Origin of the sequence: Nitratireductor sp. (assembly GCF_017794765.1) — a bacterium.
Classification (GTDB): Bacteria; Pseudomonadota; Alphaproteobacteria; order Rhizobiales; family Rhizobiaceae; genus Nitratireductor.
Map to the genome: position 1 here is coordinate 1,145,419 of NZ_CP051236.1, position 56,552 is coordinate 1,201,970.

Annotated in this window: 53 protein-coding genes, 1 pseudogene and 1 riboswitch (1 of these 55 running past the window's edge); of the genes and pseudogenes, 26 read left to right on the top strand and 28 right to left on the bottom strand. The window is 60.3% G+C overall.

Annotation, left to right across the window (positions count from 1 at the left end; translation table 11 throughout):
* Positions 1-93: 93 nt before the first annotated feature.
* Positions 94-1,236 carry a pyridoxal phosphate-dependent aminotransferase gene (locus tag HF949_RS05530; RefSeq protein ID WP_292898852.1) on the bottom strand — a complete coding sequence of 381 codons (1,143 nt, stop codon included), beginning with the start codon at positions 1,234-1,236 and terminating at the stop codon, positions 94-96.
* 230 nt (positions 1,237-1,466) lie between these two features.
* Here HF949_RS05530 and HF949_RS05535 point away from each other — a divergent pair, with 230 nt between their 5' ends.
* On the top strand, positions 1,467-2,465 hold the full coding sequence (locus HF949_RS05535) for a hypothetical protein (protein WP_292898854.1): 999 nt from the start codon (positions 1,467-1,469) through the stop codon (positions 2,463-2,465).
* Between the two features lies 1 nt (position 2,466).
* Here HF949_RS05535 and HF949_RS05540 read toward each other — a convergent pair whose 3' ends face one another.
* Together HF949_RS05540 and HF949_RS05545 are read right to left on the bottom strand one after the other, a co-directional pair.
* A complete protein-coding gene (locus HF949_RS05540) occupies positions 2,467-4,062 on the bottom strand; it encodes a cisplatin damage response ATP-dependent DNA ligase (RefSeq protein ID WP_292898856.1) in 1,596 nt (531 codons plus the stop codon).
* Complete coding sequence (locus HF949_RS05545; RefSeq protein WP_292898858.1) at positions 4,062-5,072, bottom strand: ligase-associated DNA damage response exonuclease; 1,011 nt, start codon at positions 5,070-5,072, stop codon at positions 4,062-4,064. Before HF949_RS05545 ends, HF949_RS05540 begins: the two co-directional genes overlap by 1 nt.
* Before the next feature lie 112 nt (positions 5,073-5,184).
* Here HF949_RS05545 and HF949_RS05550 point away from each other — a divergent pair, with 112 nt between their 5' ends.
* Positions 5,185-6,159 carry a methyltransferase gene (locus tag HF949_RS05550; RefSeq protein WP_292898860.1) on the top strand — a complete coding sequence of 325 codons (975 nt, stop codon included), beginning with the start codon at positions 5,185-5,187 and terminating at the stop codon, positions 6,157-6,159.
* A gap of 85 nt (positions 6,160-6,244) precedes the next feature.
* On the opposite strand, the gene bfr is transcribed toward HF949_RS05550, so the two are convergent.
* From bfr to phnG, 9 genes are all read right to left on the bottom strand, one after another.
* The gene (bfr, locus tag HF949_RS05555; protein ID WP_292898862.1) at positions 6,245-6,730 is read right to left on the bottom strand and encodes a bacterioferritin; all 486 of its coding nucleotides are present in this window, start codon (positions 6,728-6,730) and stop codon (positions 6,245-6,247) included.
* Positions 6,696-7,010, bottom strand: a complete 315-nt coding sequence (locus HF949_RS05560; protein WP_292898864.1) for a (2Fe-2S)-binding protein — start codon at positions 7,008-7,010, stop codon at positions 6,696-6,698. Before HF949_RS05560 ends, bfr begins: the two co-directional genes overlap by 35 nt.
* A 292-nt stretch (positions 7,011-7,302) precedes the next feature.
* The gene (locus tag HF949_RS05565) at positions 7,303-7,917 is read right to left on the bottom strand and encodes a DapH/DapD/GlmU-related protein (protein ID WP_292898866.1); all 615 of its coding nucleotides are present in this window, start codon (positions 7,915-7,917) and stop codon (positions 7,303-7,305) included.
* Positions 7,914-8,621, bottom strand: coding sequence for a phosphonate C-P lyase system protein PhnL (gene phnL, locus HF949_RS05570; protein WP_292898868.1), 708 nt, complete (start codon positions 8,619-8,621; stop codon positions 7,914-7,916). The genes HF949_RS05565 and phnL overlap by 4 nt, the downstream gene beginning before the upstream one ends.
* A gap of 2 nt (positions 8,622-8,623) precedes the next feature.
* Positions 8,624-9,400: a phosphonate C-P lyase system protein PhnK gene (phnK, locus tag HF949_RS05575; protein WP_292898870.1), complete on the bottom strand. Its 777-nt coding sequence runs from the start codon at positions 9,398-9,400 to the stop codon at positions 8,624-8,626.
* 34 nt (positions 9,401-9,434) lie between these two features.
* Positions 9,435-10,325: an alpha-D-ribose 1-methylphosphonate 5-phosphate C-P-lyase PhnJ gene (locus HF949_RS05580; RefSeq protein WP_292898872.1), complete on the bottom strand. Its 891-nt coding sequence runs from the start codon at positions 10,323-10,325 to the stop codon at positions 9,435-9,437.
* Complete coding sequence (locus tag HF949_RS05585) at positions 10,322-11,437, bottom strand: carbon-phosphorus lyase complex subunit PhnI (protein ID WP_292898874.1); 1,116 nt, start codon at positions 11,435-11,437, stop codon at positions 10,322-10,324. The genes HF949_RS05580 and HF949_RS05585 overlap by 4 nt, the downstream gene beginning before the upstream one ends.
* A 3-nt stretch (positions 11,438-11,440) precedes the next feature.
* Entirely contained in the window at positions 11,441-12,052 is a 612-nt protein-coding gene (gene phnH / locus HF949_RS05590) for a phosphonate C-P lyase system protein PhnH (protein ID WP_292900007.1), read from the bottom strand.
* Positions 12,049-12,516 (bottom strand): phosphonate C-P lyase system protein PhnG, encoded by a 468-nt coding sequence (phnG, locus tag HF949_RS05595; RefSeq protein WP_292898876.1) that lies wholly within the window; start codon positions 12,514-12,516, stop codon positions 12,049-12,051. Before phnG ends, phnH begins: the two co-directional genes overlap by 4 nt.
* A 132-nt stretch (positions 12,517-12,648) precedes the next feature.
* Here phnG and phnF point away from each other — a divergent pair, with 132 nt between their 5' ends.
* The 9 genes from phnF to HF949_RS05640 all read left to right on the top strand — a co-directional run bounded on the left by phnF (position 12,649) and on the right by HF949_RS05640 (position 23,014).
* A complete protein-coding gene (gene phnF, locus HF949_RS05600; protein WP_292898878.1) occupies positions 12,649-13,404 on the top strand; it encodes a phosphonate metabolism transcriptional regulator PhnF in 756 nt (251 codons plus the stop codon).
* Between the two features lie 123 nt (positions 13,405-13,527).
* On the top strand, positions 13,528-14,754 hold the full coding sequence (locus tag HF949_RS05605) for an ABC transporter substrate-binding protein (protein WP_292898880.1): 1,227 nt from the start codon (positions 13,528-13,530) through the stop codon (positions 14,752-14,754).
* Between the two features lie 48 nt (positions 14,755-14,802).
* On the top strand, positions 14,803-16,482 hold the full coding sequence (locus HF949_RS05610; protein ID WP_292898882.1) for an ABC transporter permease: 1,680 nt from the start codon (positions 14,803-14,805) through the stop codon (positions 16,480-16,482).
* A 12-nt stretch (positions 16,483-16,494) separates the two neighbouring features.
* Positions 16,495-17,136, top strand: coding sequence for an ATP-binding cassette domain-containing protein (locus HF949_RS05615; protein ID WP_292898883.1), 642 nt, complete (start codon positions 16,495-16,497; stop codon positions 17,134-17,136).
* Positions 17,136-19,595 (top strand): ATP-dependent helicase HrpB, encoded by a 2,460-nt coding sequence (gene hrpB, locus HF949_RS05620; protein ID WP_292898884.1) that lies wholly within the window; start codon positions 17,136-17,138, stop codon positions 19,593-19,595. Before HF949_RS05615 ends, hrpB begins: the two co-directional genes overlap by 1 nt.
* 38 nt (positions 19,596-19,633) lie before the next feature.
* The gene (locus HF949_RS05625) at positions 19,634-20,968 is read left to right on the top strand and encodes an ActS/PrrB/RegB family redox-sensitive histidine kinase (protein ID WP_292898886.1); all 1,335 of its coding nucleotides are present in this window, start codon (positions 19,634-19,636) and stop codon (positions 20,966-20,968) included.
* A 53-nt stretch (positions 20,969-21,021) separates the two neighbouring features.
* Positions 21,022-21,588 carry an ActR/PrrA/RegA family redox response regulator transcription factor gene (locus tag HF949_RS05630; protein WP_292898888.1) on the top strand — a complete coding sequence of 189 codons (567 nt, stop codon included), beginning with the start codon at positions 21,022-21,024 and terminating at the stop codon, positions 21,586-21,588.
* A gap of 155 nt (positions 21,589-21,743) precedes the next feature.
* Positions 21,744-22,391, top strand: coding sequence for a S24 family peptidase (locus tag HF949_RS05635; RefSeq protein WP_292898890.1), 648 nt, complete (start codon positions 21,744-21,746; stop codon positions 22,389-22,391).
* A complete protein-coding gene (locus tag HF949_RS05640) occupies positions 22,391-23,014 on the top strand; it encodes a thermonuclease family protein (protein ID WP_292898892.1) in 624 nt (207 codons plus the stop codon). The genes HF949_RS05635 and HF949_RS05640 overlap by 1 nt, the downstream gene beginning before the upstream one ends.
* Positions 23,015-23,038: 24 nt before the next feature.
* On the opposite strand, the gene HF949_RS05645 is transcribed toward HF949_RS05640, so the two are convergent.
* Positions 23,039-24,694 carry a lysine--tRNA ligase gene (locus HF949_RS05645; RefSeq protein ID WP_292898894.1) on the bottom strand — a complete coding sequence of 552 codons (1,656 nt, stop codon included), beginning with the start codon at positions 24,692-24,694 and terminating at the stop codon, positions 23,039-23,041.
* Between the two features lie 145 nt (positions 24,695-24,839).
* On the opposite strand from HF949_RS05645, the gene HF949_RS05650 reads away from it, so the two are divergent.
* Together HF949_RS05650 and HF949_RS05655 are read left to right on the top strand one after the other, a co-directional pair.
* Positions 24,840-25,253, top strand: coding sequence for a tellurite resistance TerB family protein (locus HF949_RS05650; RefSeq protein WP_292898896.1), 414 nt, complete (start codon positions 24,840-24,842; stop codon positions 25,251-25,253).
* 61 nt (positions 25,254-25,314) lie between these two features.
* The gene (locus HF949_RS05655; protein ID WP_292898898.1) at positions 25,315-26,139 is read left to right on the top strand and encodes a sterol desaturase family protein; all 825 of its coding nucleotides are present in this window, start codon (positions 25,315-25,317) and stop codon (positions 26,137-26,139) included.
* Here HF949_RS05655 and HF949_RS05660 read toward each other — a convergent pair.
* Complete coding sequence (locus tag HF949_RS05660; RefSeq protein WP_292898900.1) at positions 26,133-27,068, bottom strand: transporter substrate-binding domain-containing protein; 936 nt, start codon at positions 27,066-27,068, stop codon at positions 26,133-26,135. The genes HF949_RS05655 and HF949_RS05660 overlap by 7 nt on opposite strands.
* A 73-nt stretch (positions 27,069-27,141) precedes the next feature.
* Here HF949_RS05660 and HF949_RS05665 point away from each other — a divergent pair, with 73 nt between their 5' ends.
* On the top strand, positions 27,142-28,032 hold the full coding sequence (locus tag HF949_RS05665) for a helix-turn-helix transcriptional regulator (protein WP_292898902.1): 891 nt from the start codon (positions 27,142-27,144) through the stop codon (positions 28,030-28,032).
* A gap of 236 nt (positions 28,033-28,268) precedes the next feature.
* Positions 28,269-30,209, top strand: coding sequence for a glycosyltransferase family 2 protein (locus HF949_RS05670; RefSeq protein ID WP_292898904.1), 1,941 nt, complete (start codon positions 28,269-28,271; stop codon positions 30,207-30,209).
* Here HF949_RS05670 and ppk2 read toward each other — a convergent pair.
* Positions 30,186-31,085 (bottom strand): polyphosphate kinase 2, encoded by a 900-nt coding sequence (gene ppk2 / locus HF949_RS05675; protein WP_292898905.1) that lies wholly within the window; start codon positions 31,083-31,085, stop codon positions 30,186-30,188. The two genes, HF949_RS05670 and ppk2, sit on opposite strands and share 24 nt — an antisense overlap.
* 147 nt (positions 31,086-31,232) lie before the next feature.
* Here ppk2 and HF949_RS05680 point away from each other — a divergent pair, with 147 nt between their 5' ends.
* Positions 31,233-32,435: an ATP-binding protein gene (locus tag HF949_RS05680; RefSeq protein ID WP_292898906.1), complete on the top strand. Its 1,203-nt coding sequence runs from the start codon at positions 31,233-31,235 to the stop codon at positions 32,433-32,435.
* 105 nt (positions 32,436-32,540) lie between these two features.
* On the top strand, positions 32,541-33,257 hold the full coding sequence (phoU, locus tag HF949_RS05685) for a phosphate signaling complex protein PhoU (protein ID WP_292898907.1): 717 nt from the start codon (positions 32,541-32,543) through the stop codon (positions 33,255-33,257).
* Positions 33,258-33,320: 63 nt separating this feature from the next.
* On the opposite strand, the gene HF949_RS05690 is transcribed toward phoU, so the two are convergent.
* On the bottom strand, positions 33,321-33,707 hold the full coding sequence (locus HF949_RS05690) for a RidA family protein (protein WP_292898909.1): 387 nt from the start codon (positions 33,705-33,707) through the stop codon (positions 33,321-33,323).
* Positions 33,708-33,826: 119 nt separating this feature from the next.
* Here HF949_RS05690 and HF949_RS05695 point away from each other — a divergent pair, with 119 nt between their 5' ends.
* Positions 33,827-34,753, top strand: a complete 927-nt coding sequence (locus HF949_RS05695) for a LysR family transcriptional regulator (protein WP_292900009.1) — start codon at positions 33,827-33,829, stop codon at positions 34,751-34,753.
* A gap of 7 nt (positions 34,754-34,760) precedes the next feature.
* Here HF949_RS05695 and HF949_RS05700 read toward each other — a convergent pair whose 3' ends face one another.
* Entirely contained in the window at positions 34,761-35,276 is a 516-nt protein-coding gene (locus tag HF949_RS05700; RefSeq protein WP_292898911.1) for a GcrA family cell cycle regulator, read from the bottom strand.
* Between the two features lie 375 nt (positions 35,277-35,651).
* Between HF949_RS05700 and HF949_RS05705 the strand changes: the two genes are divergently transcribed.
* The 3 genes from HF949_RS05705 to HF949_RS05715 are packed head-to-tail and all read left to right on the top strand — an operon-like array spanning position 35,652 to position 38,765.
* A complete protein-coding gene (locus tag HF949_RS05705; RefSeq protein ID WP_292898913.1) occupies positions 35,652-36,845 on the top strand; it encodes an aspartate aminotransferase family protein in 1,194 nt (397 codons plus the stop codon).
* 19 nt (positions 36,846-36,864) lie between these two features.
* A complete protein-coding gene (gene argF, locus HF949_RS05710; RefSeq protein WP_292898915.1) occupies positions 36,865-37,782 on the top strand; it encodes an ornithine carbamoyltransferase in 918 nt (305 codons plus the stop codon).
* Positions 37,764-38,765: an Hsp33 family molecular chaperone gene (locus HF949_RS05715; RefSeq protein WP_292898930.1), complete on the top strand. Its 1,002-nt coding sequence runs from the start codon at positions 37,764-37,766 to the stop codon at positions 38,763-38,765. The genes argF and HF949_RS05715 overlap by 19 nt, the downstream gene beginning before the upstream one ends.
* Here the strand turns inward: HF949_RS05715 and apaG are convergent.
* The gene (gene apaG, locus HF949_RS05720) at positions 38,758-39,150 is read right to left on the bottom strand and encodes a Co2+/Mg2+ efflux protein ApaG (RefSeq protein ID WP_292898932.1); all 393 of its coding nucleotides are present in this window, start codon (positions 39,148-39,150) and stop codon (positions 38,758-38,760) included. The genes HF949_RS05715 and apaG overlap by 8 nt on opposite strands.
* Before the next feature lie 191 nt (positions 39,151-39,341).
* On the opposite strand from apaG, the gene HF949_RS05725 reads away from it, so the two are divergent.
* Positions 39,342-39,947 (top strand): CDP-alcohol phosphatidyltransferase family protein, encoded by a 606-nt coding sequence (locus HF949_RS05725; protein WP_292898934.1) that lies wholly within the window; start codon positions 39,342-39,344, stop codon positions 39,945-39,947.
* A gap of 8 nt (positions 39,948-39,955) precedes the next feature.
* Here the strand turns inward: HF949_RS05725 and HF949_RS05730 are convergent, their stop codons facing one another.
* A complete protein-coding gene (locus HF949_RS05730) occupies positions 39,956-41,146 on the bottom strand; it encodes an O-succinylhomoserine sulfhydrylase (protein WP_292898936.1) in 1,191 nt (396 codons plus the stop codon).
* Between the two features lie 49 nt (positions 41,147-41,195).
* A riboswitch (SAM riboswitch) is annotated at positions 41,196-41,273 on the bottom strand.
* Positions 41,274-41,356: 83 nt separating this feature from the next.
* Here HF949_RS05730 and HF949_RS05735 point away from each other — a divergent pair.
* Complete coding sequence (locus HF949_RS05735) at positions 41,357-42,448, top strand: 2'-deoxycytidine 5'-triphosphate deaminase (protein ID WP_292898938.1); 1,092 nt, start codon at positions 41,357-41,359, stop codon at positions 42,446-42,448.
* Positions 42,449-42,457: 9 nt separating this feature from the next.
* Here HF949_RS05735 and HF949_RS05740 read toward each other — a convergent pair whose 3' ends face one another.
* The 9 genes and pseudogenes from HF949_RS05740 to HF949_RS05780 all read right to left on the bottom strand — a co-directional run bounded on the left by HF949_RS05740 (position 42,458) and on the right by HF949_RS05780 (position 52,614).
* Positions 42,458-43,255 carry an ion transporter gene (locus HF949_RS05740; protein ID WP_292898940.1) on the bottom strand — a complete coding sequence of 266 codons (798 nt, stop codon included), beginning with the start codon at positions 43,253-43,255 and terminating at the stop codon, positions 42,458-42,460.
* 207 nt (positions 43,256-43,462) lie between these two features.
* The gene (locus HF949_RS05745; protein WP_292898942.1) at positions 43,463-45,373 is read right to left on the bottom strand and encodes a PhoX family protein; all 1,911 of its coding nucleotides are present in this window, start codon (positions 45,371-45,373) and stop codon (positions 43,463-43,465) included.
* Between the two features lie 154 nt (positions 45,374-45,527).
* A pseudogene (locus HF949_RS05750) lies at positions 45,528-45,829 on the bottom strand (TonB-dependent receptor domain-containing protein); the annotation flags it as partial.
* A 63-nt stretch (positions 45,830-45,892) separates the two neighbouring features.
* Entirely contained in the window at positions 45,893-47,221 is a 1,329-nt protein-coding gene (locus tag HF949_RS05755; RefSeq protein WP_292898944.1) for an aspartate aminotransferase family protein, read from the bottom strand.
* Between the two features lie 13 nt (positions 47,222-47,234).
* Positions 47,235-48,110, bottom strand: a complete 876-nt coding sequence (locus HF949_RS05760) for a MurR/RpiR family transcriptional regulator (protein WP_292898946.1) — start codon at positions 48,108-48,110, stop codon at positions 47,235-47,237.
* 13 nt (positions 48,111-48,123) lie between these two features.
* Entirely contained in the window at positions 48,124-49,428 is a 1,305-nt protein-coding gene (locus tag HF949_RS05765; RefSeq protein WP_229450448.1) for a TRAP transporter large permease, read from the bottom strand.
* A 10-nt stretch (positions 49,429-49,438) separates the two neighbouring features.
* Positions 49,439-49,954, bottom strand: a complete 516-nt coding sequence (locus HF949_RS05770) for a TRAP transporter small permease subunit (RefSeq protein ID WP_292898949.1) — start codon at positions 49,952-49,954, stop codon at positions 49,439-49,441.
* A gap of 60 nt (positions 49,955-50,014) precedes the next feature.
* Positions 50,015-51,130, bottom strand: a complete 1,116-nt coding sequence (locus HF949_RS05775; protein WP_292898951.1) for a C4-dicarboxylate TRAP transporter substrate-binding protein — start codon at positions 51,128-51,130, stop codon at positions 50,015-50,017.
* Positions 51,127-52,614 carry a M81 family metallopeptidase gene (locus HF949_RS05780; RefSeq protein WP_292898953.1) on the bottom strand — a complete coding sequence of 496 codons (1,488 nt, stop codon included), beginning with the start codon at positions 52,612-52,614 and terminating at the stop codon, positions 51,127-51,129. Before HF949_RS05780 ends, HF949_RS05775 begins: the two co-directional genes overlap by 4 nt.
* A gap of 273 nt (positions 52,615-52,887) precedes the next feature.
* Between HF949_RS05780 and HF949_RS05785 the strand changes: the two genes are divergently transcribed.
* The 3 genes in view from HF949_RS05785 to HF949_RS05795 are tightly spaced (each overlapping or abutting the next) and all read left to right on the top strand, a layout consistent with a single transcriptional unit that may run on beyond the window.
* Positions 52,888-54,771 (top strand): purine-cytosine permease family protein, encoded by a 1,884-nt coding sequence (locus HF949_RS05785; RefSeq protein WP_292898954.1) that lies wholly within the window; start codon positions 52,888-52,890, stop codon positions 54,769-54,771.
* Positions 54,683-55,525, top strand: coding sequence for a sensor histidine kinase (locus HF949_RS05790; RefSeq protein ID WP_292898956.1), 843 nt, complete (start codon positions 54,683-54,685; stop codon positions 55,523-55,525). The genes HF949_RS05785 and HF949_RS05790 overlap by 89 nt, the downstream gene beginning before the upstream one ends.
* Positions 55,522-56,552: the 5' portion of a sensor histidine kinase gene (locus HF949_RS05795; protein ID WP_292898958.1), read on the top strand. 169 nt of this gene lie beyond the right edge of the window; the window shows 1,031 of its 1,200 coding nt (coding positions 1-1,031); it begins with the start codon at positions 55,522-55,524; the stop codon falls past the right edge of the window. The genes HF949_RS05790 and HF949_RS05795 overlap by 4 nt, the downstream gene beginning before the upstream one ends.

Below are 56,552 nucleotides of genomic sequence, written 5' to 3' on the forward strand. Positions count from 1 at the left end.
CTCTAAATTGACGTATTCGTAAACGTCAAAACTTCTACAGCATCTCGGTCCCGGTTGAAAACCTCCAGCCACACATTTTGTGGGGTTCTTGTCTCAGCCGGGGGCGATATCGTTGTGCCGCCGCCCGAGAAAGTCTCGCATCGCGGCAAGCCCGGCATCAATCCCCTTGCGCCCAAAGCCGATGCGAAAGCGCCCTGCTGGGGTCTCCATCAGTTCCGAGCGATAGACCGAGGCGGGCAACAAAAGAACACCTGCCTGTTCCACGAGATCGTGACAGAACCGTTCGACCCCATCCCGCCCGTTATAGCGCGGATAGGCAACACAGCCGCCATCCGGGCGCTTCCAGTCGAAGAGATCCGGGTATTCGGCAAAGAATGAGTCCATTTTCTCCAGGTTCTCCGCGATCAGCGAGCGGTTCCGCGTGAGAATGCGGTCGCGCACTGAAAGCGCCATCACCGCCAGCCGCTCGCTCGGGGCAGAGTTGCAGATGGACAGGTAATGCTTGTAGCGCTCGAGCTTCTGCAAAAGCGCCGTGTCGCGGCAAGCGATCCAGCCGATCCGCAGGCCCGGCAGACCATAGGCCTTGGACATGACGTTGAGGGAAATGCCCTTTTCATAGGCTTCGGCGGCCTGCGGCAGGCGCTTGTTTTCATCGCTTTCGAGCAGCCGATAGACCTCGTCGCTGAACAGGTAGAGATCGTGCTCGCGGCAGAGCGCCACGAGCGCGGCGAAATCATCCTGGGGCATCAGCGCGCCGGTCGGATTGTTGGGCAGGTTGACCGAGATGAGTTTGGTGTTGGGGCGGATTGCGGCACGCAACGCATCCAGATCGAGCCGCCAGTTGTCGTTTTCCAGAAGGGGAACACCGGTCACAGCGCACAGCCCGAGCGGCACGGTTTCTGCAGCCTGGTAGTTTGGAACAGAAACGATGGCGTGATCATCGGGCGAGAGCATCACCCGCATGGCCGCATAAATGCCTTCTTCGGCACCGGCGAAGCAAAGGACGTCGCGCGCGGAAAGACCGTGATAGGTGGCAGCAATGGCCTCGCGCAGGTCCGGCGCACCCCAGGTTTCCGTGTAGCCGAGCCACAGCCTGTCGAGCTCTTCGCGCGCGGAAGGCCCGGCCATCTGCGTCAGTTCGCCCAGCGTCATGCTCTCCATATCGGAAGCTGTCATGTGATGCCGGGCATTGAACTCCCAGCGCGAAAAGTGAACCTCCAGGGCGAAATCCCGCATTCTGAACTCCTCGGGCGTGGTTAGGGTGGAGAAAAACCAGGCTACCCCTCTTCAGGGCGCGAATAGCCGATTGTTCACACCTTGTTATGACCGTTGATTGCATACTCACCAACGGTTAACCATGTGACAAAGACAGGCAAAGAGGGCAGCCAGCCTTGGACGCGATAGAAAATGCGATAAGAAAGGCGTTCGAAAAGGGCGACGCTAGCAAACGGCCCTTTCGTGAAAAGGTGTATCGTTCTGCCTTCGCTGCGCTTGAGCGCACGCTCGAAGCGCGCGACGATCTTTCCGAGGAAGCAAAACTTGCCAGGCGCGAGAACCTGAAGACAACGATCACCGAGATCGAGACCGAATTTGTTCCCGCCGCACCTAAAGACAGGGTCCCTCCGGTTTCAAAGCCTGCGCCGCGAGAGCGGCAGGCTCCCTCGCCACAAGTTGAACCTGAGGCGCGCGGCGTGCCACGCCCCAAGCAGAAAAACGAGGGATTCGCTCCACAGATCGACCCGCGTGACCGCGGCGGCTTGTCGGACGAGCCCTCACCGGAAGAGGCAAAGCGCCGTATCCGAGCCGCCTTGCCACGGCAACGGCGTTCTTACGCCATGCTCTTTCTGGTCGCGACAGTCGTGGCATTTCTTGGCATGGGGCTCTGGTGGACCATGTCCAGTGGGATTCTGATGTCCAGCGATGAAAGGGACACCAGCGTGCGCAATCCGCCGCTTTCCCTGGAGGAGGACAATTTTTCGGCTGAAGACGAAACACCATCCTCCGGGCCCCGCGGGAGCCGCGCGGAAGGCGAATGGATCACGATCTTTGACCCGAGCGACCCGACCACCGTTTCGGCGCCGGATGGCGGCAACATTGACGTGATGCGCAACGATGATCAGGTTTTTCTCAAGGTCAGCACGTCCGGTGGGGCAGGGATTTCCTTTGATGTCGGGCGCGGCGTTCTGGAGACGCTCGCCGGACGCAACGCCATTTTCAGCATCGAGGCGAGAGCGCAGGACGGGGAGGAGACGCAACTTTCGCTCTCCTGCAACTTTGGCGCCCTTGGCGGTTGCGGCCGCACCCGCTACGTGGTCGGGCCCACGCGTTCAGACTATCTCTTCGAGGTCGAATTGCCCAATCAATCGCCCGGCAGCGGTGGAACGATCACCATTATTCCGGATGCCACCGGCGAGGGGCATGCGCTTGACGTCTTCTCCATCCGCGCGGCCATTGCGACGCAATGACCTAGCTATCGAGCATTGAGGTCAGGGTTTCAAGCCGGTCCGCTTCCGCTGCCGGCTTGTCCCAGCGCAGACGGGAAATCCGCGGAAAGCGCATCGCCACGCCTGACTTGTGTCGCGTGGAGCGATTAAGCCCCTCAAATGCGATTTCGAGAACAAGACCGCGATCGCGCTCGGCGCGGACTGATCGGACCGGACCGAAACGCTCGATCGTGTTGTCACGCACATATTTGTCGATCTGCTTCAGTTCCTCATCGGTAAAACCGAAATAGGCCTTACCGACAGGGACGAGCTCGGGTGCGTCTTCGGGCCCGGTCCATACACCGAATGTGTAATCGGAGTAATAGCTCGACCGCTTGCCGTGACCACGTTGCGCATAAAGCAGCACTGCATCGATGATGAACGGATCACGCTTCCATTTGAACCATGGGCCTTTGGGGCGGCCGGGAACATAGGAGGAATCGCGCCGCTTCAGCATGACCCCTTCAATCACCGGATGCGGAGGCGCGCGGCGCTTGGCGTCCAGATCTTCCCAGCTTGTGAAATCGACGAGCGGGGACAGATCGAAACGATCCTGCGACAGCCCCGATATCCGCTCCTGCAGTGCCGCCCGGCGCTGGATGAAGGGGAGGGCGCGCAGATCTTCTCCTTCCGCCTGGAGCAGATCGTAACAGCGGAGGAAGACCGGGTACTCGCCAAGCATCTTCTTCGAGACCGTCTTGCGGTTGAGGCGCTGCTGCAGGTCCGAGAAGGTGCCGGTTCGTAAATCCGGTTTTCCGACCAAGAGCTCTCCATCCAAAGTCATTTCGGCTTCGAACGATGACAGGAGGTCCGGAAATGCACCGGATATGTCGTCGCCTGTGCGCGAATAGAGCCGTTTGACACCGTCTTCGCACACTGCCTGAACGCGGATCCCGTCCCATTTCCATTCGGCCACGTAGTCGGCAGGGTCCAGCTTTGAAAGCTCCCCGTCGCCGACGGGATGGGCAAGCATGACCGGCCGGAACAGCGCTTTTGCTGTACTGACAGGCTTTTGAGTTTTGCCTTCCAGCCACGCGAAGAGCGTTTCATAGGGCGGTTCGAGCCCGTGCCAGAGTTCTTCTATCTCGCTGATGTCCCTGTCGCCGAACCTTGCCAGGGCCTGCTTCGCAAGTCGTGCCGAGACGCCGATCCTCAAGCCGCCGGTGGCCAGTTTGATAAGTGCGAAACGGGCTGCGGGATCGAGCCGGTCAAGGAGGCCCGCCATGACGGAAGGGGCCTCGGCTCGACCGAGCCTTGAGAGCGTTTGAACGATTTCGGAAAGCGGCGGCGGGGTTTCCTCTTCCAGGGTGGTCGGCCAAACGAGCGATATGGTCTCGGCGAGATCTCCGACATAATCGTAGGAATAGGCAAAAAGCACCTCGTCCATGCGTTCGCCGATCAGCGTCCGCAGCATGGCGGGTTTAACGGCGGGAAAGTCGAGTCCTCCAGTCAACGCAGCTAGCGCGTAGCCGCGATCAGGGTCGGGAACGGCTTTGAAATGATCTGTGAGCAGGCGGATTTTTCCATTCCGGGACGGGGTCAGGACGAGACGGTCGAGCAGATCGGCAAAGTTTCGCATCACTCGGCCTCGTCTTCATAACCGACAAGGTTGAGCGGGCGGGCCTTGATGCCGTTCAGTTCACACCAGCGCACGATGGCTTCCTCGCGACCGTGTGTTACCCACACTTCGCCTGCCTCCGTTTCTCGGATAGTGGCGATCAGCTCATTCCAGTCTGCATGGTCAGAAAGGATCAGGGGGAGTTCGACACCGCGCTGCTTCGCCCTCTGGCGGATGCGCATCCAGCCGGAGACAAAGACGTTGAGCGGATCGGCGAAGCGCCGCGTCCAGCGTTCGCCGAACACGGATGGAGGTGCGACTATAACGCGACCCGCAGCGCGATCGGCAAGGTCTTTCTCAACAGTTGCGGGTTCGAGTTCGCCAAGGTCGATGCCCTGCCCCTCATAATAGCGACAGAGTTTTTCCAAGGCGCCGTGAATGAGGATCGGCGTATTGTATCCCGCTATACGAAGGAGTTTGATAACGCGCTGCGCCTTGCCGAGCGAGTAAGCCCCCAGAATGTGCGCACGCTCAGGAAACTGCATCAATGACGCGGTCAGACGCCGGATCTCCTGCGAGGGGTCTGGATGAACGAAAACAGGCAGTCCGAAGGTCGCCTCGGTAATGAAGACATCACAGCGCACGGGCTCGAAGGCCGCGCAGGTCTGATCGGGATGGCGCTTGTAATCGCCCGAGGCGACGATGCGCAGGCCGCTTTTCTCAACGGCGATCTGTGCCGAACCCAGCACGTGGCCAGCCGGATGAAAAGAGACGCCCACACCATCAAGCGTTAGCGTTTCGCCGTAACTGATGGCCTGCCGGCTCCGGGCGAAATTTGTCCCATAACGCAGCGCCATGATGTCGAGCGTTTGTTTGGTCGCCAGAACTTGCCCATGCCCGGCACGTGCGTGATCGGCATGCCCGTGCGTGATCAGGGCCCGCTCCACCGGGCGCACAGGATCGATGTAGAAATCACCGGGCGGGCAATAAAGTCCCGCCGGGCGCGGCTGGAGCAGGTTCTGCGGCTTCATGAGGTAAGAAGATAGGTCATTTTTCAGGCAACGAAAGTCCGACTTGTCAGGAGAGATTTCCGGGAGCATAAGCGCTCACCGCCCGCATGCGGGCTTCCTGGAAAAACACTGCATGAAGCCGATCTTCTTCACTTCGGGTGATCTGCTCGCCGATCGCCGCGCTGACTATGCCGAGATGCTGTTCGACAGTGGGGAGTTCAAAGCCGCGGCAGACCTGATGGGTGAGGCGCTGGCGCGTGCGCCGGATTGGGCGGCAGGACATTTTCGCCACGGTGAGATGCTGGCAGAGGCAGGCGAGGTCGCAGCCGCGCTGGACGCTTGGCGAAATGTGCTCAGGCTCGATGAAATGGATCGGCTGGGTGCGGCGTTGAAGCTGGAGCTTTTCGGTGCGCTCGATGGTCTTGGCGCCGTTCCATCGGCTTTCGTCGAAACCCTGTTCGATCAGTATGCCGAAACGTTCGACACGGCGTTGGTGGACAAGCTCGGTTATCGCGTGCCCGAATTGCTGGAGGAAGCGCTTCTGCGGATCGGAAAACATGCTTTCGCTCATGCCGTCGACCTTGGATGTGGCACTGGCTTGATGGGCGAGCGTCTGAGAGCCCATGTCAGCTTTCTTGAAGGGATCGATATCTCGGCAGAAATGCTGAAGCGTGCGGATGACAAACAGATCTACGACCGGCTGGAACGGGCCGATCTCTCCGCACTCACCACGCTGCCCCGCGAGGCCGATCTGGTGACCGCGGCAGACGTTTTCATGTATCTGGGTTCGCTCGACCGGCTTTTTGCAGTGGCCGGAGCTGCGCTTGCGCCGGGGGCACTTTTCGTTTTTTCAGTCGAACATCATGCGGGGCCGGAGGCAATGGTGCTGCGTCCCTCGCGGCGCTACGCTCATTCCGAGGCGCATTTGCGGGCGGTCATGGGGGATGCTGGATTTGAACCTGTACTGCTTGAAAAGGCAGTGATCCGCCGGGATCGTGGCGAACCTATTGAAGGATTGGTGGTCGTTGCTGAACGGGCCGGGACCGGGGCTGCAACCGCCAAAGTTGCGATCACGCCCCACCGCAAAGAGCGGCCCGAGGCCCATTAGGCAATCCCGCGTGTCCTGGATTTGTGCCAGATCGCGACGAGAGGTGGCCGGATCAACATTTCAACCGGCCATCCCAGAGGCTTGATCAATCGGCTTCGTCGGCCGGGCCGGCATTGAGCTGGCCGTATTTTTCCACGCCGATTGTCTCAAGGAGTTCAAGCTGCGTTTCGAGGTAGTCGATATGACCTTCCTCGTCGGCGAGCAGCTCTTCGAAGAGTTTCATGGAAACATAGTCGCCCGCATCGTGGCAGTCGTCGCGCGCTTCCTTGTAAAGCTTGCGGGCGTCATGTTCGCCAGCAAGATCGGCCTCAAGCACTTCCTTGATGTTCTGGCCGATGCGCAGCGGGCCAACAACCTGAAGGTTGGGATGACCTTCGAGGAAAATGATGCGCTCGACGAGCTTGTCGGCGTGGTGCATCTCCTCGATGGATTCTTCGCGCTCCTTCTTGGCGAGCTTGGTGAAACCCCAGTCCTCAAGAAGGCGATAATGCAGCCAGTACTGATTGACCGCGCCGAGCTCGTGGGTGAGCGCCTCGTTAAGCCGCTCGATGACCTTTTTGTCGCCTTTCATTGAACTTCCTTCCAAAACGCTCGCGCAACGCGCGTACCTGATCAAGATAGGTCACGGTAGCAGCATTCTGGGCAGCATCAAGGCGCGCATGATAGGCTTCGGTGACACGGATGATTGTTTCCACGACATTCGGAAAACAGCCGCAACACCGTCCGCGCTTGGACATGGTGTGATAGACCTTTGCCGGAACAATCAATTGCCAGGGATCCTCATCCAGCATGGAGACGATCGTATCCTCGACCTCCTTCTGGGTGATCAAATTGCACTGACAGACGAGCATGGCGACGTCGGAACTCCGTGGCTTTGCAAGGTCGGTCCCGGATGCAGAACCAAATCCCTGTTGCCGGAGTTTGTCGGAAGAAGCGCCCAGCAATCACAATGCCATGCCGTCGGATGAGACAGCACACAAATCAGCGGGCAACGACAGACGTCCTGCGATCGAAAGGGTTAAAGGCCCAGACATCATGGACGCATCGCGCGGATGCAGGATCATAAAAACCGCAGGTCTTTGATCCTGTCAATAAAAACCTGACGATTATATTCAGGGAAAGTTGCGACGTGATGGCGCGGGTTCAGATCTCGTGTTTCTCCAGAAACGCTTCCGCATCGAGTGAGCGGAAATCCTCCAGCGCGCCGCGCAGCCTGTCATGGCTCCAGTCCCACCAGGCAAGTGCCTGATAACGTTCGGCGGTTTTTCGGTCGAAGCGCTCCCGGATCGGACGCGCGGGCACCCCGCCGACAATCGTGTAGGGCGCAACGTCCTTCGAGACCACGGCACCTGCACCGACGACGGCGCCATCACCAACGGTGACACCGGGCAGGATCGTGGAGCCATGACCGAGCCAGGTGTCATGTCCTATCCTGACCATGTTGTCCCGCCGCCAGTCGAAGAACGCGCTGTCATGTTCAGCATCCGGCCAATAGTCGGCGGAGCGATAGGTGAAATGATGCAGGGTGGGACGCCAGGTCGGGTGGTTCGTGGCATTGATGCGCACGGCGGCGGCGATATTGGAGAATTTGCCGATGTCTGCGCACCAGGCGCTGCAATCCTGCATCACATAGGAATAGTCGCCGAGCGCCGTTTCATGAAGGCGCGTGCGCTCGGCCACTTCGGTGTAGCGGCCAAGCGTTGTGCCATTCACCTCTGCGGTCGGATGAATACAGGGCTCCACGGAGAGCTTCCTCATGCCGCTTTCCTGTTCGGTGCAAATTCGGTGACGTCGATGATCCGGTCGGCAACCACATCGCGCACATCCTGATCGTGGAAAATGCCCAACAGCGCCACGCCCGCCTTCTTTTTCTCGTCGATCATGGCAATCACGATTTCACGGTTGGCCTTGTCGAGAGAGGCGGTCGGCTCGTCGAGAAGTAGCACCGGATGATCGGTGATGAAGCCGCGGGCGATGTTCACGCGCTGCTGTTCGCCGCCGGAGAAGGTGGCTGGCGGCAGATCCCACAGGCGCTCTGGCAGGTTGAGGCGTTCCAGCAGAATTTCCGACCTGCCGCGTGCGGTTTCCAGAGCTTCGCCGCGTGCAATCAGCGGCTCAGCCACCACATCGCGCGCGGAAACACGCGGCACGGCGCGCAGGAACTGGCTCACATAGCCAATCGTATCGCGACGGATGGCGATGATGGTGCGTGGGTCGGCGGTGGCGAGGTTCACCAGATTGCCGTCATGGGTGACGATCACCTGGCCGCTGTCGATGGCGTAGCTGCCATAGATCATCTTGAGGATGGAGCTCTTGCCGGCGCCCGAGGGGCCGCCAAGCACGGCGCATTCGCCGGCGGAGAGCGAGAAGGAGACATCGGTCACCACGGGGAGGCGAATGCCGCCCTGGAGATGCATGGTGAAGCTCTTGCAGACTTCGGAGACGACGAGGGGCGTTGCCATGATCACACCTGCAAAATGGAGGAAACGAGAAGCTGGGTGTAGGGCGCCTGCGGATCGTCGAGCACCCGGTCTGTGAGGCCGCTTTCGACCACGTGACCGTCCTTCATGACGATCATGCGGTGGGAGAGAAGGCGGGCGACCGCGAGGTCGTGGGTGACGACGATTGCCGAGAGGCCCAGTTCGTGAACGAGGCTGCGCAGGAGATCGAGCAGGCGGGCCTGCACCGAAACATCGAGACCGCCGGTCGGCTCGTCCATGAAGACGAGGCGCGGACTGGTAACGAGGTTGCGGGCGATCTGCAGACGCTGGCGCATGCCGCCGGAAAAAGCGCGGGGCTGGTCGTCGATACGATCCTCGGAGATTTCCACGCGGCTCAGCCAGTCGGTGGCGGTGGCGCGGATATTGCCATAATGGCGCTGGCCCACGGCCATCAGCCGCTCGCCGACATTTGCCCCCGCCGAGACCGTCATGCGCAGACCGTCCGCGGGGTTCTGGTGGACGAAGCCCCAGTCGGTGCGCATCAGGAAGCGCCGTTCGGCTTCGCTCATGCGGTAGAGGTCGTGGAAGGCCCCGTCGCGCATGCGGTAGGAGACGGTGCCGGAGGTCGGCAGGAGGCGCGTCGACAGGCAGTTCAGCAGGGTGGTCTTGCCCGAACCGGATTCGCCCACCACAGCCAGAACCTCACCCGGCCACAGGTCGAAGGAGATGTCGTTGCAACCGATACGGTTGCCGTAGAATTTCGAGATGGAGCGAACGCGAAGCAGCGGTTCGTCGGTCATTGGATTTCTCCGCGAATTTTCAGAAGTTTGCGCATCAGACGGTCGCAGCCTCTTCGCCGGACAGATGTCCGCGATGGCCCTCGGCGCGGCGCGCCTCGCAATTGTCGGTGTCGGAGCAGACGAACATGCGCCCGCCGCGATCATCGAGAACCACTTCGTCGAGATAGACATTCGTGCCGCCGCACAGCGCGCAGGGCTCATCGAAGGTCTGGATCTCGAAGGGGTGATCCTCGAAATCGAGACTTTCGACACGGGTGTAGGGCGGCACGGCGTAGATGCGCTTCTCGCGGCCTGCGCCGAAAAGCTGGAGCGCCTTCGACATGTGCATTTTTGGATTGTCGAATTTCGGCGTCGGCGACGGGTCCATCACATAGCGTCCTTCGACCTTGACCGGATAGGCGAAGGTGGTGGCGATGTGGCCGTGCTGGGCGATGTCCTCGTAGAGCTTCACATGCATGAGGCCGTATTCCTCAAGCGCATGCATCTTGCGCGTCTCGGTCTCGCGCGGTTCGAGAAAACGCAAGGGCTCGGGGATCGGCACCTGATAGACGAGCACCTGGCCGGATTTCAGGGGTTCTTCGGGAATGCGGTGGCGCGTCTGGATGATGGTCGCGTCCGCAGTGTGGGTGGTCACCGCAACATTGGCGACCTTCTGGAAGAAGGCGCGGATGGAGACGGCGTTGGTGGTGTCGTCGGCACCCTGATCGATGACCTTGAGCACATCGTCCGTTCCAATTATCGATGCCGTCACCTGCACGCCGCCAGTGCCCCAGCCATAGGGCATCGGCATTTCGCGGCTGGCGAATGGCACCTGATAGCCGGGAATGGCGATGGCCTTGAGGATCGCACGGCGGATCATGCGTTTGGTCTGTTCGTCCAGATAGGCGAAATTGTACTGGGCGATGTTGTCGGTGTGGGCGTTCATTCGGCGGCCTCCCGGCGCTCGGTGTCTGCGGCTGCGCCCTTGTGGCGCTCCTCGTATTCGCGGCGCATCTGGCGGACCAGACCAAGCTCGGCCTGGAAGTCGACATAATGCGGTAGCTTCAGGTGTTCGACGAAACCGGTCGCCTGCACGTTGTCGCAATGCGAAATGACGAACTCCTCATCCTGCGCCGGTGCGGTGATGTCTTCATCCAGCTCGTTGGCGCGCAGCGCCCGGTCGCACAGTGACATGGCCATGGCCTTGCGCTCAGACTGGCCGAACACCAGCCCATAGCCGCGGGTAAACTGCGGCGGTACCTTCTTCGAACCCTTGAACTGGTTGACCATCTGGCATTCGGTGACGCGGATGCGGCCGAGCGTGAGGGGGAAGTCGAGTTCCGGCACGTCGATCTCCACATCCACCTCGCCAATGCGGATTTCGCCGGCGAAGGGGTGGTTGCGACCATAGCCGCGCTGGGTGGAGTAGCCGAGCGCCAGCAGGAACCCCTCGTCACCGCGCGACAGGGCCTGAAGGCGCTGGTCGCGCTCCATGGGAAATTCCGGCGGCTCGCGGGTGATGTCGCCGGGCTCGCGATCTTCTGGCAGCGAGCCGTCTTCCTCGATCAGACCCTCATTGGCAAGAATGTCGGACACACGCGGCATGGCCTCTTCCGCTTCGCTGCGCGCTTCAGGCGCTGCCGGCGCGGCGTCTTCGGCCAGTTCCGGGTCAAGCAGGCGGTGCGTGTAGTCGAAGGTGGGGCCCAGAAGCTGCCCGCCGGGCAGATCCTTGTAGGTAGCGGAAACGCGTCGCTCGACCAGCATGGCCGCCGTGTCGACGGGGCGCGAATAGCCGAAGCGTGGCAGGGTGGTGCGGTAGGCGCGCAGAAGGAAGATCGCCTCGATCATGTCGCCGCGCGCCTGCTTGACGGCAAGTGCCGCAAGGCCCGTGTCGTAGAGCGAGCCCTCGGACATGACACGGTCGACGGCGAGCGAAAGCTGACTGGCGATCTGTTCGAGTGTGATCGAGGGCAGGTTTCGGTCGCCGCGCCGGCGATCGGCCAGAAGCCGGTGTGCGTTCTGGATGGCGGCTTCACCGCCCTTGACAGCTACATACATGGCTCAGGCCTCCTGGCTGGAGATGCGGGTGGAGCGGGGCAGGGCAGCAAGGCCCTTACGGCTGACCAGAATGAGGTCGACGCCACGGGGAAACCGGGCATGGTTTTGTGCCCATTGGCGGATGAAATGGCGCGGCAGTGGTCGCGGCGCCAGACGCGCCACGCTCTCAATGCCGGGCCCGGCGAGAACCAGGCCCTCACCGCCCGAAAGGTCGCTTACCTGAAGAACGAGCGTGGCGGAACGGTCCGGATACTCCTGTGAGCCCTGAGCAAAATTCTCGAGCCCGATCAGGTGTTCCGGATCAGCAGAGAAGGCGAAATGCGCATCGGCTGGTGTGTTCGCAAGCGGCGCGCCGGTGTGGAATGCCAGCCATGCACGGACGGCGTCCTCTGCGGCAAGCGATGAATCGAGCCAGACCGGCGTGTCCTGGTCGCAAAGCGCCAGGGCGACAGCGGCTGCCTCCGGCGTCAGCGGGGCGGGTGGTTTGGCGAGCGCCATTCCCCGGTGGATCGTGCCCGGCTCTGCCATGGCCTGCATGATCGCGCGAAAAACGGTCTGTGCATCAAACACCGGCTTCTGGAAGCCACCTTCGATGGCGATGGAATCAAGCATCAGTCTTCTCCCCGAACCATGGTGAAGAAATCGACCTTGGTGGCAGCCGTTTCTGCGCGGCGTGTGGCGTCGGCCTGAGCCTGGCGCGCACGCAATGGACCGAGGATCTTGTCCTCGATTTGGTCCTGCAGGTCCGGCTTCTGGCGCAACGCATCGATGAGAGCAGCGACCCGCACCTTCATTTTTTCGCGGCCGAGTGCATAGGCATGCCCAACTTCTCCTGTGGGTAGCTTGACGGTGGCGCGTGTGACGGTGGCTTCGCCAAAATTGAACGGCGCGCCGCCACCCCCCATGCGACCGCGGACAGTTACGAGCCCGGTTTCCGGGCCGCGAAGGATCTTGGCGTCATCCGGCAGCCCAGCCTCGTTCCAAAGCGCAAGCAGATCACTTCCATTTGCCTTTGCCAGCACTGCCATTGCCTCACGGCGTTGCTCGTTGAGGGCCTGTCTTTCCTGTCGTGAGACCATGATGGCTCCATTCTCGTCGACATTAAATTTGTCTATTGTTCTAGACAACTAAACATATTATGACTCCTGCCTATCGAGTGTCCATGACGTGTTGATGACAATGCGGGCGAAGCAGATAGAAAAGCGGTGTAGATGGCCGAAACGATGATTGAAAGGCGCAGCGGTGTAGCTCTGTGGCGGCAGATCGCCGACCGTATGCGACGTGAGATCGGTGAAGGCGCGATTGGCAGTGATGGGCGTATGCCCCCCGAGATGGCTTTGGCCGAGCGCTTTGGTGTCAATCGTCACACGGTGCGCACGGCCATCGCCGCGCTTGTTCAGGAGGGGGTGCTCAGAGCCGAGCAGGGGCGAGGCACCTTTGTGGAAGGGCGAAAACGGCTTGCCTATCCCATCCGCAATCGCACGCGCTTCTCCGAGGGATTGGCCGGCCAGTCGCGCGGGCTTGCGGCCGACCTGCTCGCCCATGCGGTCGAAGCGGCGCCGATTGATGTCGCGCGCGCTCTGATGCTTGCTCCCGGCTCCCCCGTGATCCGGCTCGAAACACGCTCGCACGCTGACGGACGGCCCGTTTCCCGGGCCCGAAGCTGGTTTGATGCGCAACGGTTCTGCGGCATGGCGGAGGCATTTGGGCGCACGCACTCGATCACCGCAGCCTTCAGGGAACTGGGGCTTGCTGATTATCTGCGCCAGAGCACGACGGTAACGGCACGGCACGCCGACGCCGGTGACCTGGGAGACCTGAAGCTGTCGCCCGGCGCAATCGTCCTCGTCACCATCGCCATCAATGTGGATACCGAGGGCTCACCGGTGCAGTATTCCGAGACCCGCTTCGCTGCCGACCGGATCGAATTGCACATCCCTGGAGCGGGTACGGAGGCCGCCGGCTGATACTTCATTTCACCTGACGCTCACCGTGAAGTGACCGTAGCGCGAGGTGGTTTGCGTTGATTTGCGAAGTCACGGCGTGCTCTATCGTCGAGATTTCAATTCTGGGCGAGTCAGGGGATTTGCGTGAGGTCACTTGTTTTTTCGACGGCCATTCTGGCGCTCGGTGCCGTTTCCGCAAGCGCTGGTCAGGGCGGGCCCAATCCCGATGACTGGGCGTCTGTTCTGGAAGATGCGCGCGGGGAAACGGTCTATTTCAACGCCTGGGGCGGGTCGCAGAACATCAATGCCTATATCGAGTGGGCCGGTGCGGAACTGAAGGAACGCTACGGCGTCACGCTCAGACATGTGAAGCTTGAGGATACCGCGAGCGCAGTCGCCACCGTGGTCGCGGAAAAGGCGGCGGGCCGCGATGAGAGCGGGACGGTGGATCTCATCTGGATCAATGGCGAGAACTTTGCAGCCATGAAACGGCAGGGGTTGCTCCTATCTCCCGGCTGGGCGGAGAAATTGCCCAACTGGGCCTATGTGGACGTCGAAAACAAGCCGACCATCCGAACCGACTTCACCGTTCCTGTCGAAGGGCTGGAAAGCCCCTGGGGCATGGCGAAGCTCGTGTTTTTCTACGATTCCGCGCGTACGCAAGTGCACACCCTGCCGCAGGACGCGGACAGTCTGCTGAAATGGGCAAAGAAAAATCCGGGACGTTTTTCCTATCCGCAGCCGCCGGACTTCATAGGCACTTCGTTTTTGAAACAGGTGCTTGCCGAAACTGTCGAAAATCCCGAAATGCTCCAGGTGCCGGTCGATGAAGACACGTTCGATCAGGTAACCAGGCCCCTGTTTGACTATCTCGACGCGCTCAACCCGGTGATGTGGCGCTCGGGCCGTGCCTATCCACAGAATTACCCGGCGATGAAGCAGCTTCTGGCCGATTCAGAGCTCGACATCATCTTTGCCTTCAATCCAGCGGAAGCCTCGAATGCCATTGCCAATGGCGAATTGCCGGACACGGTGCGCTCCTTCACCTTTCCCGAAGGCACGCTTTCCAACACGCATTTTCTGACCATCCCCTACAACGCTACGGCCAAGGCGGGTGCGCTGGTTACGGCCAATTTTTTCCTTTCACCGGAGGCGCAGGCCCGCAAGCAGGATCCGGCGCGCTGGGGTGACCCGACGGTCCTTGCGCTCGACAAGCTGGAACCGGAAGAGCGCGCCCGCTTCGATGCCATCGACCTTGGCGTTGCGACATTGCGGCCGGATGAACTTGGCCCCGCACTGGACGAGCCGCATCCAAGCTGGATGGAGCGCATCGAAACCGAGTGGAAGCGCCGCTATGGGGTTGGCAATTAACCTGGTTGCTACGCGGGTGTTTCGGTTGCATTTCAAGCCTATGGCCCCATGCTGACGCGCCTCGGTCCCATTCTCGCCATAGGGCTCCTGACGGTCCCGGTCTTGTTCGGCCTGGCCGGCACCATCCTGCCTGCCTTCGGCTATCTGCCAGCCTTGGGCGGAACGTCGTTTAACCTTGCACCATTTCAGAGGCTGTTTGCCGAACCGGCCATCTTTATGTCGGCGCTGATGAGCCTTGCGGCGGGGCTCGTCACAGCTGCGTTTTCACTCCTGACCGTGATGCTTTTCACGGCCGCATGGGGCGGCACGCGCATTTTTGTGCGCATACAGCATCTCTTGTCGCCACTTCTGTCAGTGCCGCATGCGGCCACGGCATTCGCGCTAGCTTTCCTCATCGCGCCTTCCGGCCTGATCGCACGCATGATCTCGCCGGAACTGACTGGATGGCAGCGGCCGCCGGATCTCCTCATCATACATGATCCCCTCGGCCTTTCGATGATGGCGGGGCTGATCGTGAAGGAGATACCATTTCTACTGCTCGTCACGCTGGCAGCCCTGCCGCAGGTCAAGCCGGCGCGCATGCGGGCTTTGATCGCATCGATGGGATATGGGCGCATTTCCGGCTTCGTGTTTGGCCTCTGGCCCTCGATCTATCCGCAGATCCGCCTGCCGGTCTTCGCCGTCATAGCATTCGCCACCTCGGTGGTGGATGTCGCAGCCATACTGGGCCCCACAACGCCGGCGCCGCTCGCGGTGCGGCTTGTCAACTGGATGAACGACCCGGACCTGTCCATGCGCTTCCTCGCCTCGGCAGGTGCCATTCTGCAACTGGGCGTGACGGCGGCGGCAGTCGTCATCTGGATCGGATTGGAGAGGATTGGCGCGCGAGTGCGCGAGCGTCTTGCCTGTGCCGGGCGCCGGTTTCGGCGCGACGGCGTCCTGAGGCTAGGCGCGCTGGCCGTGATGCTCGCTTCGGCGGGAGCTATCTTTGCCGGCATGACGGCGCTGGCGCTGTGGTCTGTCGCGGGCCTCTGGCAATACCCCGACGTGCTGCCGGCGCGGTTCGAACTGCGCAACTGGATGCGCGTCCTGCCCAACCTCATGGAACCGCTGGCGACCACGTTGTCAGTTGCACTCGTCTCGACGGTGATCGCCGTGGTGATCGCCATACTCTGCTTCGCACGAGAGGACCAGACCGCAAGACCGCCGGGGCGCGGAGCGCTTACGGTGCTCTATCTGCCGTTGCTCGTGCCGCAGGTGGCCTTTCTGTTCGGGCTTCAACTGCTCTTCATTCTCGCCGGCATGGAGGCCACGTGGACAGCGCTTGTCTTCGCCCATCTCGTCTTCGTGCTGCCCTATGCCTGGCTCAGCCTGAGGGATCCGTGGCGTGCCTTCGACCGCCGTTATGATCAGATCGCGGCGGGCCTTGGGAAAGGCCCGGTCCGGCGCTTCTTTATCATCCGCCTGCCGATGCTGGCGCGGCCGCTGCTTGCGGTTGCAGCCATAGGGTTTTCCGTTTCGATCGGGCTCTATCTTCCTACGGTTCTGGTGGGCGCCGGCCGGCTGACCACCATCACCACGGAAGCGGTGGCGCTGGCTTCTGGCGGCAATCGCCGCGTGATCGGAATTTATGCCTTCATGCAAATGCTGTTGCCGGCCGCGGGCTTTGCCGTTGCCACCATTGTGCCGGCGCTGATATTCCGCCGTTATCGTGACATGCATGTTTGAACGGAAACGGATTTGACTGATACCGGGCTCTTCATCGATGGGGTGGCGATCACACTCGAAGGACGCGAGATTCTCTCGCTCACCAGGAAGGTTGCGCCCGGTGAAGTCCTGACCGTGATGGGGCCGTCTGGAGCGGGGAAATCCACACTGCTCGCCTATATCGGGGGGGTTCTCGATTCGGTTTTTTCAACCACGGGCCGGGTCTTCGTGGATGGTGTGGACGTGACGGCGCTCAAACCCGAAGACCGGCATATGGGCGTGCTGTTTCAGGATCCACTTCTGTTTCCGCATATGAGTGTCGGCGGCAATCTGATGTTCGCGCTGCCCGAGGCAGTGCGCGGCCGCGCTAAACGTGCAGCGCATGTTGCTCATGCATTGGAGGGTGTCGGCCTTGCAGGGCTTGAAAATCGGGATCCGGCCACGCTCTCCGGCGGGCAAAAAGCGCGGGTAGCGCTGGCTCGGGTGCTGGTTTCCTCGCCCCGCGCACTGCTTCTGGATGAACCTTTCTCCAAGCTTGATGCAGATCTTCGTGCGCAGACCCGTGAACTCGTCTTTTCCAAGGCGCGTGACAGTGGACTACCAGTGCTCCTCGTCACGCATGACGAGGCAGACGCAGAGGCCGCATGCGGTGACATCGTGCGGATTGGCGCGTGATGGAGGGGCTGAAACTGCCCGATCTGCCGGTAACGGAAGTGCTGCCGGCGCTCACTACCGAACTGAAGACCCGTGGCAAGGCAGTGCTCGTTGCACCGCCCGGAGCCGGCAAAACGACGCTTGCGCCGTTGGCGCTTCTGGACGCCCAATGGGCATCGCGCGGGCGCATTGTGCTCCTTGAACCTCGCCGGCTTGCCGCGCGGGCGGCCGCCCGGCGAATGGCGGCACTCCTTGGCGAAGAGCCGGGTGAGACCGTCGGCTATGCCATGCGCATGGAGCAAAAGGTCTCTGCCAGAACCCGCATTCTCGTGGTGACGGAAGGCGTTCTTGTCCGCATGATCGTCGATGATCCGGAGCTTTCGGGAATCTCCGCAGTGCTGTTCGACGAGTTTCACGAGCGCGCGCTGGATGGCGATTTCGCGCTGGCACTGGCGCTTGATGCGCAGGCTGCTCTGCGGCCGGATCTGCGGCTGCTGGTGATGTCGGCCACGCTTGATGGCGCGCGGGTCGCAGCGCTTTTGGGTGATGCGCCGGTGATCGAGAGCGAAGGGCGCAGTTTTCCCGTCGAACTGCGCCATGCGGAACGCCCTTCAGGCGAGCCCATCGAGGACACCATGGCGCGGACGGTGCGCGCGGTTCTGTCGGAGGAGGAGGGCAGCGTGCTTGCATTCCTGCCCGGTCAGCGCGAGATTGAGCGGACGGCCGAGCGTCTTGCCGGACGGCTGCCCGCCGATGTGGACATCACGCCACTTTATGGCGGTCTTGACGGGCGTGCGCAGGATGACGCCATCCGGCCCGCCGCCCAAGGTCGGCGCAAGGTGGTTCTGGCCACGGCCATTGCGGAAACCTCGGTGACCATTGACGGCGTTCGGGTGGTGATTGACAGCGGCCTGTCGCGCCTGCCGAAGTTCGAGCCCTCAACAGGCCTTACGCGGCTGGAAACAGTGCGCGTTTCGCGCGCTTCAGCCGATCAGCGCGCGGGCCGTGCGGGACGCACCGCGCCCGGTATTGCGCTTCGCCTCTGGCGCGCGGAGCAGACAGCGGCGCTGCCGGCGTTCACGCCACCGGAAATCCTGGAAGCGGATTTGTCGGACCTGCTCCTCGACTGTGCCGCCTTCGGCGTCAGCGATCCAGCATCTCTTTCCTTTCTCGATGTCCCGCCGGCTCCGGCGCTTGCCGAGGCGCGCGGTCTTCTGCGGCGACTTGGCGCACTGAACGAGAGCGGACGCCTCACACCGTCGGGCGAGGCGATGCGCCGTCTCGCCCTGCCGGTGCGGCTTGCGCATATGGTGGCGCGCGCGGCTGAAGATGGTCATGCGCTTGCCGCAGCCGAACTGGCCGTTCTCCTGTCGGAACGCGGGCTGGGTGGCCGGTCCGTCGATCTGGATGACCGGTTGCATCGCTTTCGCCGGGAGAAGGGCGCGCGGGCGGAAAAGGCACGTCATCTCGCAGAGCGGCTCGCCAGGACCGCAGGTGGCGCACGATCCGGTGAGGTACCGCAGGCGGGGGCTCTGCTGATCCACGCATGGCCGGACCGCGTTGCCAAAGCCCGCGGCGCACACGGGCATTTCGTGATGGCCAATGGGCGCGGCGGCGTGGTGGCACCGGAAGAGCGGCTTTCCGGCGCGAATTATCTCGTGGTGGCGGATCTACAGGGCCGGGCGCAGAACGCACGCATTGCCCAGGCAGCGGCCATCGGTGAAGACGACATCATTGCCGCACTCGGGGATCAGATCGAGGAAAGCACGGAGACGCGCTTCGATCGTGCTTCGGGATCGGTGCGACAGCGGCGTGTTCGCCGTCTTGGAGCGCTGATTTTGGCCGAGCAGGGGCTGCCGCCGCCATCAGGGCTCGAAGCCGACCGTGCACTAATCGATGCTGTCAGGGCGCACGGACTTTCGCTCCTGCCCTGGGACAGGGAGATGAACGCCCTGCGGGCCAAGCTTGCGTGGCTTCACGCGGCAAAGGGCGATCCCTGGCCGGATGTTTCGGATGTGGCGCTTCTCGAACGGCTGGATGATTGGCTTCTGCCATTTCTGAGCGGCGAGGCTTCACTTTCAAAACTGGCACCTCACAGCTTGCGTGGAGGGTTGACCGCACTTGTCCCGCACCAGTTGCAAAGGCGCATCGACCAGATGGCGCCCACCCACTACGATGCGCCTTCGGGCAGCCGTGTGCCCATCCGGTACGAGGCGGAGGGGCCGGTGCTGGCAATCCGCGTGCAGGAGCTTTTCGGCCTGACAGAGCATCCAACGGTCGCCGATGGCATCCCACTCAAACTGGAGCTTCTGTCGCCTGCCCACAGGCCAATCCAGACCACGCGCGATCTGCCGGGTTTCTGGGCCGGCTCGTGGGCGGATGTGCGTGCCGATATGCGTGGACGCTACCCGAAACATGTGTGGCCGGAAGATCCGGCCAGCGCAGCCGCGACACATCGCGCCAAACCACGCAGAAAATAACGCTTGGAGTGGGGGCGGACTTCCCCCATAACCCCGCCATGCTTGAAGACATCAGGGCCCACGATCCGAGCCACGGCCTGCGGCTCAACACTTTGATCAAGCTGCGTTGGCTGGCGATTATCGGCCAGAGCGCGGCCGTGATCGTTGTCGCCTTCGGGCTCGATTTTCCACTGCCGGTCGGCCTTTGCTTTGCACTGATCGCGGCTTCCGCCTGGCTTAATGTGCATCTGGCCATTCGCTACTCTGCGGCGCACAGGCTGGCGCCTGCGGCCGCGCTCGGCATTCTCACCTTCGATGCTTTCCAGCTGGCCGGTCTTCTTTTCATGACGGGCGGGTTAACCAATCCGTTCTCGCTCCTCATGACAGTACCCGTGGTTATCTCGGCCACATCACTACCGCTGCGCTGGACTGCGCTTCTTGGCTTTCTGGTGGTTGCCCTGACCACGGCTCTCGCCGTCTTTCATCGCCCGCTTCCATGGTTCCCCGGCACCGAGCTGGTAATGCCTCTTGTATACATTATCGGCGTGTGGATCGCGGTGGTCTCAAGCATCGCCTTCACAGGGGTTTATGCCTACCGGGTCGCAAAGGAAGCTCGGCTTCTGGCCAACGCGCTTGCCGCGACCGAACTGGTGCTACAGCGCGAGCAGCACATCTCTGCGCTCGACGGACTGGCGGCAGCCGCTGCTCACGAACTTGGCACTCCCCTTGCGACCATCGCGCTGGTGGCGCGCGAGATGGAGCGTGCGCTCGGCAAGGACGAGCGGTTCAGCGAGGATGTGACGCTGTTGCGCACACAGAGCGAACGGTGCCGGGAAATCCTGCGCCAGCTGACCAGCCTGTCGTCGGAAGGCGAGGCCCATATGGCGCGGCAGCCCTTTACCTCCCTGATCGAGGAAACTGCGGCCCCGCACCGTGATTTTGGTATCGATATCCGTCTGGAGCCAGGCGCGACGGAAGGGCCGGAACCAGTGGGGCGGCGCAATCCGGGGGTCATCTACGGGCTTGGCAATCTGGTGGAGAACGCGGTGGATTTCGCGCGCGAAAGCGTCACGATCCGCTGGCACTGGGATGCAGACACCGTCGGGCTTCTTGTGGTCGATGACGGCCACGGCTTCCCCGCCGAAATCCTGGATCGGATCGGTGAGCCCTATATGTCAAAGCGCTCGTCCGATGGCAGCAGTGGCGGGGGGCTCGGGTTGGGACTTTTCATTGCCAAGACGCTCCTTGAGCGTTCCGGCGCGCAGATCCGCTTTGGCAATCTTGCCGAAAAGGGCAAGGGTGCATTCGCGGAAGTCATCTGGCCGCGTTCGATCTTCGTCGTGCCTGAGGATAATCTGGATTCAGGCGAAAAGAGTCCTAAATTGGAAAGCTGACGGATTTAGGTTAGAAAGATTCCAGGAAAATTAATGTGCTGAACGTGCCGGATATGACAAGCAACACCGTGGAAGACCCGGAGGCGGCCCTGGGTGAAGACCGTTCCCTTCTCATTGTCGATGATGACAAACCGTTTTTGACGCGTTTGGCTCGGGCGATGGAGAGCCGTGGCTTCACGGTGGAAACAGCTGAAAGCGTGGAAGAAGCCATTGCGCACGCCAAAGCGGCTCCGCCGGCGTTCGCTGTTGTCGATATGCGGCTTGCCGATGGCAATGGCCTCGACGTGGTGGCCACCATACGCGAAAAGCGCAAGGATTCCCGCACGATCATCCTCACCGGCTACGGCAATATCGCCACCGCGGTCACCGCGGTAAAGCTTGGCGCGATCGATTATCTGGCCAAACCGGCAGATGCAGACGACATCTACGCGGCACTCACCCGGCAGGCTGGTGAGAAAGTGGCGCCTCCTGAAAACCCCATGTCCGCCGACCGGGTGCGCTGGGAGCATATCCAGCGGGTCTACGAAATGTGCGATCGCAATGTTTCGGAAACCGCGCGCAGGCTGAACATGCATCGGCGCACCTTGCAGCGTATTCTTGCCAAGCGTGCGCCGCGCTAGGGCTTTTTGGGTCAATTCGGACGCCGGCCCCGAAGCTGAGCCCGGGATTTTGCGTCCCGTAGGCTAACATGGGTTTATGGACAAGTTTCATAGCCAGCGTTAAAACAGGAAACAGGTATTTTTTCCTGTTTCACGGTCCCGGAAGGATGAGTAGCGTGCTCTCGCACGACAAGGTTTGGGCAGCCATAGACGCACTGGCTGTGCGTCACTCGCTTTCCGCCTCCGGCCTGGCCCGGAAGGCAGGCCTGGATTCGACTGCCTTCAACAAGTCCAAACGGCTTTCGGCGGACGGCCGGCCACGCTGGCCTTCTACAGAATCTCTTTCGAAGATCATGGAAGCGACCGGCACCACGATCTGGGAATTTGTCGCGCTGTTGCAGCACGATGGCAAACCATCCGAACCCTATGAACAGCCTCCATCGAGCGTTCCGCTGATCGGCTTTGCCCAGGCGGGAGCTGGTGGTTTCTTTGACGATGCGGGTTTCCCGTTGGGAGAAGGATGGGAGCACGTCGATCTGCCAGGGCAGGCGCATGAAGGCGCATATGCGCTTCAGGTGCAGGGGGAGTCCATGATGCCGCTGTATCGTGATGGCGATACGCTGATCGTGGACCCGACCGCGCGCCTGCGCCGCGGTGATCGTGTGGTGGTCAAGACTGCGGGTGGCGAGGTAATGGCAAAGGTTCTTTTGCGTCAGACGAGCCGGCAGGTAGAATTGCTTTCCCTCAACCCTGACCACCCCAATCGCGTTCTCGAAAAGTCGCAGATGGAGTGGATGGCGCGCATCATCTGGGCAAGTCAGTGATGCGCGGGCACCTGCGCCGCAGCATTTGGCTTCTGGCCGCCGCCGCGATGTTCGCGTCCTCTGGGTTCGGCCCTGCTGTAGCTCAGGACAGGCGGCAACCCCGCATCATCGCGCCTGAGCTCGTGGCGCCCCCGCCAATCGATGCCACCGGGTTGAAGCGCGCGGATCCGCGCATACCGTTGAGCGAACTTGGTGCGCCCGCGCCCGAACCAAAGTCTCAGGACACGCTCTACTACCGACCGATCGCAATCGCCGCGGGCATGTTTGAATCCGAGGGGCACACCATCACCGTTGCGGGTATCCGCGTCATTGCTCCCGACAGGGTTTGTGATGCAACTGATGGCGGTGCGTGGCCCTGTGGCAAGCGTGCCCGCACGGCGTTTCGGTACTGGTTGCGCGGGCGCGCAGTGGAGTGCCACGTTGAGGAGAAGACGGACAAGGCCGCTGCGGAACAAGCGGGCGACAAACCGATGCGCTGTTCTCTTGCAGGCTATGATGTCGGGACGTGGCTGGTCGAAAACGGTTGGGCGCTGTCCGAGACCGGAGGCCCCTATACGGAGGCAGAAAAGGCGGCCCGCGATGCCGGCAAGGGCATATTCAGTGGCGGGCCGTCTGGTTCATGATCAAACGCTGAATACGGCTTGGCTTCAGAGTTTGCCGGTGAGCGCTGCGGTGATCAGGGCGCGGGTTTCCGCGATCCCGTAAAGCGCTGCAAAGGAGCCGAAGCGTGGGCCCCGTTCCTGTCCCAGAAGCACCTGATAGAGCATCTGGAAAAATGCCACCGAAACGCCCGGCCCCCCATTCGGGCTCTTGCGCTTGTGATCCTGATAGCGCTCGATGCCGCGGGCCACATCCAGAATGGCATTCTGGATCGCTTCGCCATCGGCATCTGCCGGCAGGGCACCAAGTGCATCGTTGATGCCGGCCAGCGCCTCGCGTTCGACCTCGTCGGGGGTGCGGAATGCTTTGGATGGCTTTACGAAATCCTCGAAATAGCGCAACGCGTAGCCGGTAAGACGGTCGAGCTCGGGATGTGTCTGCGGTGTGACACCGGGCGCATAGCGCGAGATAAAACCCCAAAGAACGTCCGTGTTCTGCGCGTTGGATGCGCTGACGAGGTTGAGCAGCAGCGCAAACGGCACGGGAAGTTCGGTGGCCGGCGGATTGCCGTCATGAATGTGCCAGACCGGGTTGCCCAGCCGGTTCTTCCAGTCCTGGCGGTCATAGGCCGACAGGAAGGTGTAATACTCGTCAACCGCACGCGGTATGACATCGAAATAGAGCTTCTTGGCCGCCTTCGGCTTCTGGAACATGTATAGGGAAAGGCTCTCCGTCGGCGCATAGGCGAGCCATTCGTCAATGGTCAGGCCATTGCCCTTGGATTTGGAGATCTTCTGGCCGTTCTCGTCGAGGAACAGCTCGTAGTTGAACCCTTCCGGCGGCTCTTTGCCGAGCGCCGTGCAGATCTGCGCCGCCAGCTTGACACTGTCGATCAGGTCCTTGCCGGACATTTCATAGTCGACGCCAAGAGCTGCCCAGCGCATCGCCCAGTCGGGCTTCCACTGCAGCTTGCAGTGCCCGCCGGTCACGGGTGTCTCGAACATTTCGCCGCTCTCGGGGTCACGCCAGACGATGGTGCCGGCGTCGACCTTGCGTTCTTCAAGAGGCACCTGCATCACCACGCCGGTTTTCGGGTGGATCGGCAGAAAGGGCGAATAGGTCTGCGCACGCTCCTCGCGGAGAGATGGCAGCATGATGTCCATCACCGCGTCATAGCGCTCCAGCAGCGTGCGGAGCATCTCGTCAAAACGGCCCGAGGCATAATACTCGGTCGAGGAGGCAAATTCGTAGTCGAAGCCGAACTGGTCAAGAAACGCTCTCAACCGGGCATTGTTGGCCGCGCCGAAGGAAGGATACTCGTTGGAGAACGGGTCCGGCACCTGTGTCAGCGGCTTGCCAAGATGGGAGCGCAGCATCTCCTTGTTGGGCACATTGTCGGGGACCTTCCGCAACCCGTCCATATCGTCTGAGAAGCAAAGAATCCGGGTTTTGACCCTGTCCTCGGTGAGCACGCGAAAAGCATGCCGCACCATGGAGGTGCGCGCCACTTCGCCGAAGGTGCCGATATGGGGCAGACCGGAGGGACCGTAGCCCGTTTCAAACAGAACGGTGTCGGGGAAGGCGCCGCCCTCGTAGCGTTTGACGATTTTGCGCGCTTCTTCGAAGGGCCAGGCCTTGCTTTCGGCTGCGGCCTCCATCACTTCGGGCGTCAATTCAAGCGCGTCTCGGCTTGCCGTCGTCATGTCGCTTTCCAGGGTTTGGGTTTCATCAAAAGCAATGCCTGTAAGGCGGCTCAGGCGGTGCGTCAATCGAAGCGGCGATTTTTCATTGCGACATGACGCCCGGCTACCTACTTTCAGGCTCCATTGTTTGCCAGCGGAGATTGAGATGGCCGAGCCGACCGCCCACGAAGCCCTGATCTATTTGATGGTTGTCATGTCGGCCGCTGACCGGGACATGACCGACGCGGAGCTCGCCATAATCGGAGACACGATTCGTTCCTGGCCGGTGTTCAGGGAATTCGATGACAACCGCATTATCGAAGTGGCGCGTCAGTGCCAGCAGATCCTTCAGGAAGACAGCGGTCTCGAGCGCATCCTGAGTGCCGTGCGCGACACCGTGCCGGCGAAACTGCACGACACGGCCTATGCACTGGCGGTCGAGGTCGCGGCTGCCGACATGCATGTCGAGCCTGAAGAAAAGCGCATGCTTCATATCGTCCGAAGCCGGCTGCATCTCGAGCCTCTCGTGGCAGCGGCCATTGAGCGAACAGTTCAGGCCCGCAAACGTACACTTGCCTGATCGGGTGCCCGCTCAAGCGCATGTGACTGGCGTTTGATCGGCATTGCGGAATAATGGCGCCATGACCTCGTTTCTGTTCTCCGAAGCGGCAATCCGTCTCTTCGCATTCATCGGCATATTTGCAGCCATGGGGCTATACGAACTCTGGTCGCCACGTCTGGAGCGACCGGAGATGACCGGTGCGCTGAAATCGCGCCGGTGGTTCGCAAATCTTTCCATGGTTTTGATTTCATCGGTAATGCTCAGGGTGGTTTTCCCGGCGGCCGCGGTGGGAGCTGCGCTTTGGGCCGAAGCACGTGGCTTTGGGCTCTTCCACGGCGTGGGCGTCGATCCGCTTCTCGCGGGACTGGTATCGTTTGTCGTGCTTGATTTCGCGGTCTGGCTCGAACATCTGGCAAGCCACAAGATTCCGGTCTTGTGGCGCATTCATCGCATGCATCATGCCGACAATGGTTTTGACGTGACCACAGGTCTGCGTTTCCACCCACTCGAAATTCTTCTTTCGATGGCATGGAAGGCGGTTATTGTCGTTCTTCTCGGCGCGCCGGTTTTATCCGTTCTGTTTTTCGAGATTGTCCTGAACGGTATGTCGATGTTCAACCACTCGAATGTGAGGCTTCCGCTCGGGCTTGATCGAGTGCTCCGGCTGCTTGTGGTGACCCCGGATATGCATCGCGTCCATCATTCCACAATAAGACGGGAGACGGATTCCAATTACGGCTTCAACTTTCCGTTTTGGGATCGTTTGTTCGGCACCTATATCGCCCAGCCGAAACTGGGCCATGAGGGCATGGACATCGGCTTGTCCGCCTATCGCGGCACCTTTACGGCAACGCTTCTTTGGATGCTGGCCCTGCCATTTCGCTCGTTGCGACGGGATCAGTAGAAACCAATGGGAAAATAACGCAGGTAAATATCCGTGAAACGCCCGCCTGTGTCGATGTTGTGAAGGGCGAAATCGATCGCCTGCGCAAGTTGGGGCATATCGCGCGGTATGGCGATTGCCAGACCCTGCCCCAGATATTCTGGCGCCAGATAAGGTCCACCTGCGAAAGCGCAGCAGTTTTCGGAGTCCCGGCCCGCAAGCCAGAAGCTCAGTTTCACGCCATCGCCGAAGATGCCATCGATCCTGCCCGACTTCAGGTCGTCGAAGAGCCAGTCGGTCCGGCTATACACAACGCTTTGCGCCCGCGGGAAGAGATCGCGCAACAGCATTTCGTGGGCGCTGGCGCCGATGACGCCAATCCGTTTGCCGGCGATATTTGCGTGAAGCGGTTCAGAAAGCTTCCCTCCGCGTCGGGTAACAAGCCGCGCAGGGAAGCGTAGATAAGGACGTGAAAACAGATAGCGCTCTCGGTTTTCAGCCGTGATCGCCATCCCCGCGATGATCGCCTCGCCCTGGTTGTTCTCAATCGCTGGGCCGAGTTCATCCCAGGGCAAAGCCTGCACCTGGCAACGTTCCATCATCTCAAGCTCAGCGCAAATCTCCCGCGCAAGATCGATATGGAGGCCGCTGAGCCGGTTCTCAGCGTCCAGATAGTTGAACGGATAGAAATCGACCGTGGTCAGAAAACGCAGTCTCGCCAAAGCGGAAAGGTCTGGCTTTGATTGCCGTTGCTTGGGTTCCCAAAAGCCCGGAGGAGCTGTGTCCTCTGCGATAGTGATCTGCGTGGGATAGAAGAAGAACAGGGCAATCGCAATTTGAAGAATGGGCAATTTCATTGCTTTTAACGCATAGCCGGCAAATATTTTGCAAGTTGGCTTGATGAAAAGTTTTGTGGGCTGTTCTTCAACATTTTTAAATTCTTGCTTCATCGCGGTATATAGTCGTCAGATGACGCGTGAAAATTCTGCGCGCGGGGCGGCATGACGGCGGGGACGAATACATATGTTCGATTTTGTGAGGACACGGGCCTTTGTTCAGCAAATTCAAAAGGCCCGGAGCCCGCTCGCCATTTGTAGTACACTCATTTCGTTTACCGAAAACTACGGTCTTCATGCTGTTTGCGCCGGCACACTTCCCGCGAAGGGCAGTACACCTGGCGATCAGGTCGGGCATATCGTGCTCAGCAGCTGGCCAGCGGAATGGATCGACCGCTACGTTTCGTGCAACTACATCTTTCATGATCCAATCGTAGACCATATGCGCCAAAGCGGGAATGCCATTTTATGGCGCGATATTCTGAAAACACATGACGCCTCGCGCAAAGCCTCAAAGCTTCTGAGCGAGGCACGTGATTTCAGGCTGGCCGACGGCATTGCCATGTCGTTCACCACTCTTGAGGGCGATCTGATCGTCATGTCTTTTGGCGGTGAGCGGGTTGAACTGTCTGCGTCCGAGCTGCAGATGATCTGGTTCGCTTCGTCCTACGCGATTGGGCACGCACTGAATTTACGCGGCAAGGATCGCTTTACAGAGCTTGAAGGTCTCGAAAAGGAATGTTTGCAACTCGCGGTCCGGGGCCGGTCGATTGCGGAAATCGCTGAGCGGCTTGCCATCACGGAAGATGACGTAAGAGGCGAGCTTCAACGCGCCAGACAGAAAGTCGGTCCCGGTCATGCATCGTATCGGCAGAGCGAGTTGCCACGTTTGACGCCGCGGGAGAAGGAATGCCTGCAGTGGGCGGCGTTTGGAAAATCGGAATGGGAAGTCTCGCAGATACTTGGGATCTCCGAGCATACGGCGGAAAAACATCTTCTCAACGCAAAGACAAAACTGGGCGCTTCAAATCGTGTGCATGCAGTCGCCGAAGCGATTCGGTGTGGCGTTCTTGATTGAAGGCCAAGAACGGGGGGGGTGGTGTCAATTTTAATATATTCTTACATAAGTTGCAGAGGATGGATTATTGTGCTGCTATAGTTGAAGTCTGGCGGGGGAGAGACTTATGAAGTATGTTTTACAACTATCGCGCGCATTTTTTGATGCCAACTCGCGTTTTATTGGCGGCTATGCTCTAGTCCAGAGAGGCCTGAGCGAAAAGAAGAGTCTGGCATATAGACAGGTCGCCTGATGGGATGGTGGATCATCTCGTCGAAGGTCGGACGATCGTAGACAAATCCGGGGAAATCAGCGAGGAAGAGGGGTTACCAGACGCAGCTGTCCCGTCTGCCGTTGCGGACTGGCTGCCGATCCTCAAAACCCTCTCAATCCCTGAAGACGAAGCGCACCGCGTTGACGCGCGGGCCAGGATGGCCGGGTTCTGTTTTCAGACGGAGCTTCTGTCGTCCGGCCTCGTGTCCGAACGGGCTTTGTTCATTGCTCTTGCGCAGCATCTCGGATTGGCCTTCGTCTCCCGGGTGGATCCCGACGCGCTTGTCATGCGTGAGAAACAGGGCCTGGCCGCGCTTGGACGTCGCGGAGGAGCGCGCGTGAGCCTGATTGTAGACGAGCCCGGGCTGTCTGTAGTGCTCATTGCCCCGGACAAGCTCAACATTCCGGCTTTAAGATCGTTTGTGCAACGTTATCCGCGCGCCTCCACACGGATTCGAGTCGTGCAGCCCACCGTATTGCGAGATGCGATTTCGTCGCGGTCTCAGAACGCGCTTATGCGTATTGCCACGGAAGAACTGTTTTCGATCGCACCGGAGATGTCTGCGCGCTTTGTCGCCAATGCATGGCAGGGAGCAGTGCTGGGGGCCGGTCTTGTTTCTTTGGCCTTTGCTGCCCTCTTTTCGCCTTGGCTGACACTCCTGGTGCTGCACGGATTGTTTTCTTTGGCTTTTTTCTCGTGCGTCCTTTTAAGAGTCATCATTCGGATGAGTGGATGCCGGCCGTCGCAGCCGTCTATCACAACCGTCCGTCCGGCAGAGATGCCTGTCTATTCGGTGCTGATCGCGCTCTACAGGGAGGCGGAGATCGTTCCCGATCTGCTGGTCGCGCTTGGCAAGATCGTCTGGCCACGCGCCAAGCTTGAGATCAAGCTGGTCTGCGAACAGGATGATGGCGAGACGCTGGCAGCCCTGCGCGCACAGGAATTGCGACCTTATATCGAGGTCATTGAAGTGCCTGCGGGCGGGCCGCGCACCAAGCCGAAAGCCCTGTCATACGCACTCCCGATGACGTCGGGAACCTTCGTTGCCCTCTATGATGCGGAGGACCGTCCACACCCGTTCCAGCTCGTCGAAGCCTGGCATGCCTTCCGCAACGCGGATGAGCGGCTTGCCTGTGTCCAGGCGCCTCTGAGCATCTCCAATCGACGTGAGAGCTGGGTGTCGGCGATGTTCGCGCTCGAATACGCAGCACTCTTCCGTGCGGTGCTGCCATGGTTGGCGCGGCGCGGTTTAATGATGCCCCTGGGTGGCACCTCGAACCACTTCCGCCGGTCTGCGCTTGAGGACGCTGGCGGGTGGGATCCCTACAATGTGACGGAAGATGCGGACCTCGGCGCTCGCCTTTGTCGGTTCGGGTATCGGACGGACGTGATCTGCAATGCCACGCAGGAGGATGCTCCGACAGATATTCGCACCTGGCTGCCTCAGCGCACCCGCTGGTTCAAGGGATGGGTTCAGACCTGGCTTGTCCATATGCGAAACCCCTTCGCAACGGCTCGCGAAGTTGGGATGCCATCTTTCTTGATCATGCAGGTGTTGTTCGCAGGCATGGTGCTGTCGGCACTGGCCTATGGTGTGTTCTGGGCGACCACTCTTGGGATCGGCATCTACTGGATTTTCGGCGGCGTATTCAGACCTGTGGAAGGTCTGTTGTTGCTCATCGATACCGCGAATGTGGTTTTGGGCCATGCAGCCTTTTTGATGCTGGGCTGGTCGACGCTCCACAAGACCGAAAGATCGGGCTTCTGGAAGCGCGTTCTGTGGACCCCGGCTTATTGGTGTCTGATGTCGGTCGCCGCGTGGCGTTGCGTCTGGCAACTCTACTGGAATCCCCATCACTGGGAGAAAACGCCACACAAAAGACGCCATCAAGTCCGGGTTTCAATCCAGAAACCCGGGGCCTGAACCGATGATAAGCTGATCTTCCTGGCCGATGGCCTCAAGGTCGCGGCCGTCATAGGCAATTGACAGAAGCATCCGGCGAATGACCGCGAGGCGTGCCCGTCGCTTGTCATTCGCCCGCACGATCGTCCACGGCGCATGGGCGCTGTGCGTGCGCTCGAGCATGAGATCGCGCATACGGGTATAATCATCCCATTTCTTTATGCCGGCGACATCCATCGACGAGAATTTCCAGTATTTAAGCCGGCTGTGTCGACGGTCATGAAATCGCCCGAGCTGCGTTTCCTGGCCGATATTCAGCCAGAACTTGAAGAAATGAATGCCGTCATTGACGATGGCGCGTTCGAAATCCGGGGCTTCATCCAGGAACTGCTCGTGTTGCGCAGGCGTACAGAAACCCATTACGGGCTCGACGCCGCCCCGATTGTACCAGGACCGATCGAAGGTGACCAACTCCCCACTGGTTGGGAAATGTGCCACATAACGCTGAAAATACCATTGGCCCCGCTCGGTTTCGCTGGGCTTGGGCAAGGCAACATTGCGTGCGCTGCGTGGGTTGAGGTATGCGCGAATGCGCGAAATCGTACCGCCCTTGCCGGCGGCGTCCCGGCCTTCAAACAGAGCCATGACGCGGGCACCGCTTTTCTGCATCCAGGCCTGGAGTTTGACGAGTTCAACCTGAAGTGCCTCTAGCTGCTCTTCATAATCGTCCCTGTCGAGCTTTTCGTCATAGGGATATCCGCCCGCCGTCAGTTCCTTGTCCTTGATCCAGTCTGGAAGGTCCGGATCGTTTATGTCGAACTCCCTTTTCTTGCCAGCCAGGGACAGCTTGATGGGTTCGATTTTTTCCAGGGCGGGGTTTTCCAGAGGCTTGTTCATAAAATCGATCCTGAACCGTGGGAGTGTCCATGCTATTTGCAGCTTGATACAAGGTCCAGCGGCGAAGGCAAAGCAACAACAGGTCTTCATGAAACGAACCCGGGAAACTGCGTGCTGGCGTCCACGGGGATAAAGTTGGTTGGCGGTATGAAAGATGAAAAGCGGGAAGCAGGGCAGCGAAAGGTTCTGCAGCGTATCAGGCAGCGCGGAACACCGCTTGTGCGGGCCCTCCATGCTTTTGTGAAGCGCGACACTCCGGACGAAGACAGCGGGCAACGCCCGACCGCGCGGGGCGACATTGACTCGCTGCCTGCCGTTTATCTGGCTGCGGCGGTACTCGATCCGCTTTATATTTTCGACGCTGGCGGAAGCATTCTCTACTCCAACGAGGCCGCCGACCTTGCATTTGGCCCTGTCACAAAGAACGTATCCCTGCGGCTGAAGTTCCGCGCACCCGAAATGCACGAGCTTGTCAGTCGTGTCATATCGGGCGAAGAGGAATCGACTGCGATCAACTACGCTGAGCGCGTGCCGGTGGAGCGGGCCTATCGTGTGGTGGCGAGCCGGATCGGAAACGACACCGGTCTCTATGTGCTGATGTTCAAGGATCAGAGCGAGGCGCGTCGGATCGACCGGATGCGGGCGGACTTCATCGCGAATGCAAGCCATGAGTTGCGAACGCCGCTCGCGTCCGTTGCAGGCTTCATCGAAACATTGCGCGGCCCGGCCCGCGATGATCCTGCGGCACGGGATAACTTCCTGCAGATCATGCAGAACCAGACGCAGCGAATGGCCCGCCTGATCGATGATCTGCTTTCGCTTTCACGCCTGGAAATGAAGCCCTACCAAAAACCGAACGTTCAGATCGATGTGGTGGCGCTGGTAAAGGGGGTGATCGAATCCATGCGGCATATCGCCAGTGAGAACGGGGTCGACATCGTCTCCGAGCTCGGCGACACGCCGCTTTTGGTGGCCGGTCATTCCGATGAGCTGGTTCAGGTTTTTGAGAACCTGTTGGAGAACGCCTGCAAATACGGCAGCTCAGGCGAACGGATAATTGTCTCTGCGGATCAGGCAAGCCCCATGGACGAAGTGCGTGTCACGGTGCGGGATTTTGGGCCTGGCATTCCTGAAGAACATATCCCCCGCATCACCGAGCGCTTTTATCGCGTCGATGTGGAAACCAGCCGCACGCAGAAAGGCACGGGTCTCGGCCTGTCCATCGTCAAGCACATATTGACGCGGCATGACGCTCGATTGTCGGTCAAGTCCGGATCCGGCCAGGGGGCGGCATTCATGGTGCACTTTCCACCGGTTCCACCGTCTGCATCCGTTGGCGAGCGCACCTGAAGGCGCGCTTGCGCAGGGTTGCGCGACTTTCATTTTCCCGCCATCACAATCACATAGTAAGGGTGGGAAACAGCGAGGCCGGTTTGGCTGAAGAGGAATGATATCATGCAGAACCAGCACACGATGCGGTCCTTCGACGATGAGTTGAACTACCTGTCGGACCAGATCGCAGCGATGGGTGGGTATGCTGAGCGCATGGTCGCAGAATCCGTCGCGGCGCTGGTGCAGTCAGACTCAGGTCTTGCCCGGAAGGTGGTGGAAGACGACGCATTTCTCGACGCCAAGGAGCGGGAGATCGGCGAGCGGGCCGTCATCATCATCGGCAAACGGCAGCCGGTTGCCGATGACCTGCGCGAGATTGTCGGCGCGATCCGCATCTCTTCGGACCTGGAGCGTATCGGCGACCTCGGCAAAAACATCGCAAAGCGTGTCGTTGCCGTGACTGAGGGCAAACAGCCGGTTCGTCTCTTTCGCGGATTGGAGGCACTTGCCGGCCTGGCGCTCACCCAGTTGAAGGAAGTGCTCGACGTTTATGCGTCCCGATCCGTTGAGCGGATCGGTTTCGTTCGCGACCGGGATGAGGAAATTGATGCGATGTACACGTCGCTCTTCCGGGAACTTCTTACCTACATGATGGAAGACCCGCGCAACATCACCGCCTGTACGCATCTTTTGTTCTGCGCCAAGAACATTGAGCGTATCGGTGATCATGCGACCAACATTGCCGAGACCGTGCACCACATCGTGACAGGACGTCAGTTGCCGCTGGAGCGTCCAAAGGAAGATCAAAGCCACAGCGTCATTGCGGAACCCGAGGCGTAGGAATCTCTTGATCCCGGAGAACGCGGTCCAGCGCACGCCGGAGCGTGCGCCAGAAGGCATGCGTCATGCGTTTGCGATAGCGATGGCCTCGATTTCGATCATTGCTTCTGGGGTGTAGAGAGCCTTCACCTCAAGAATGCTGTCGGCGGGGTAGGGTGCGGAAAAGAACTCCCGCCGCAACGTGACCACGTCAGCGAAATTCTGCATGTCGGTCACGAAAATGGTCACCTTGGCGACATCGCGGAAACCCAGCCCTCCACTGTTGAGTGCGCGTTCCAGGTTTTTGAAAGCGCGGCGCCCCTGGGCCAGAAATCCACCTTCAACGATCTGACCATCCTCGTCATATCCGGCCTGGCCCGAAATGAATACAAGATTGCCCGCCTGAATTCCTTGAGAAAGCAGGTAAGGGGCATAAGGGTCAGGTTCGGTGTGGATCTGCTTGAGTGTCATGGCTGTTCTCCATTTGAGTTATAAATCAGCTATGACGCAGCTACCCCGCTGTGACAAAAGGTGAATTCTCAGCATATAAATGAATTTTGTTCATCCATATGGAGGTCGCCTTGTCCTGGATGCCGTTGCCCGCGCTGCGCACTTTCGTCGAGGTGGCGCGTTGGGGAAGCTTTAAAAAAGCGGCCCATATGCTCAATGTGACACCGACAGCCGTCAGTCATCAGATCAGAAAGCTGGAAGAGCAATTGGGTTGCGACCTCTTCGAGCGCCACGTGCGGCGCATCCTGTTGACCCGGGAAGGCGCTCGTCTCTATCCGATACTGGAGGATGCATTCGGGCGCATTGGCGATGCATTGGATGCGGTCCGGCGCGATCTTTCTCAGAGCTCGCTGGTGGTTTCGGCGACCATGGCCGTCTCGACGTTCTGGATTGCGCCGCAGGTGCGTGCGTTCCGTACTGCGTTCCCTGAGCTGGGCTGCCGTATTCTTGCCTCCGATGATGTGGTCGATCTGGGGAGCGGTGATGCCGATCTTGCGGTTCGGTTCCAGCGGGATATCAATCCTGGCCTTGAAAGTCTCGACCTTGCCCCCGGGAGATTTGCACCTGTGGCGGCTCCATCTCTTGCCCGCTTGTCCGTCCGCGACGCGCCGCTTCTGGCGTTTGAATGGATGTCACCCCACCCCGAAGCGCCTGATTGGGAAAAATGGTGGCGGGAAGCCGGCTTTGGGGCTCTCGATACGGGGCGGATTGCGTGGTTCTCGGATGAGGCCCATGCCGTCCAGGCGGCAATAAGCGGGCAGGGAGTCCTTCTCGCGAATGTAAGCCTGCTTGGGCGGGAGCTGGCTACGGGTCTTCTGAAATGGCTGGATGGGCCGATATTGCCTTATGGGCAGTTCCGCCTGGTTCGTTCCCGAAAACGACGGAGCGCCATCGAGGACGCCGCCTGGCAGTGGTGGTGTTCGGCACTTTCGAGAGCGGCTTCACCAATCGACAAAGAAAACCCGGCCGCGGTAAACCTTGGCCGGGTTAGTCCAGAGGAGACATAGGATAGGTTCAGCGGCTCCTGCGCCGCTCCGATGCGGGCTGATAGGCAAGACGTGAATGATAGGTGCAGTAAGGGCCGTTCTCGCCCGCTTCATTGCCGCAGAAGCTGAAGTCTTCAGAAAGAGGGTCGCCGTTCGGCCATTTGCAGGTGGTCTCGGTGAGTTGCACCAGCTCAAGCTTGCGCGAGATCGGGACCACCACATTTTCCGTCGGGCGAAGATAGGTCCGGGCTACCGGCTCCTCGTCAAACTGAGCCTGCAGTGCTGTTGCACCCACGCTGACCGTGGTTGGCCGGGTATTGCGGGGTCGGCGCGACGTCGTCGTGCCCTGTGCCGCGGGGGGCGCCTTTTTCTGGCGGGTGCGCGGGCTGGTGGCGCGGCCCCGGCTGGACAGCTTGAGGCGGTGGACCTTTCCAATCACGGCATTGCGGCTGACGCCGCCAAGCTGTGCGGCGATCTGGCTTGCGCTCAAGCCCTCCGCCCACAATTTCTTCAAGGTTTCGACTCTTTCGTCAGTCCAGTTCATCGGGACACGCTCCTGTCCAAGCGTGCGGAATCCGAATCCAGTCTCGCTCAGCCAAAGCTGAGGGAGCACCATATGATCATGGTAGATGTGGTCCGCCGCACAAAATGTAGTCTTTTTGCTTGGGCTGAAACTACCTTATCGCGAGACTCCGTGACAAGAGTCCTTACCGTAAGCTGATTCGCTTTTTGGGGTTTTCCCCAATTTGCTGGTTTTTGCTGTCACTGAGCTGTCGTGCCCGCGTGCGTTGACAGCCAAGCGGAAACAACCGATAAATCGCACGAGTGCCGCCCCTTGGGCGGCATTTTGATTTCATTCGTCCGTGCCCGTACTTGTTCGGAGCGGATACCAATCTCAGGCTCAGCGGAGACCGTGTGGATGCGTGAATCTGCGCTTTATGGAACTTATGCTCGCCAGCCACTGGCGTTTGAACGAGGCGAAGGATGCTGGATAGAGACCGCTGAAGGCGAGCGCTATCTGGATTTCGCAGCCGGAATTGCAGTCAACTCGCTGGGTCATGCCCATCCGCATCTTGTCGCTGCGTTGACGGAGCAGGCCGGCAAACTGTGGCATGTCTCTAATGTATACGAGATACCCGGCCAGGCTCGGCTCGGAGAGCGGCTGGCTGAAAACAGCTTCGCCGACAGGGTGTTCTTCACCAATTCCGGCGCAGAGGCGCTGGAGTGCGCCATCAAGACGGCGCGGCGCTACCACCATGTGAACGGGCAGCCCGAACGCTATCGCGTGATCACGTTCGAAGGCGCGTTCCACGGCCGTACGCTCGCAACCATCGCCGCCGGCGGACAGGCGAAGTATCTCGAGGGTTTTGGCCCGAAAGTCGACGGCTTCGATCAGGTTCCGTTTGACGATACCGAAGCGCTTCTGAAAATGATTGGCCCCGAGACGGCCGCGATCCTGGTCGAGCCCATCCAGGGCGAGGGCGGGGTTCGCCCGATCCCCAACGCATCATTGAGACGTCTACGCGAAATCTGTGATCGCCACGGGCTGCTGCTCATCCTTGATGAGGTGCAGAGCGGCGTTGGACGTACCGGCAAGCTGTTTGCACATGAATGGGCAGAGATCACTCCTGACCTCATGGCTGTGGCGAAGGGGATTGGCGGCGGCTTTCCGCTGGGCGCCTGCCTGGCGACGTCGGAAGCCGCCAAGGGCATGACCCCCGGCACCCACGGCACAACCTTTGGCGGCAATCCGCTCGCAATGGCTGTGGGCAATGCGGTTCTGGATATCGTTCTCGCTGATGGCTTCATGGAAAGCATCAGCAGGAAAGGGCTTCAGTTCAAGCAGAGCCTTGCTGCCGTCGCGGACGAGTTCCCGGACATTATCGAGGGCGTCCGCGGCGAGGGCCTCATGCTCGGCATCAAATGCAAGGTGCAGAATCTGCGTCTGCTGGAGGCGCTGCGCGATCAGAAGATGCTCGTGGTGCCGGCTGGTGACAACGTACTTCGGCTTTTGCCGCCATTGATCATTACCGAAGACGAGATCCGCGAGGCGGTAAAGCGCATCCATGATGCCGCCGCCGCGGTGAGGGCGACCGAAAAAGCCGATGCTTGAGAAAACCAGGGAGACGGGCATGGCCAGTGGTCTGCGCCACTTCATTGATCTTTCGACCGTTGATCCGCAGGATCTGCGTTTCATGCTCGACGATGCACGAGCACGCAAGGCGCGGCTGAAGGCCGGCGAGCGCGAAAGGCCTCTGGAAGGCAAGGCGTTGGCGATGATCTTCGATAAGCCGTCGACCCGTACCCGCGTTTCCTTTGATGTCGGCATGCGTCAGCTTGGCGGTGAAACGATCATGCTCACGGGCGCGGAGATGCAACTCGGCCGCTCCGAGACCATCGCTGATACGGCAAAGGTGCTCTCGCGCTATGTCGATGCGATCATGATCCGCACGACAGCGCATGAGCGTCTTGTCGAACTGGCGGAGAATGCCACCGTTCCGGTGATCAACGGGCTGACGGATGACACGCATCCGTGTCAGATCATGGCCGATATTCTCACCTTCGAGGAGCATCGGGGTCCGGTCAGGGACAGGCTCTTTGCATGGACAGGTGACGGCAACAATGTGCTGCATTCGCTGATCGAGGCATCTGCACGCATGGAGTTCCGGCTCAACATCGCGGTGCCCCCCGGCAGCGAGCCTATGGCACGGTATGTCGACTGGGCGCGTGCGAATGGCGGGCGGGTCACTTTCATGAAAACCGCCGAGGAAGCCGTGGCCGACGCCGACTGCGTCGTAACCGACACCTGGGTGTCGATGGGGCAGGAGCATCGTGCGCGCGGCGACAATGTCTTCAAGCCCTTCCAGGTGAATGAGGCGCTGATGAAGCACGCCAAATCCGACGCACTGTTCATGCATTGCCTGCCGGCTCATCGGGGCGAGGAAGTGACTGACGAGGTCATCGACGGGCCGCATTCGGTGGTGTTCGATGAGGCGGAAAACCGCCTTCATGCACAAAAGGCAGTTCTTGCATGGTGTCTCAACAGGTGACAGGCGAAACAAGACAATTGGGCGAGTTTGGCTTCGCCGGCGACGACCACGTCGTTCCTTTCGACGTCGATCCGCTGGATGTGCGCGGTCGCGCGGTTCAGCTCGGACCGATGCTCGATCAGATCCTTGCACGCCACACCTATCCCGAGCCGGTTGCCCGTCTGCTGGCAGAAGTTATCGTTCTCACCGTGCTTCTCGGGAGCTCGCTCAAGTTCGAGGGCAAATTCATCGTCCAGACCCGCTCCGACGGGCCGGTCGACATGCTGGTTGCCGATTTTTCCACGCCGAGCTCCATGCGGGCCTATGCGCGTTTTGACGAGACACGTCTCGAAGAGGCGATTGCAGCCGGCAAGGATGCTCCGGAGGATCTCCTTGGCGCCGGTGTTCTGGCTCTGACCGTGGATCAGGGGGCCGACATGCAGCGCTACCAGGGCATCGTACAACTCGACGGAGCCACGCTGGAGGACGTCGCGCGCACCTATTTCCGCCAGTCCGAGCAGATACCGACCGAGGTTCGTTTGGGCGTGGCCAAGATGGTTTTGCCGGGCGGTGAGAGTGGAGAGGAACATTGGCGGGCCGGCGGTCTGCTTCTGCAGTTCCTTCCCAGCTCGCCTGAGCGTATGCGCGGCCTGGACCTTCCTGGCGGCGACGGTGACGAGGGGCACGAAGGGTCCACCCATCCCGAAGACGACGCATGGCAGGAAGCGCGTATGTTGCTTTCCACTGCTGAAATGACGGAACTCGTTGACCCCACGGTCGGAGCCGAACGCCTGCTTTATCGCCTGTTTCACGAGCACGGTGTGCGCGTCTATGAAGGCTCTGACGTGCGCGATGACTGCTCATGCTCGCGAGACAAGATCAAGGCCGTTCTGGATGGCTTCACGCCGGAAGAGGTGGCTGACAGCACCGAGGATGGCGTCATACGCGTCACCTGTGAGTTCTGTTCAACCGAATACGTCTTCGATCCGACGGATTTCAGTTGACCCGGGCTGAGGCGCCGGGAAGATCGAGTGAGAAGGCGGGTATGTCGATCTCGAAAAGCGCTCCGCGCGGTCCTCGCATCGTGTAACGCCCCACCATGATGCCGGATGGAGCGGTTAGCGGGCACCCGGACGTATATGTGTAGCTGTCGCCCGGTTGCAGGACCGGCTGCTCTCCCACCACACCTTCTCCGCGCACCTCCTGAACCCGTCCCGTCTCGTCGGTGATGTGCCAATAACGCGCGACGAGTTGAACAGTCTCGGGCGAATGGTTCGTGATTGTGATCCGGTAAGCCCATACGAAATGGCCGCTTTCCGGGTCCGATTGTGCGGACAGATAGCTCGGTTCGGCGCTCACTTCGATTGATTGGGTAACAGCTCTGTACATGGCTCAAACTCACATTGCGCGCACTCGACGCAGGAAGGATGGAGCCTTCCCGTGAAAGATCAAGAGCATAGCAGAGATGAGATGGCGGATCATGTATGAGGTTCGGTGATCTTTCATGACGCCATTGTGAGCGGCATGAGAGGTCGAATGGCGATAAGCATGGGGCAATGAGAACAACTTGCTGGTGAAACATGCTTGACGGTTGGGCACACCGAAAGATCGACCCCGGGTTATCGGCCATGGCCACCCGTCTTGCGGCAGCGGGGGTACGCGCCAATGCCGTCACCTATGCCGGGCTTGTTCTGGGGGTTGCCGCCGCCGCTCTCATAGCATGTCAGGCATTTTGGGCAGGGCTCGCCCTTATTCTGGCCAGCCGCTTATGCGACGGGTTGGACGGGGCCATCGCCAGAATTCACGGCAAGACCGATTTCGGCGGCTATCTCGACATCGTTCTGGACTTTGCCTTCTACGGCGCGGTGCCGCTCGGCTTCATCGTCGCCGATCCCGATGCGAATGCGATCGCCGGCGCAGTGCTCCTGCTGGCTTTCTACGTCAATGGCGCCAGCTTTCTCGCCTACGCGATCATGGCCGAGAAACACCGACTCAAGAGCGATGCCCGGGGCGAGAAATCGCTGTTCTTCACCACGGGGCTTGCCGAAGCGAGTGAGACACTGGCTGTATTCGTGGCCATGTGTCTCTTACCGTCGTGGTTCTCCATGCTTGCCTACGGTTTCGCCGCGCTTACCGCTTATACCACCGTTTCACGCATTGTTCTGGCGGGCAGGCGGTTCAGCTGAAATCTCGGCTAGATCGCGTCCAGCGCCCGTTCGATGTCGGCAAGAAGGTCGTCGCAATCCTCCAGACCGACCGACAGGCGCAGCGTGCCGTCACCAATCCCCAGCTCTGCACGGGCGTCATCCGACAGATTTTTGTGGGTGGTCGTTGCCGGGTGGGTGATGAGGCTTTTGGCATCGCCGAGATTGTTTGAAATCTGGAAGATTTTTAAAGCATTCTCAAAAGCAAATGCGTCCTTCTTGCCGCCTTTCAGCTCAGCGCAGATAAGCGTCGAGCCGCCTTTCATCTGCCGGGCGATAATGTCGGCCTGTGGGTGATCCCTGCGACCCGGATAGATGACGCGGGCGACCTTGGGATGGGCAGCAAGCAGGTCGGCGATGCGGCCGGCGCTCTCGGTCTGCTGGCGCACGCGCAGCGGCAGTGTTTCCAGCCCCTTGAGCAGTGTCCATGCGTTGAAGGGTGAAAGACTGGGCCCGGTGTGGCGGAAGAAGTCCTGCAGATGCTCGTCCACCCACTCCTTATCCGACAAGACGACACCGCCCAGACATCGGCCCTGACCGTCAATGTGCTTGGTAGCGGAATAGACGACCACGTGCGCGCCCAGTTCAAGGGGCTTCTGCAGGAGAGGGGTGGCGAAAACGTTGTCGACAACCAGCCGGCCACCGATCTCGTTGGCAAGGGCGGCGACACCGGCAATGTCAGCCACCTCCAATGTCGGATTGGTAGGGCTTTCAAGAAAGAACAGCTTTGTGTTGGGGCGTATGGCCGCTTTCCAGTTTTCGAGCTTCGCGCCGTCGACAAGCGTTGTCTCGATCCCGTAGCGAGGCATCAGTGTCTCGACCACCCAGCGGCAGGATCCGAAAAGCGCGCGACCGGCCACCACATGATCGCCTGCTTTGAGCGAACAAAGGAGCGCAGCGGTGACAGCCGCCATGCCGGAAGACATGGCCCGCGCCTCTTCCGCACCTTCCAGCGCGCACATGCGGCGCTCGAACATGTCGACGGTTGGGTTGGCATAGCGGGAGTAGACGAAGCCCGGTTCCTCACCCTTGAAACGGGCTTCCGCAGCTTCCGCGCTGTCATAGATAAAGCCCTGCGTCAAATAGAGCGCTTCGGAGGTCTCGCCAAACTGTGAGCGGGTGACCCCGCCATGGACAAGCGCTGTCTGTGGTTTCCAGTCGTTCTTGGAATTGTCTGTCATCGCTTCTACACCCAACAAAAAACCGGCCGCGAGAAGCCGCATGCCGGTCCGGTGATCGAGCGCGGCCTTTTAGCGACTTCTTTAACGTGGCTGCAAGCCGACCGGCCAAATCACCACGGGATAAAGCTCCATTACGCCTTCAAGCGCCTTGCGTCAACGACAAGCGGCGCTAAACCTCGTTCAATCAAATCCTGTGCAAGGAGAGGGGCGTTGGCAAAAGCGGGAATTCTGCCGGACAAGGATATTGCGGCACTGTTCGACAATGGAGCGCTCGCCTCGGCCCGCCCGCTGGATCACGATCAAATTCAGCCGGCCAGCCTCGATCTGCGACTTGGCACCGTCGCCTATCGCGTGCGCGCCAGCTTCCTGCCGGGGCCAAACCACCGCGTTTCGGAAAAGCTTGAGAAACTCAAGCTGCATGAGATCGCGCTTGGTGAGGGTGCAGTTCTGGAGACAGGCTGCGTCTATATTGTTCCACTGCTGGAGGGGCTCGATCTGCCAGACGGAATTTCCGCGTCGGCCAATCCGAAAAGCTCCACCGGACGCCTCGACATCTTTACCCGCGTGATGACCGATAACGGGCAGGAGTTCGACAAGATCCCCGCCGGCTATTCCGGTCCGCTCTATATGGAGGTGAGCCCCCGCACCTTCCCGATCGTCGTGCGCACCGGCTCGCGTCTTTCGCAAATCCGTTTCCGCACTGGCAAGGCGCTGCTCGATGAAAGCGCTCTGGCGGAACTGCATGCGCGCGAGACGCTTGTTGCTTCGGAAGATCCCAACATCACCGGCGGTGGTATCGCGCTTTCGGTCGACCTGAGCGGTGGCAGCAACGGGTTGATCGGCTACCGCGCTAAACACCACACGGCGCTGATCGACGTGGACAAGCGCGATCAGCACGATATCGCGGACTTCTGGGAACCGCTGGCCGGCGATGGTGCGGGCGGCCTGATCCTCGATCCCGACGAGTTCTACATTCTCGTGTCGCAGGAAGCGGTGCATGTGCCACCGCACCATGCCGCCGAGATGACGCCCTTCGATCCATTGGTGGGCGAGTTCCGCGTGCACTATGCGGGCTTCTTCGATCCCGGTTTTGGCCATTCCTCCGCCGGAGGCACTGGCAGCCGCGCGGTTCTGGAAGTGCGCAGCCATGAGGTTCCATTCATTCTCGAGCATGGCCAGATCGTCGGCCGCCTCGTCTACGAACGGATGCTTTCACGCCCCGGAGCGCTCTACGGTGCGGATCTCAAATCCAATTATCAGGGCCAGTCGCTCAAGCTTTCCAAGCACTTCCGCATGGGCTGACCGCGAAGGTCAGCGCTCTTCTCGCACCTTTTCCGCGGCCATTGCCTGCACTTCTTTGCGCAGGGCTCGAATCTCGTTGAGGATGATCTCCTGCTCGGCCTGCAGGGCGGTGCGTTCGGCCGATGCCTCTTCATCATGCTCGGCCTGCATGGCCGAGACGATGATACCGATAAACAGGTTCAGCACGGTGAAAGTGGTCGAGACGATAAACGGAATGAAGAAGAGCCAGGCAAACGGATAGACTTCCATCACCGGACGGACGATCCCCATCGACCAGCTTTCCAGCGTCATGATCTGGAAGAGCGAATAGGCGGAAAGGCCTATCGTACCAAACCAGTCCGGAAAGGACGCACCGAACAGCTTCGTGGCCATGACAGCGAATACATAATAAACCAGCCCCAGAAGCAGCATGATGGAGCCCATGCCGGGCAGGGCTGAAATCAGTCCGCCGACCACACGCCGCAATGACGGCACCATGCTGACGAGCCGCAGAACACGCAGGATGCGCAGCGCGCGCAAAACCGAGAGCCCGGCGGTCGCCGGAACAAGTGCAATCCCCACCACCACAAGGTCGAAGATGCGCCAGGGGTCGCGGAAGAAGTTTTGCCGGTACACGGCAACCCGCGCGAGAAGCTCGGCGACGAAAACGCCCAGAATGGCCTGGTCCAGTGTTTTCAATAGCGGGCCAAATGCATCCATGGCCCGTTCAGAAGTCTCAAGACCCAGCGTGATCGCATTGACGACGATAAGGGCAGTGATGACCGCTTCGAAGCGGCGGGATTCGATCAGGCTTTTGAGCGCTTGCACGTTTGGAAGTCCGGTTGGTGTTTTGCAGATTGGCGGCAAACAGGTGGGATGGATTTGGCGAAACGTCAAGCCGTTCGCGACAGTTCGGCCATAACGCGGCTGCGGCGCGGTCACCCGAGAAGTGGGAGCATCGTGCTCATTTCCCCTGAACGAAACGAGGCAGGAAGCGTGGCTTCCTGCCTCGTTCATCAATTGCAGCGGTTCGAGCTAGCCGATGACTTCACCGTCTTCCCGCCAGACGGAGATCACTGCCGAGCGTGGCTTTCCATTGCCGTCCGGCCAGTTGCCGCCCGGATGCTGGATGCCGACGAACGCAACCTTGCGATCTGCCGACCAGGTGAGACCGGTCACTTCTGCGCCGTTCGGAGCTGTCAGGAAGCGGGCGATTTCACCGGTTTCGGGGTTGCCGACCAGCATCTGGTTGTTCCCCTGTCCTTCAAACTCGCCCTCATTGCTGTCATCACCATCGGTCTGGATCCACAGCAATCCGTCGGAAGAGAAAGCCATGCCATCGGGGGAATTGAACATGTTGCCTTCGTTGATGTTGTCCGAGCCGGCATAGACATTGTTGTAGGCCTTGGGGTTGCCGGCCATGACATAGAGATCCCAGGTGAACGTGTCGGCGCCGTGGTCCTCTCCTTCCGGCCGCCAGCGAACGATCTGGCCGAAATTGTTGGTCTCGCGGGGGTTGGGGCCACCCACGGGCTGTTCATCGCCGCCGGCATTGGCTTTCACACCGCGGTTCTTGTTGTTGGTCAGGGCGCAATATGCCTCCACCCGCAACGGGTTGGCGGCAACCCATTCCGGACGATCCATTGTGGTAGCGCCGACCTTGGAGCCAGCGATACGGGAAAAGACAAGAATCTCCTCAATGGTCATGCCGGTGGACTCTGGCGTCAGGGGCAGCCATTCGCCGGTCATGTCATCGTTGAACTTGGCGACATAGAGCGTGCCGTCGGAAAGCAGACCGTCCCCCGGCTGGCCTTCGGCCCAGGTGCCGTTCGACACATATCGATAGATGAACTCGCCACGCTCATCATCGCCCATATACACCACGACGCGCCCGTCGGCCGCCTGCACCATCTCGGCGTTTTCATGTTTGAAGCGTCCGAGCGCGGTGTGCTTGACAGGTGTCGATTCCGGATCGAGCGGGTCGATTTCAGTCACCCAGCCGTGACGGTTCGGCTCATTGGGCTCTTTGGACAGATCAAATCGTTCGTCAAATTTTTCATAGGCGTAACGGCCTTCGCCGCCGATGCCGTAGCGCACCTCGCCTTCCGTGGCTTCGTGATCCGGGACCTGACCCTCGGTGGTTTCACGTCTGGCCGTCGTGCCGAAATAGCCGTTGAAATTCTCTTCGCAGGTCAGATAGGTGCCCCAGAGCGTCTTGCCGGAGCCGCAATTGTTCATGGTTCCTTTCGGCGAGAGGCCTTCCGGATCGGCATTCGTTTTTACCAGATCGGAGCCCGCCGCCGGGCCATCCATGGTCATGGGTGTCTCATGCGTGATGCGTCGGTTATAGGGGCTGTCCAGCACCACGGCATAGCCATCGCCATTGTCGGCGATCTCCATCACGGTCACGCCCTGCAGGTTCTTGAGGAGTTTCACCTCGTCCGCATTGCGGGGCATGCCTTCTGCTTCGGCCGGGAGGTTGATCTCCGGGTTCACATATTCGGAGTTGATGGCGAGGATCGTCTTGTCGCCGTCTATGAAAGTCTCCATGCCATCGGTGTTCTCGCCGAACACCTTGTCCGAGAACTCGACAGGAACCCCCCTTTCAGGCGAGTAGGTGCCTTCCGCATCCTTGAAAAGCGGGTCGCCCCAGCGAACAAGTGTTTTCCATCTATATCCTTTGGGGACGTGAATTTCGTGATCGGTCGCGATCCCGATGGGCTCAAACCTGAATGCCGCGCTTTCCGCCTTTGCAGTTGAGATGGAAGAAAGAACGCCGGACCCCATAACTGCGGCAGCGGAACCGAATGCGAGAACACCACCCAGAAAGCCGCGACGCGAGATGGCGCGCTCCACCACGGCGTCAAAACCATTGTCCTCAGGGCGCGGATCGCGCATTTCGTCGAATTCGTCCCATGACAGGCGAACGATATCCTGCTTGTTCATGACGGCAGTCCTCTGGCTGTTTGGCTGGATTGAGCCGCCGATGGCGGCATCTGCCGTTACCCGTAGCGAATGCATGCGACAGGATTTTTACAGGACTGTGTCCGGCGGGTCGAACTTAAGGCCGAAAATGAAAAGGGCCGACCATCGCGTTGGCATCCCGCATGTTAGTGGAAGCCGTTATGGTGTGTTTCATTCAAGGCATACCGCGCCACTTCGAGTGGGTGCAGAGTATCGCCGGCCAGACCCATGTTCATCTTGATCGGCGATCAGCCTTATCGCGACTGCGCTCATAGCCGAGTTCGAGGCGATGGCCTCCTGCTTCATGGCCGAGTTTGGCGAGAATGTTGCGCACCGCCGGCCCGGTGCCAGAATTTTAGGCCCGTCACCGCGCTCGTAAATCTTGCCGGTTGCGCCGTTCGTACCGTAAGAAAGACCGAGCCGGGACCCGATCATTTTGTCATGGAGCATTGGTCCGCGGTCGCCATGCGGGGCGTTCCAATACTCGGGGACATTCTAATACTATTGTCCTCCGAGCGCGGCGTCGACGGCGTGGCCCAGTTTCTCGACGATCAGATCAATGGTTTCCCCGTCGACATTGTAAGGCGGTGCCAGGAGAATGTGATCGCCGGAGGCTCCGTCGATCGTGCCGCTCCCCGGGTAGATCAAAAGCCCCATATCCATCGCGCTTTTCTTGATCGCAGCGCTGATTTTCCGGCCAGGTGAAAAAGGCTCTTTGGTATCGCGATGCTCGACCAGTTCGATGGCCTGCAGCAGGCCGCGCCCGCGCACATCCCCGATATGCGGGTGATTGCCGAACCGGGCGAGCAGTCGCTCGCGCAACTGAGCGCCGCGCGCAACCACATTGTCGATGAGGGAGTCGTCACGAATGATCTGCTGAACGGCAAGCGCCGCAGCGCAGGCCAGTGGATGGGCCGAATAGGTGTGCCCATGAACGAAACTGCCGCTGCCACCGGTGATGGTCTCGTAGACATCCTTTGAGCACATGACGGCGGCAATTGGCTGGTAGCCGCCGCCCAGCCCCTTGGCGAGTGTCAGAATGTCTGGCACCACATCGTCTTGTTCGCAGGCCAGAAAGCTGCCGGTTCTGCCCGAGCCGCACATCACTTCGTCGAGAATGAGGAGCACGCCGTAGCGATCACAGATTTCCCGGATTTTCTGAAAGTAGCCCTTTTCGGCGGCAACAGCGCCTGCGGTCGCTCCCACCACTGTTTCCGCCAGAAAGGCGATAACATTTTCAGGGCCGAGTTCCCTTATTTTGTCTTCGAGAAGGTTGGCAGCACGGTTTGCATAGTCATCCGCGCTCTCACCGGCGTGGGCATATCGGTAGGCGAAGCAGGGCTCGATCTTGGGTTCTTCGAGCAGGAACGGCGCGTAGGGTTTTCGCCGTGGCGGATTGCCCCCGACCGAGAGCGCGCCCAGCGTGTTGCCGTGGTAGCTCTGGTGCCTGGAGATCACCAGCCTGCGCGAGGGCTCACCGCGCTCGACATGATATTGACGCGCCATCTTGATCGCGGCTTCGATGGCTTCGGAGCCGCTGCCGACGAGATAGACCCTGTCGAGTGGAAGCGATGTCGCCGCGCACAGATGATCGGCGAGTGCCTCGGCCGCGTTCGAAGTGAAGAAGCTGGTATGCGCATAGCTGATCTGTGTCATCTGCTGCTGAATAGCCTCAAGAACACGCACATCGCCATGCCCGATGCACGATACGGCAGCGCCGCCGCAGGCATCGATATAGCGCTTGCCGGTCTCGTCGATGATGTAGGCGCCGTTCCCCCCGACAGCGACCGGAAGCGGGTTGCGGGGGGAGCGGTGAAAAACATGGGTCATTCGGAGGTCTCTGTTATCGTGCGCGCCGGTGCGCGTGGTAGGAGCCGGAGGCGTAAAGCTGTTCTTCGATGGTGCCGATTCGCTCCATGGCCGTGTCCTGAAGCTCTGTAAGCATGGCGGCGGCGAGCCCTTCGACAACGCCGACAGCCGAAATCACGGATGGAAAGAAGGACGGGCTTTCGGCTGAGAAGAGCAGGCTGGTGGATGCATGGGGTTGCAATGGTGTGGCGCGGCTGTCGCTCAGTGAAACCAGTTTCGCGCCGGAATTGCAGATGCCCTCAGCCACCATGTCGATCTCGCGCGCATAGGGCTGGAAATTGATGGAGAGAACCGCATCGCGCTCCGTCAGCATGGCAAGATCGGCCACCAGCGAAGAACCTTCGCTGCCGAGAAGCTCCACATTGGGCCGCAGCATCTTGCACAGATAGGTGAAGGTGAGCCCCGGCCCACGGCAGCTCATGAAGGCGGCAACGTAGAGCCGCTCGGCATGTGCAAGCGTTTTGGCGGCGGAAGCGATATCTGCGGTCGAATTGATCTCCAGCGCATAGGCAAGGCTTGCCTCCTGCGCCTTGAAGGTCTCGGCCAGAAGGCCGCTGCCCTTGTCCTGTTTGACGGCCGCCACAGCCTTGTCGGCATAGCGTGCGGGTCCGGTCCTGAAGCTGTCCGCATAAACGGCACGCAATTGCGACCAGTCGGCAAAATCCAGCGTGCGCGCCAGGCGCACGAGGGTGGCTGGCGCAACGCCGGCGCGGTTGGCGATCTCGCGCATGGAGAGCAGCACGACGTCGTCCGGGTGATCGATCAGGTAGCGGGCTCCATCGGCAAGCCGGCGGGGCAGCGTTTCAATTTGCGAGATCATGCGCTGTGTCAGCGCTTCAAGGTCTGTCATCTCTGCCATCCATTTACCCGCTTATAAGGCTGGGCAACCACAGGACGGTTGCCGGAAATGCGATGAGTATGGCGACCGTCACCACATCGGCAAGCAGGAACCATCCCACGCCGCGGAAGACATCGCTGATGGACACTTTATCGGCGACGACATTCTTGATGACGAAGACATTGAGACCGACCGGCGGTGTGATGAGCCCGATTTCCAGATATTTGGTGATCATGACGCCGGCATAGATCAGGCTGATATCCGCGGTCTCGAAGATCGGCAGGAGAACCGGAAGGGTGAGCAGCATCACCCCGATGGGATCGAGGAACATGCCGAGCACCAGATAGATCAGCGACACCGCGATGATGATCAGAAGCGGCGACATGTCCTCTCCGATAAGCCCCTGCACATAGTCGGGGAAGCCCGCAAAGGCGAAAAGCCGGGTCAGAAGCGCTGCGGCCACCGCTATGAGGAAGATTGCGGAGGTGGAGCGGATCGTCTCGAACGCAGCCGCCTTCAGCGCTTCCCAGCTCAGTGTGCGCTTGGCAAAGCCGATGGCGATGGAGGCAAGGGCACCGATGGCGCCGGCTTCGGTTGCGGAGAAAAGCCCGGCAAAGATGCCGCCAAAAACAGTTATGACGAGCAGGAAGAGCGGCCATGTCTCGCCAAGCGCAAGAAACCGCTCGCGCCAGTCGACGCTCGTCTCGCGCGGAGCAAGCGCCGGGTTGTGCTTGACGCGAAGCAGGATCATCAGGCCATACATGAGCGCGGTCAGAAGGCCCGGTATCACGGCCCCGATGAAAAGCTCGCTGACGGGAACCTCGGCAAAAACGGCATAGAGAAGCAGGATGGTGCTTGGGGGGATGAGCGATCCCATCGTGCCTGCGGCGGCAATCGTGCCAACGGCAAGCTTGGCGTCGTACCCACGGTCGAGCATGGCCGGTACGGCGATCTTGCCCATGGCGGCTGCACAGGCGACGGACGAGCCGGTGACGGAAGAAAAGAGCGCGGCCCCACCCACCGAGGAGATGGCAAGCCCGCCGGGCAGAAAATTCAGCCAGGCGCGGGCGACACGGAAAAGCCCGTCTGTCAAACCGGCGGAAAAGCAAACATAACCCATGAACAGGAACATAGGGATGGCGCTCAGGCTCCAATGGGCGGCGAAGGCATGGGGAACCGAGCGCATGACGCCCCATGTCGCCCGTTCTCCCACAAGGAGATACATGCCGACGATTGCGACGAGGCCCAGCGCTGCCGCAACGGGAACGCGCAGCGCAAGGAGGATCATGAGCGCCCCAAGCGCCCAGTAGACGAGGGTGATGCTATCCACGGTGAGGCCCTTAGTGGTCGCTGTTTTGTGTCTGGGGTGAAACGGCGCGCGAAATCGCGCAAGCCGCTCGGACAAGGCAGAGAAGTGCCGTCAGGAAACCCGCCACCGGCAGGAAAAAGCGCGGCGGCCATGTGATCACGGGGATCATGCCGACAATGAACTCGCCCTGACGATAGGCGCGCAGCGCCTGTTCAAACCCCGCATAGGCGATCAGTGCCAGAAACGCGCCGAAGCAGATCAGCGCAAAGGCATCGAGCACCGCCTGTGCCCTTGGTCCCAGCCCCTGATAGAACAGATCGACGGCAATGTTCTCGTTGCGCCATTCGACATTGAGCAACGGAAGAAAGATGAGTGCCGGCATCCACCAGTCCGACACGATCTCCAGTGTGGAGGGCATCGGCTTGCCAAAGAGGTAACGGCCGCCGACATCCAGGCAGATCTGGAACATCATGACGACGAGACACAGGCTGGCCAGAAACGCCAGCAGGCGGCCAATTCGGCCCAGAAAGAGATCGATTGTTTGCATGGTGGATCCCGGCTGATCAAAAGCGTGGGCGGCACCCGCAAGGGCGCCGCCGTGACAGGCTCAAAGGCCGTATTCGGTTTCAGAAAGCTTGTCGAAGATCTCGGTCTTCATGCGCTCTGCGAGGGCCTCGTCGGAAAGGCCGGATGCGGTGATCTCTTCCCACTTGGCCAAAGCCGCCTGATAGCTCTCGATCAGCGATTGCGCGTCGTCCACTCCGTAGACGTCCTTCGCCTTCGTCACAATCGCAGAAACGTCCTGGCTGTTGAAACTGGCGATTTCGGCTTCAAGCGCCTCCGGCTTGTCCAGAACCTTCATGCCGTGATCGGCCGCTTCGGCTTTCGCCTCCTCGTTCTGCGCGACATAGGCCTTGGTCGTCGCAACGATGGCCTCGGCCATCTTGTCCAGCATGACGCGCCGGTTCTCGGGGGTGAGCTCCGCCCAGCTGTCCTTGTTGAAGGCGAGAAGCGGCCCGGAATTGTAGACGCCGAAACTGCCGAGCGTGATCGTGTCGGCGACATCCCAGAGCGAATGCGTTTTCAGCGAAGCGGCGGGCTGCATGGCAACGTCGATGACACCCTTGTCGAGCGCCTCATACATTTCCGAGCTGGAGGTGTGGACGACCGTCGCGCCAGCCTCACCGATCCAGCGATCCCACGCGCCGCCGGGCGAACGAACACGCTTGCCGGCGATGTCCGCCGTCTTGCCGATCTCGCTCTTGCTGATCAGCGCATAGGGCGCGGTGGCATAGCTGCCGGTATAGACCACGTTCTGCCTGGAAAATTCTGCAATGCAGGGCGCGCAGTTCAAGAGGGTGAATTCGGTGACGGCCGCCGCGACGGCAAGGGAGTTGCCGCTCAGCATGGCAAGCTCTGCCACAAGCTGGCTGGTGGGAAGCTGTGCCGGGTTGTAGGTGAGCGCGAGCACGGAAGCATCAGCCACGCCATCGCCCAGTCCCGTCAGGGTTTCCTTGCCACCCAGAAGCGCGCCGCCCGAAACGAGCTTGAAGGTCACATCTCCCTTGGAGGCTTCGGCCACCGCCGGGAAATATGTTTCATAGCCAGCGAAGATTGTCGGATGCGACGGGGCGACCCAGGAACTGACTGTGAGTTCGATCGCAGCGGCGCTGGCCGTGCTGGCGGCCAGAGCGAGAATGGCGGCGGTGATGGTTTTCTTCATGTTACCCTCTGTTCTTTCAGGTTGAAGCGCTCCCGAGGCACATTTCGGAAGGGCAGTTTTGAAACGTCAGCCATGGCTGGCCCCAGCGTTTCGCAGGACTGGATGACGTCGAACCGGTTGCCGAATGCAGCCCGGAAATGGTTTTTCGCCTTGGCGAGCAGGACGGGCACGTCGTCGATCTCGATCCCGTGAAGACGGAAATAGGCGCTGTCATTGGGAGACTGGCAGCCCGTGGTCACGATGACCCGAAGGTTTCCGACGTGCAGCAGAGCTGTCGGGCCGAGATCCACCTTCATGCCCCGCTCCATGGCGTCCTCGTTCTGGAAACGCCCATCGGTGATCCGCAGGACTTCGGCCCGGCAGGCGACGGGCTTTCCGAAGCGGACGTCGAGCCTTGCGCCGAGGCTGATGTCGAGCTCTGCACCAATGCCCGCCCGATGGGCTTCCGCCACGATCTCCGGTGCGGAGAAGAACGCAAACACGCTGCCATCTGGCAATTCCGCATTCATGGCAGCACGGAAGAGGCCTGGTGTGTCGCCAATTCCTCCGGAAAGGGGATTGTCGGCTGGCTCAAGGATCGCAACGCGACTTCCATCAGCCCATGGGCGGCCCGCGAGCACCGCTTCAGCCGAGGGAAGATCAGGCTGAAAGCGAGCCTGCGTGCCTCGCATATAGCCGGCAACATGATCCGCCAGAGCCTGCCCCTGATATCTGTCCTCGCATGTCACGAGAACGCCGGAGTTGGCCTGCGGAACGTCCGCATAGGCGAAGCTTGCAAAGGGATAGGCAACCGGAAAGAGAGACTTGCCGCCGATCTTGAGGCCCGCCGCCCGTGCTTCTTTTTCGATATCCAGCATGGGGCCGGGCCCATCGGTGCGCATGTTGAAGCTCGGCAGGATCCTGTCGATCGTTTTCAAAAGCACACGGCTCTGCACCCCGTTCCTGATGATGTGCGCCAGCATGTCCAGCGCGTCGCGCGCGGCCTCAGCCATGTCTATGTGAGGATAGGTCCGGTAAACGGTAGCGGCATTGAGCATGCCGGCAAGCTCCGGCGCGATGCAGGCATGCATGTCGAAGGACGCGGCAATGGGCAATTCCGGAAAGCGGCGACGCAGTGCCGCGACCAGTGTCGTTTCCGGATCCGGGTCGACGGTGCCGATGCAGGCTCCATGGAGAGACAGATACAGACCGTCGATACCCGTCAAAGCCGGGTCTTCCGCAATCTCTGCCGTTAGCCGGTCAAGAAGCGTCTGTTCAACCGGTCCGGCCGGAGCGGCCGAAGCGCAGCGCGAGAAGACCAGTTCAACGTCCGGGTGCATGGCAGCCCAGGAAAGCGCTCCGCCAGGCTCGGTGGATGTGTTTCGGTAAAGCACGGCAGCTTCGTCGCCACGGCACCATTCGCGCGCCTCGAAATGTTCGAGTTTTGTCTGGCAAACCGAGAATGAGTTCGCTTCGTGCCAAAGGCGAGCGATGCCGATACGCATACTTCATCCGACTAAAATAAAACAAATGTTCCGATACTTAAAAAATAATTGTTTTGTTTTGTCAACAGCATTCGGGCTTTCGGTCGACCTGTAGAGGCTATGTGGCCGGCAGCCTTGGTCAATCGGCGGAAGGGGGGCATGAAAAGAACGCGCACTGGTTTCGACGCCGGCTTTGTGTGATCATCTCTGAAGGGGAGAATGGGAGAGCAAAAACAAGATGCGGAAAGCACAGGCCCTGCCTTGCAGGCAGTGTAACGGGCGGAGTGCGGTTTAGTGGAAACGCCGCAATCACCTGCCTTACGATCCTATCATTCATGGATCGCCAATGAAACGCTGGAGGATTATTCGCTGCGCTATGCGGCGCGGTCCTTCCGGCGCTGGTCTCCGTTCGTCATCGCGAACACCGCGCTGGGCGGCATCTCGTTTCTGGCGCTGGAGGCCATCGGCGGAGCGATCACGCTGAGCTACGGCTTCGCCAACGCGTTTCCCGCCGTACTCATCACCTGCCTGTTCGTCTTTGTCACGAACCTGCCCATTGCTTACTATTCGAGCCGCTACAACATCGACATGGATCTTCTCACGCGCGGGGCGGGGTTCGGCTATATCGGCTCCACCATCACCTCGCTGATCTATGCGACCTTCACCTTCATCTTCTTCGCACTCGAGGGTGCGATCATGGCGCAGGCGCTGAAGCTTTTCGCGGATGTGCCGCTGGTGCTGGGCTACATCATTTCATCGCTCGTCATCATTCCCATCACCTTCATGGGCGTCACGATGATCAGCAAGTTGCAGATGGTCACTCAGCCCATCTGGATCGCCATGCTGCTTGCGCCCTTCATCTATATCGCGGTCGGGCATCCCGAAACGCTCGATCAGTGGATGGCATTCGCTGGCAGCGAAACGTCTGATGGCGGTTTCGATGTGCTTGCCTTCGGTTCGGCCATCGGGGTTCTGTGCGCTCTTTCCATCCAGATCGGCGAGCAGGTGGATTATCTGCGCTTCCTGCCCGACAAGACGCGCGAAAACCGCTGGCGCTGGTGGGCGGCGGTCATCTCCGCCGGTCCCGGGTGGATCGTGGTTGGCGGTTTCAAGATCCTGTGCGGCAGCCTTCTGGCCGTGCTCGCGGTCTCTGCCGGCCTGTCGCCATCGACGGCGCTCGAGCCGATCCACATGTATATCAAGGCCTATGAATATGTGAGTGACGACCCCCGCACCGTGCTGGCCCTGGCAGCGGTTTTTGTCCTCATCTCGCAGGTCAAGATCAACGTGACGAATGCCTATGCCGGCTCGCTCGCCTGGTCCAATTTCTTCTCGCGCGTCACGCATTATCACCCCGGCCGCGTGGTCTGGCTGATCTTCAACATCCTGATCTCTCTGCTTTTGATGCTGCTCGGCATCTTCCAGACGCTGGAGCTGGTGCTGGCGGTCTATTCGGTCATCGCCGCCGCGTGGATCGGCTCCATCTTCGCCGATCTCGCCATCTTGAAGCCGATGGGCGTCAGCCCGCCTTTCACCGAGTTCAAGCGCGCCTATCTCTACGATTTCAATCCGGTGGGTTGCGGGTCGATGGCGTTTGCTTCCCTCTTCGCGCTCATCTGTTTCATGGGCGGATTCGGGGATCTGGCGGAAGCATATGCTGCTCCCATAGCTTTCTTTACCGCGCTTTCAGGCGCCGTTCTGATCGGCGTGGCGACACGCGGTCGCTATTATCTCGCCCGCCCGCGCGTGCCGCTTGCCGAGCCCGACAAACCTGTGGTGCGCTGTGAAATCTGCGAGCTGGAATATGAGCGACCGGACATGGTGCATTGCACCTTTTATCAGCGCCCGATCTGCTCGCTTTGCTGCAGTCTCGATTCCCATTGCCATGATGTCTGCAAATCGTCCGGCACGGTTCTGGAGAACTCGCGTTCGCGTTATTTCGGCCGCGCCCTGCGCAGCAAGATCGCGCCACGCATGACGCAGCGGCTGCTCAAGGTGAGCGGCGTCCTTTTCTCGCTCGCCGTGATGACAGCCGCGGTATTCCTGCTCACCTACCGGCTGATAGAGCGCCACTGCGCTTCAGCCGCATGTGGAAAGCGGTACGCTTCTCCTGCGGGTGTTCCTTGCGCTTCTTCCGCTGCTTGCCATTGGCGCATGGTGGATCGTTCTCTCGCATGAAAGCCGGGAACTGGCCGAGCGCGATCTCGTCACCTCGCTTGAAAAGCTGAGGCAGGCGCAGCAGGAACTCGCGTCAAACGAGCGTCTGGCGGCAATCGGCCAGATAACCGCCACGGTGAGCCATGAGCTGCGCAATCCGCTGGGCACCATGGTCACCTCCACCGATATTCTGCGCCGCTCTCTCAAAAACGCCGATGAACCTGTGACGGGCGAGTTGCAGCGCCTGCAGCGCAATGCCTGGCGCTGTGTTCGCATCATCGAGGATCTTCTGGATTTCTCGCGCAAGCACGCTCCTGTCATGTCGCCCGTGGCCATCGACCGCTGGGTCAAGCAGCAGTTGAGCGAAGAGGACCAGGAGATCGCGCATCTCATCACGCTCAAGCTCGATGCCGGTTGCGATGTCCTTGCCGATGCCGAGCGTCTGCGGCAGGCCTTCTCCAATGTTCTGCAGAATGCGGCGCAGGCCTGTGAGGAGCGCGGGAAGCAAAGCGGTCAGATCATCATTTCCACACAACGTCTGCGCGACCGGGTTTACCTTTCGGTCTCCGACAATGGCGGCGGCATGTCTCAGGATGTGGCAGACCGCGTGTTCGAACCGCTCTTCAGCACCAAGGCGTTCGGTGTCGGGCTTGGCATGCCGCTCGTCAAGCGCATCATGGAGCAGCATGGTGGCGATGTGCTTATCGAAAGCCAGAAAGGTGTCGGCACAACCGTGTCGCTTGTGCTGCCCTGTGCGGGAAAGCGTGAGCCATGACCGATCGCGAAATCGATCTTCCCGCAGAGGTCATTGGAGAACATCCGCTGCGCGAGACCACGCCGGCGGAAGATCAGGGCGTTCTGATCGTTGACGATGACGAGGATTTTGCCGCAAGCCTTTCGGGCCTCTTGAAGATCGAGGGGTTCAGGGTCGCAGTCGCGCATGATCCCCAGGCAGCGCTTGCCGTTCTTGAGGAGGCGCGAATGGCAGTCGCCCTGGTCGATGTGCGACTTGGCACGGGCAATGGTGTCGATCTCGTGCGCCAGATTCGCCAGCGCGATCCCGATGTGGTGTGTGTAATGGTCACCGCCTACGCCTCCATAGACACCGCCGTCGAGGCGCTCCAGGCCGGCGCCTACGATTACCTCTGCAAACCGTTTCACAGCGAAGACCTGCTGGCGACGCTAGCCCGATGTTTCGAGCGGATCCGGCTTTTGGAGGAAAAGCGGCTGGCTGCCGAGCGGTTGGGGCAGAAGCAGCGCATGGAGGCCATGGGACAGCTCACCAGCGGCATCGCGCATGATTTCAACAACATCCTCGCCGTGCTTCTAAGCAATCTGCGCTGGCTCGAAGAGCGCCTGTCGGATCAGCCTGAACTGGCGGAGATCGTGGCGGATGCGCTGGACGCTACACAATCAGGTTCGGATCTGACGGATCGGCTTCTCCAGTTCGGGCGTCAGAATGCGAAGGATGTAGCCGCAATTCAGCTTGGTGAAGCCCTGCCTCCGTTGATGCGCATGCTCGGACGCACGCTTGGAGAGACGGTTACGATCTCGCTCAAGGTCGCCGATGGGCTGAATAGCGTGCTCATTCCTGCCGGCCAACTTGAACCCAGCCTGCTCAACCTCGCGCTGAATGCGCGTGATGCCATGCCCGGTGGTGGAAATCTGCATTTTGAAGCGTCGAATGTCATTGTCCGTCCGGAGGATGCGCGCGTTGCCTCCGGTCTCCTGCCGGGCCGCTACGTGCTCCTGTCGGTGCGCGACACGGGCCACGGCATGCCGGTGGCGGTGCGCCGTCGTGC

What these genes read in the sequence shown, in the direction of transcription:
- HF949_RS05530 (WP_292898852.1), bottom strand. Translation starts at nt 1,236, where the DNA reads ATGCGGGATTTCGCCCTGGAGGTTCACTTTTCGCGCTGGGAGTTCAAT.
- HF949_RS05540 (WP_292898856.1), bottom strand. Translation starts at nt 4,062, where the DNA reads ATGCGAAACTTTGCCGATCTGCTCGACCGTCTCGTCCTGACCCCGTCC.
- HF949_RS05545 (WP_292898858.1), bottom strand. Translation starts at nt 5,072, where the DNA reads ATGAAGCCGCAGAACCTGCTCCAGCCGCGCCCGGCGGGACTTTATTGC.
- HF949_RS05550 (WP_292898860.1), top strand. Translation starts at nt 5,185, where the DNA reads ATGAAGCCGATCTTCTTCACTTCGGGTGATCTGCTCGCCGATCGCCGC.
- bfr (WP_292898862.1), bottom strand. Translation starts at nt 6,730, where the DNA reads ATGAAAGGCGACAAAAAGGTCATCGAGCGGCTTAACGAGGCGCTCACC.
- HF949_RS05560 (WP_292898864.1), bottom strand. Translation starts at nt 7,010, where the DNA reads ATGCTCGTCTGTCAGTGCAATTTGATCACCCAGAAGGAGGTCGAGGAT.
- HF949_RS05565 (WP_292898866.1), bottom strand. Translation starts at nt 7,917, where the DNA reads ATGAGGAAGCTCTCCGTGGAGCCCTGTATTCATCCGACCGCAGAGGTG.
- phnL (WP_292898868.1), bottom strand. Translation starts at nt 8,621, where the DNA reads ATGGCAACGCCCCTCGTCGTCTCCGAAGTCTGCAAGAGCTTCACCATG.
- phnK (WP_292898870.1), bottom strand. Translation starts at nt 9,400, where the DNA reads ATGACCGACGAACCGCTGCTTCGCGTTCGCTCCATCTCGAAATTCTAC.
- HF949_RS05580 (WP_292898872.1), bottom strand. Translation starts at nt 10,325, where the DNA reads ATGAACGCCCACACCGACAACATCGCCCAGTACAATTTCGCCTATCTG.
- HF949_RS05585 (WP_292898874.1), bottom strand. Translation starts at nt 11,437, where the DNA reads ATGTATGTAGCTGTCAAGGGCGGTGAAGCCGCCATCCAGAACGCACAC.
- phnG (WP_292898876.1), bottom strand. Translation starts at nt 12,516, where the DNA reads ATGGTCTCACGACAGGAAAGACAGGCCCTCAACGAGCAACGCCGTGAG.
- phnF (WP_292898878.1), top strand. Translation starts at nt 12,649, where the DNA reads ATGGCCGAAACGATGATTGAAAGGCGCAGCGGTGTAGCTCTGTGGCGG.
- HF949_RS05610 (WP_292898882.1), top strand. Translation starts at nt 14,803, where the DNA reads ATGCTGACGCGCCTCGGTCCCATTCTCGCCATAGGGCTCCTGACGGTC.
- hrpB (WP_292898884.1), top strand. Translation starts at nt 17,136, where the DNA reads ATGGAGGGGCTGAAACTGCCCGATCTGCCGGTAACGGAAGTGCTGCCG.
- HF949_RS05625 (WP_292898886.1), top strand. Translation starts at nt 19,634, where the DNA reads ATGCTTGAAGACATCAGGGCCCACGATCCGAGCCACGGCCTGCGGCTC.
- HF949_RS05630 (WP_292898888.1), top strand. Translation starts at nt 21,022, where the DNA reads ATGACAAGCAACACCGTGGAAGACCCGGAGGCGGCCCTGGGTGAAGAC.
- HF949_RS05640 (WP_292898892.1), top strand. Translation starts at nt 22,391, where the DNA reads ATGCGCGGGCACCTGCGCCGCAGCATTTGGCTTCTGGCCGCCGCCGCG.
- HF949_RS05645 (WP_292898894.1), bottom strand. Translation starts at nt 24,694, where the DNA reads ATGACGACGGCAAGCCGAGACGCGCTTGAATTGACGCCCGAAGTGATG.
- HF949_RS05650 (WP_292898896.1), top strand. Translation starts at nt 24,840, where the DNA reads ATGGCCGAGCCGACCGCCCACGAAGCCCTGATCTATTTGATGGTTGTC.
- HF949_RS05655 (WP_292898898.1), top strand. Translation starts at nt 25,315, where the DNA reads ATGACCTCGTTTCTGTTCTCCGAAGCGGCAATCCGTCTCTTCGCATTC.
- HF949_RS05660 (WP_292898900.1), bottom strand. Translation starts at nt 27,068, where the DNA reads ATGAAGCAAGAATTTAAAAATGTTGAAGAACAGCCCACAAAACTTTTC.
- HF949_RS05665 (WP_292898902.1), top strand. Translation starts at nt 27,142, where the DNA reads ATGTTCGATTTTGTGAGGACACGGGCCTTTGTTCAGCAAATTCAAAAG.
- HF949_RS05670 (WP_292898904.1), top strand. Translation starts at nt 28,269, where the DNA reads ATGGTGGATCATCTCGTCGAAGGTCGGACGATCGTAGACAAATCCGGG.
- ppk2 (WP_292898905.1), bottom strand. Translation starts at nt 31,085, where the DNA reads ATGAACAAGCCTCTGGAAAACCCCGCCCTGGAAAAAATCGAACCCATC.
- HF949_RS05680 (WP_292898906.1), top strand. Translation starts at nt 31,233, where the DNA reads ATGAAAGATGAAAAGCGGGAAGCAGGGCAGCGAAAGGTTCTGCAGCGT.
- phoU (WP_292898907.1), top strand. Translation starts at nt 32,541, where the DNA reads ATGCAGAACCAGCACACGATGCGGTCCTTCGACGATGAGTTGAACTAC.
- HF949_RS05690 (WP_292898909.1), bottom strand. Translation starts at nt 33,707, where the DNA reads ATGACACTCAAGCAGATCCACACCGAACCTGACCCTTATGCCCCTTAC.
- HF949_RS05695 (WP_292900009.1), top strand. Translation starts at nt 33,827, where the DNA reads ATGCCGTTGCCCGCGCTGCGCACTTTCGTCGAGGTGGCGCGTTGGGGA.
- HF949_RS05700 (WP_292898911.1), bottom strand. Translation starts at nt 35,276, where the DNA reads ATGAACTGGACTGACGAAAGAGTCGAAACCTTGAAGAAATTGTGGGCG.
- HF949_RS05705 (WP_292898913.1), top strand. Translation starts at nt 35,652, where the DNA reads ATGCGTGAATCTGCGCTTTATGGAACTTATGCTCGCCAGCCACTGGCG.
- argF (WP_292898915.1), top strand. Translation starts at nt 36,865, where the DNA reads ATGGCCAGTGGTCTGCGCCACTTCATTGATCTTTCGACCGTTGATCCG.
- HF949_RS05715 (WP_292898930.1), top strand. Translation starts at nt 37,764, where the DNA reads ATGGTGTCTCAACAGGTGACAGGCGAAACAAGACAATTGGGCGAGTTT.
- apaG (WP_292898932.1), bottom strand. Translation starts at nt 39,150, where the DNA reads ATGTACAGAGCTGTTACCCAATCAATCGAAGTGAGCGCCGAACCGAGC.
- HF949_RS05725 (WP_292898934.1), top strand. Translation starts at nt 39,342, where the DNA reads ATGCTTGACGGTTGGGCACACCGAAAGATCGACCCCGGGTTATCGGCC.
- HF949_RS05730 (WP_292898936.1), bottom strand. Translation starts at nt 41,146, where the DNA reads ATGACAGACAATTCCAAGAACGACTGGAAACCACAGACAGCGCTTGTC.
- HF949_RS05745 (WP_292898942.1), bottom strand. Translation starts at nt 45,373, where the DNA reads ATGAACAAGCAGGATATCGTTCGCCTGTCATGGGACGAATTCGACGAA.
- HF949_RS05755 (WP_292898944.1), bottom strand. Translation starts at nt 47,221, where the DNA reads ATGACCCATGTTTTTCACCGCTCCCCCCGCAACCCGCTTCCGGTCGCT.
- HF949_RS05760 (WP_292898946.1), bottom strand. Translation starts at nt 48,110, where the DNA reads ATGACAGACCTTGAAGCGCTGACACAGCGCATGATCTCGCAAATTGAA.
- HF949_RS05770 (WP_292898949.1), bottom strand. Translation starts at nt 49,954, where the DNA reads ATGCAAACAATCGATCTCTTTCTGGGCCGAATTGGCCGCCTGCTGGCG.
- HF949_RS05775 (WP_292898951.1), bottom strand. Translation starts at nt 51,130, where the DNA reads ATGAAGAAAACCATCACCGCCGCCATTCTCGCTCTGGCCGCCAGCACG.
- HF949_RS05780 (WP_292898953.1), bottom strand. Translation starts at nt 52,614, where the DNA reads ATGCGTATCGGCATCGCTCGCCTTTGGCACGAAGCGAACTCATTCTCG.